The 53901-nt window shown below is 57.0% G+C and carries 61 protein-coding genes (1 of these 61 only partly in view); 30 read left to right on the top strand and 31 right to left on the bottom strand.

Annotated features, from left to right (window positions below):
- Positions 1–18: 18 nt before the first annotated feature.
- Positions 19–489: an FKBP-type peptidyl-prolyl cis-trans isomerase gene (locus ACP3PW_RS03285; protein ID WP_426415236.1), complete on the top strand. Its 471-nt coding sequence runs from the start codon at positions 19–21 to the stop codon at positions 487–489.
- Positions 490–626: 137 nt separating this feature from the next.
- Here ACP3PW_RS03285 and ACP3PW_RS03280 read toward each other — a convergent pair whose 3' ends face one another.
- Positions 627–1529 carry a LysR family transcriptional regulator gene (locus ACP3PW_RS03280; RefSeq protein ID WP_426415235.1) on the bottom strand — a complete coding sequence of 301 codons (903 nt, stop codon included), beginning with the start codon at positions 1527–1529 and terminating at the stop codon, positions 627–629.
- A 140-nt stretch (positions 1530–1669) separates the two neighbouring features.
- Here ACP3PW_RS03280 and ACP3PW_RS03275 point away from each other — a divergent pair, with 140 nt between their 5' ends.
- The 4 genes from ACP3PW_RS03275 (at position 1670) to ACP3PW_RS03260 (ending at position 5331) form a co-directional block, all read left to right on the top strand.
- Positions 1670–2215 (top strand): carboxymuconolactone decarboxylase family protein, encoded by a 546-nt coding sequence (locus tag ACP3PW_RS03275; RefSeq protein ID WP_426415234.1) that lies wholly within the window; start codon positions 1670–1672, stop codon positions 2213–2215.
- A 96-nt stretch (positions 2216–2311) separates the two neighbouring features.
- The gene (locus ACP3PW_RS03270) at positions 2312–3937 is read left to right on the top strand and encodes a 2Fe-2S iron-sulfur cluster-binding protein (protein ID WP_426415233.1); all 1626 of its coding nucleotides are present in this window, start codon (positions 2312–2314) and stop codon (positions 3935–3937) included.
- Between the two features lie 63 nt (positions 3938–4000).
- Positions 4001–4480, top strand: a complete 480-nt coding sequence (locus ACP3PW_RS03265) for a DUF1348 family protein (protein WP_426415232.1) — start codon at positions 4001–4003, stop codon at positions 4478–4480.
- Between the two features lie 155 nt (positions 4481–4635).
- Complete coding sequence (locus ACP3PW_RS03260) at positions 4636–5331, top strand: hypothetical protein (RefSeq protein WP_426415231.1); 696 nt, start codon at positions 4636–4638, stop codon at positions 5329–5331.
- On the opposite strand, the gene draG is transcribed toward ACP3PW_RS03260, so the two are convergent.
- Genes draG through nifB form a run of 4 tightly spaced genes read right to left on the bottom strand, consistent with a single transcriptional unit; the run spans position 5328 to position 8577 of the window.
- Positions 5328–6263, bottom strand: a complete 936-nt coding sequence (gene draG / locus ACP3PW_RS03255; protein ID WP_426415230.1) for an ADP-ribosyl-[dinitrogen reductase] hydrolase — start codon at positions 6261–6263, stop codon at positions 5328–5330. The two genes, ACP3PW_RS03260 and draG, sit on opposite strands and share 4 nt — an antisense overlap.
- Positions 6241–6819 (bottom strand): nitrogen fixation protein NifQ, encoded by a 579-nt coding sequence (locus ACP3PW_RS03250; RefSeq protein WP_426415229.1) that lies wholly within the window; start codon positions 6817–6819, stop codon positions 6241–6243. Before ACP3PW_RS03250 ends, draG begins: the two co-directional genes overlap by 23 nt.
- Positions 6816–7106: a 4Fe-4S binding protein gene (locus ACP3PW_RS03245; protein ID WP_426415228.1), complete on the bottom strand. Its 291-nt coding sequence runs from the start codon at positions 7104–7106 to the stop codon at positions 6816–6818. Before ACP3PW_RS03245 ends, ACP3PW_RS03250 begins: the two co-directional genes overlap by 4 nt.
- A gap of 13 nt (positions 7107–7119) precedes the next feature.
- The gene (gene nifB, locus ACP3PW_RS03240; protein WP_426415227.1) at positions 7120–8577 is read right to left on the bottom strand and encodes a nitrogenase cofactor biosynthesis protein NifB; all 1458 of its coding nucleotides are present in this window, start codon (positions 8575–8577) and stop codon (positions 7120–7122) included.
- Positions 8578–9396: 819 nt separating this feature from the next.
- Here nifB and ACP3PW_RS03235 point away from each other — a divergent pair.
- Positions 9397–9771 carry a hypothetical protein gene (locus ACP3PW_RS03235; protein WP_426415226.1) on the top strand — a complete coding sequence of 125 codons (375 nt, stop codon included), beginning with the start codon at positions 9397–9399 and terminating at the stop codon, positions 9769–9771.
- 279 nt (positions 9772–10050) lie between these two features.
- Positions 10051–10437, top strand: a complete 387-nt coding sequence (locus ACP3PW_RS03230; protein ID WP_426415225.1) for an MAPEG family protein — start codon at positions 10051–10053, stop codon at positions 10435–10437.
- Positions 10438–10506: 69 nt separating this feature from the next.
- Here ACP3PW_RS03230 and ACP3PW_RS03225 read toward each other — a convergent pair whose 3' ends face one another.
- Entirely contained in the window at positions 10507–11973 is a 1467-nt protein-coding gene (locus ACP3PW_RS03225) for a flavin-containing monooxygenase (protein WP_426415224.1), read from the bottom strand.
- A gap of 295 nt (positions 11974–12268) precedes the next feature.
- On the opposite strand from ACP3PW_RS03225, the gene ACP3PW_RS03220 reads away from it, so the two are divergent.
- Positions 12269–12727 (top strand): hypothetical protein, encoded by a 459-nt coding sequence (locus tag ACP3PW_RS03220; RefSeq protein ID WP_426415223.1) that lies wholly within the window; start codon positions 12269–12271, stop codon positions 12725–12727.
- On the opposite strand, the gene nifA is transcribed toward ACP3PW_RS03220, so the two are convergent.
- Both nifA and nifL read right to left on the bottom strand, forming a co-directional pair.
- The gene (gene nifA, locus ACP3PW_RS03215) at positions 12724–14286 is read right to left on the bottom strand and encodes a nif-specific transcriptional activator NifA (RefSeq protein ID WP_426415222.1); all 1563 of its coding nucleotides are present in this window, start codon (positions 14284–14286) and stop codon (positions 12724–12726) included. The two genes, ACP3PW_RS03220 and nifA, sit on opposite strands and share 4 nt — an antisense overlap.
- A gap of 10 nt (positions 14287–14296) precedes the next feature.
- Complete coding sequence (gene nifL / locus ACP3PW_RS03210; protein ID WP_426415221.1) at positions 14297–15808, bottom strand: nitrogen fixation negative regulator NifL; 1512 nt, start codon at positions 15806–15808, stop codon at positions 14297–14299.
- A 357-nt stretch (positions 15809–16165) separates the two neighbouring features.
- Between nifL and rsxA the strand changes: the two genes are divergently transcribed.
- The 11 genes from rsxA (at position 16166) to ACP3PW_RS03155 (ending at position 24571) form a co-directional block, all read left to right on the top strand.
- Complete coding sequence (gene rsxA, locus ACP3PW_RS03205) at positions 16166–16747, top strand: electron transport complex subunit RsxA (RefSeq protein ID WP_426415220.1); 582 nt, start codon at positions 16166–16168, stop codon at positions 16745–16747.
- Between the two features lie 12 nt (positions 16748–16759).
- A complete protein-coding gene (locus ACP3PW_RS03200) occupies positions 16760–17302 on the top strand; it encodes an RnfABCDGE type electron transport complex subunit B (RefSeq protein ID WP_426415219.1) in 543 nt (180 codons plus the stop codon).
- Entirely contained in the window at positions 17299–18780 is a 1482-nt protein-coding gene (gene rsxC, locus ACP3PW_RS03195) for an electron transport complex subunit RsxC (protein ID WP_426415218.1), read from the top strand. The genes ACP3PW_RS03200 and rsxC overlap by 4 nt, the downstream gene beginning before the upstream one ends.
- A gap of 2 nt (positions 18781–18782) precedes the next feature.
- The gene (locus ACP3PW_RS03190) at positions 18783–19865 is read left to right on the top strand and encodes an RnfABCDGE type electron transport complex subunit D (protein ID WP_426415217.1); all 1083 of its coding nucleotides are present in this window, start codon (positions 18783–18785) and stop codon (positions 19863–19865) included.
- The gene (gene rsxG / locus ACP3PW_RS03185; protein WP_426415216.1) at positions 19862–20566 is read left to right on the top strand and encodes an electron transport complex subunit RsxG; all 705 of its coding nucleotides are present in this window, start codon (positions 19862–19864) and stop codon (positions 20564–20566) included. Before ACP3PW_RS03190 ends, rsxG begins: the two co-directional genes overlap by 4 nt.
- A complete protein-coding gene (locus ACP3PW_RS03180; RefSeq protein WP_426415215.1) occupies positions 20566–21267 on the top strand; it encodes an electron transport complex subunit E in 702 nt (233 codons plus the stop codon). The genes rsxG and ACP3PW_RS03180 overlap by 1 nt, the downstream gene beginning before the upstream one ends.
- A 4-nt stretch (positions 21268–21271) precedes the next feature.
- Positions 21272–21544, top strand: a complete 273-nt coding sequence (locus ACP3PW_RS03175; protein ID WP_426415214.1) for an RnfH family protein — start codon at positions 21272–21274, stop codon at positions 21542–21544.
- Positions 21544–22281, top strand: coding sequence for a molybdate ABC transporter substrate-binding protein (gene modA / locus ACP3PW_RS03170; protein WP_426415213.1), 738 nt, complete (start codon positions 21544–21546; stop codon positions 22279–22281). Before ACP3PW_RS03175 ends, modA begins: the two co-directional genes overlap by 1 nt.
- A gap of 8 nt (positions 22282–22289) precedes the next feature.
- Positions 22290–22955 (top strand): molybdate ABC transporter permease subunit, encoded by a 666-nt coding sequence (modB, locus tag ACP3PW_RS03165; protein WP_426415212.1) that lies wholly within the window; start codon positions 22290–22292, stop codon positions 22953–22955.
- Positions 22952–24031, top strand: coding sequence for a molybdenum ABC transporter ATP-binding protein (modC, locus tag ACP3PW_RS03160; RefSeq protein WP_426415211.1), 1080 nt, complete (start codon positions 22952–22954; stop codon positions 24029–24031). The genes modB and modC overlap by 4 nt, the downstream gene beginning before the upstream one ends.
- 111 nt (positions 24032–24142) lie before the next feature.
- Positions 24143–24571, top strand: coding sequence for a hypothetical protein (locus tag ACP3PW_RS03155; protein WP_426415210.1), 429 nt, complete (start codon positions 24143–24145; stop codon positions 24569–24571).
- 152 nt (positions 24572–24723) lie between these two features.
- On the opposite strand, the gene ACP3PW_RS03150 is transcribed toward ACP3PW_RS03155, so the two are convergent.
- From ACP3PW_RS03150 to ACP3PW_RS03110, 9 genes are all read right to left on the bottom strand, one after another.
- Positions 24724–25698 (bottom strand): SMP-30/gluconolactonase/LRE family protein, encoded by a 975-nt coding sequence (locus ACP3PW_RS03150; protein ID WP_426415209.1) that lies wholly within the window; start codon positions 25696–25698, stop codon positions 24724–24726.
- Positions 25695–26750, bottom strand: a complete 1056-nt coding sequence (locus ACP3PW_RS03145; RefSeq protein ID WP_426415208.1) for a Gfo/Idh/MocA family protein — start codon at positions 26748–26750, stop codon at positions 25695–25697. The genes ACP3PW_RS03150 and ACP3PW_RS03145 overlap by 4 nt, the downstream gene beginning before the upstream one ends.
- Positions 26747–28282 (bottom strand): tripartite tricarboxylate transporter permease, encoded by a 1536-nt coding sequence (locus ACP3PW_RS03140; protein WP_426415207.1) that lies wholly within the window; start codon positions 28280–28282, stop codon positions 26747–26749. Before ACP3PW_RS03140 ends, ACP3PW_RS03145 begins: the two co-directional genes overlap by 4 nt.
- Before the next feature lie 9 nt (positions 28283–28291).
- Positions 28292–29062 (bottom strand): tripartite tricarboxylate transporter TctB family protein, encoded by a 771-nt coding sequence (locus tag ACP3PW_RS03135; protein WP_426415206.1) that lies wholly within the window; start codon positions 29060–29062, stop codon positions 28292–28294.
- An 87-nt stretch (positions 29063–29149) separates the two neighbouring features.
- Complete coding sequence (locus tag ACP3PW_RS03130; RefSeq protein ID WP_426415205.1) at positions 29150–30160, bottom strand: Bug family tripartite tricarboxylate transporter substrate binding protein; 1011 nt, start codon at positions 30158–30160, stop codon at positions 29150–29152.
- Between the two features lie 161 nt (positions 30161–30321).
- Positions 30322–30810 carry a methylglyoxal synthase gene (locus ACP3PW_RS03125; protein ID WP_426415204.1) on the bottom strand — a complete coding sequence of 163 codons (489 nt, stop codon included), beginning with the start codon at positions 30808–30810 and terminating at the stop codon, positions 30322–30324.
- Between the two features lie 55 nt (positions 30811–30865).
- Complete coding sequence (gene gap / locus ACP3PW_RS03120) at positions 30866–31879, bottom strand: type I glyceraldehyde-3-phosphate dehydrogenase (protein WP_426415203.1); 1014 nt, start codon at positions 31877–31879, stop codon at positions 30866–30868.
- Between the two features lie 124 nt (positions 31880–32003).
- Positions 32004–33086, bottom strand: coding sequence for an isocitrate/isopropylmalate dehydrogenase family protein (locus ACP3PW_RS03115; protein WP_426415202.1), 1083 nt, complete (start codon positions 33084–33086; stop codon positions 32004–32006).
- A gap of 234 nt (positions 33087–33320) precedes the next feature.
- On the bottom strand, positions 33321–34001 hold the full coding sequence (locus tag ACP3PW_RS03110) for a GntR family transcriptional regulator (RefSeq protein WP_426415201.1): 681 nt from the start codon (positions 33999–34001) through the stop codon (positions 33321–33323).
- A gap of 96 nt (positions 34002–34097) precedes the next feature.
- Here ACP3PW_RS03110 and otnK point away from each other — a divergent pair, with 96 nt between their 5' ends.
- The 5 genes from otnK to ACP3PW_RS03085 all read left to right on the top strand — a co-directional run bounded on the left by otnK (position 34098) and on the right by ACP3PW_RS03085 (position 36982).
- Positions 34098–35381, top strand: coding sequence for a 3-oxo-tetronate kinase (otnK, locus tag ACP3PW_RS03105; RefSeq protein WP_426415200.1), 1284 nt, complete (start codon positions 34098–34100; stop codon positions 35379–35381).
- Position 35382: 1 nt separating this feature from the next.
- Entirely contained in the window at positions 35383–36030 is a 648-nt protein-coding gene (gene otnC / locus ACP3PW_RS03100) for a 3-oxo-tetronate 4-phosphate decarboxylase (RefSeq protein WP_426415199.1), read from the top strand.
- Between the two features lie 3 nt (positions 36031–36033).
- Positions 36034–36333 carry a putative quinol monooxygenase gene (locus ACP3PW_RS03095; RefSeq protein WP_426415198.1) on the top strand — a complete coding sequence of 100 codons (300 nt, stop codon included), beginning with the start codon at positions 36034–36036 and terminating at the stop codon, positions 36331–36333.
- Between the two features lie 88 nt (positions 36334–36421).
- Positions 36422–36658 carry a VF530 family DNA-binding protein gene (locus ACP3PW_RS03090; protein ID WP_426415197.1) on the top strand — a complete coding sequence of 79 codons (237 nt, stop codon included), beginning with the start codon at positions 36422–36424 and terminating at the stop codon, positions 36656–36658.
- A 108-nt stretch (positions 36659–36766) separates the two neighbouring features.
- Positions 36767–36982 carry an RNA-binding S4 domain-containing protein gene (locus ACP3PW_RS03085; RefSeq protein WP_426415196.1) on the top strand — a complete coding sequence of 72 codons (216 nt, stop codon included), beginning with the start codon at positions 36767–36769 and terminating at the stop codon, positions 36980–36982.
- Here ACP3PW_RS03085 and ACP3PW_RS03080 read toward each other — a convergent pair.
- From ACP3PW_RS03080 to nifE, 6 genes are all read right to left on the bottom strand, one after another.
- Entirely contained in the window at positions 36979–38346 is a 1368-nt protein-coding gene (locus ACP3PW_RS03080; RefSeq protein WP_426415195.1) for a hypothetical protein, read from the bottom strand. The genes ACP3PW_RS03085 and ACP3PW_RS03080 overlap by 4 nt on opposite strands.
- A 243-nt stretch (positions 38347–38589) precedes the next feature.
- Complete coding sequence (fdxB, locus tag ACP3PW_RS03075) at positions 38590–38892, bottom strand: ferredoxin III, nif-specific (RefSeq protein ID WP_426415194.1); 303 nt, start codon at positions 38890–38892, stop codon at positions 38590–38592.
- A 10-nt stretch (positions 38893–38902) separates the two neighbouring features.
- Positions 38903–39373: a NifX-associated nitrogen fixation protein gene (locus tag ACP3PW_RS03070; RefSeq protein ID WP_426415193.1), complete on the bottom strand. Its 471-nt coding sequence runs from the start codon at positions 39371–39373 to the stop codon at positions 38903–38905.
- Between the two features lie 45 nt (positions 39374–39418).
- Positions 39419–39877, bottom strand: coding sequence for a NifB/NifX family molybdenum-iron cluster-binding protein (locus ACP3PW_RS03065; protein ID WP_426415192.1), 459 nt, complete (start codon positions 39875–39877; stop codon positions 39419–39421).
- Positions 39874–41271 carry a nitrogenase iron-molybdenum cofactor biosynthesis protein NifN gene (gene nifN / locus ACP3PW_RS03060; RefSeq protein ID WP_426415191.1) on the bottom strand — a complete coding sequence of 466 codons (1398 nt, stop codon included), beginning with the start codon at positions 41269–41271 and terminating at the stop codon, positions 39874–39876. Before nifN ends, ACP3PW_RS03065 begins: the two co-directional genes overlap by 4 nt.
- Before the next feature lie 3 nt (positions 41272–41274).
- Complete coding sequence (gene nifE, locus ACP3PW_RS03055; protein ID WP_426415190.1) at positions 41275–42681, bottom strand: nitrogenase iron-molybdenum cofactor biosynthesis protein NifE; 1407 nt, start codon at positions 42679–42681, stop codon at positions 41275–41277.
- 336 nt (positions 42682–43017) lie between these two features.
- Here nifE and ACP3PW_RS03050 point away from each other — a divergent pair, with 336 nt between their 5' ends.
- The 3 genes from ACP3PW_RS03050 to ACP3PW_RS03040 all read left to right on the top strand — a co-directional run bounded on the left by ACP3PW_RS03050 (position 43018) and on the right by ACP3PW_RS03040 (position 45448).
- Complete coding sequence (locus ACP3PW_RS03050) at positions 43018–43782, top strand: substrate-binding periplasmic protein (protein ID WP_426415189.1); 765 nt, start codon at positions 43018–43020, stop codon at positions 43780–43782.
- 182 nt (positions 43783–43964) lie between these two features.
- Positions 43965–44873 (top strand): dienelactone hydrolase family protein, encoded by a 909-nt coding sequence (locus ACP3PW_RS03045; RefSeq protein WP_426415188.1) that lies wholly within the window; start codon positions 43965–43967, stop codon positions 44871–44873.
- A gap of 116 nt (positions 44874–44989) precedes the next feature.
- Entirely contained in the window at positions 44990–45448 is a 459-nt protein-coding gene (locus ACP3PW_RS03040; protein ID WP_426415187.1) for a GNAT family N-acetyltransferase, read from the top strand.
- A gap of 15 nt (positions 45449–45463) precedes the next feature.
- Here the strand turns inward: ACP3PW_RS03040 and cowN are convergent, their stop codons facing one another.
- The 7 genes from cowN to nifH form a co-directional block, all read right to left on the bottom strand.
- The gene (gene cowN, locus ACP3PW_RS03035; protein ID WP_426415186.1) at positions 45464–45745 is read right to left on the bottom strand and encodes a N(2)-fixation sustaining protein CowN; all 282 of its coding nucleotides are present in this window, start codon (positions 45743–45745) and stop codon (positions 45464–45466) included.
- A 492-nt stretch (positions 45746–46237) separates the two neighbouring features.
- On the bottom strand, positions 46238–46639 hold the full coding sequence (locus ACP3PW_RS03030) for a NifB/NifX family molybdenum-iron cluster-binding protein (protein WP_426415185.1): 402 nt from the start codon (positions 46637–46639) through the stop codon (positions 46238–46240).
- Between the two features lie 69 nt (positions 46640–46708).
- Positions 46709–46903: a 4Fe-4S binding protein gene (locus ACP3PW_RS03025; protein WP_426415184.1), complete on the bottom strand. Its 195-nt coding sequence runs from the start codon at positions 46901–46903 to the stop codon at positions 46709–46711.
- Between the two features lie 39 nt (positions 46904–46942).
- On the bottom strand, positions 46943–47149 hold the full coding sequence (gene nifT, locus ACP3PW_RS03020) for a putative nitrogen fixation protein NifT (protein ID WP_426415183.1): 207 nt from the start codon (positions 47147–47149) through the stop codon (positions 46943–46945).
- Between the two features lie 51 nt (positions 47150–47200).
- Positions 47201–48772, bottom strand: coding sequence for a nitrogenase molybdenum-iron protein subunit beta (gene nifK, locus ACP3PW_RS03015; RefSeq protein WP_426415182.1), 1572 nt, complete (start codon positions 48770–48772; stop codon positions 47201–47203).
- Between the two features lie 94 nt (positions 48773–48866).
- On the bottom strand, positions 48867–50306 hold the full coding sequence (nifD, locus tag ACP3PW_RS03010; RefSeq protein WP_426415181.1) for a nitrogenase molybdenum-iron protein alpha chain: 1440 nt from the start codon (positions 50304–50306) through the stop codon (positions 48867–48869).
- 129 nt (positions 50307–50435) lie between these two features.
- The gene (gene nifH, locus ACP3PW_RS03005; protein WP_426415180.1) at positions 50436–51320 is read right to left on the bottom strand and encodes a nitrogenase iron protein; all 885 of its coding nucleotides are present in this window, start codon (positions 51318–51320) and stop codon (positions 50436–50438) included.
- Positions 51321–51589: 269 nt separating this feature from the next.
- On the opposite strand from nifH, the gene ACP3PW_RS03000 reads away from it, so the two are divergent.
- The 3 genes from ACP3PW_RS03000 to ACP3PW_RS02990 all read left to right on the top strand — a co-directional run bounded on the left by ACP3PW_RS03000 (position 51590) and on the right by ACP3PW_RS02990 (position 53448).
- The gene (locus ACP3PW_RS03000) at positions 51590–52441 is read left to right on the top strand and encodes an NAD(+)--dinitrogen-reductase ADP-D-ribosyltransferase (protein WP_426415179.1); all 852 of its coding nucleotides are present in this window, start codon (positions 51590–51592) and stop codon (positions 52439–52441) included.
- Positions 52442–52514: 73 nt separating this feature from the next.
- Complete coding sequence (locus tag ACP3PW_RS02995; RefSeq protein ID WP_426415178.1) at positions 52515–53024, top strand: hypothetical protein; 510 nt, start codon at positions 52515–52517, stop codon at positions 53022–53024.
- Positions 53025–53100: 76 nt separating this feature from the next.
- Positions 53101–53448, top strand: a complete 348-nt coding sequence (locus ACP3PW_RS02990) for a hypothetical protein (protein ID WP_426415177.1) — start codon at positions 53101–53103, stop codon at positions 53446–53448.
- 110 nt (positions 53449–53558) lie between these two features.
- Here the strand turns inward: ACP3PW_RS02990 and ACP3PW_RS02985 are convergent, their stop codons facing one another.
- A protein-coding gene (locus ACP3PW_RS02985) for a 2Fe-2S iron-sulfur cluster-binding protein (RefSeq protein WP_426415176.1) crosses the window boundary here: on the bottom strand, positions 53559–53901 show its 3' portion. It continues 5 nt past the right edge of the window; the window shows 343 of its 348 coding nt (coding positions 6–348); the start codon falls outside the window, past its right edge — the gene reads right to left on this strand; it ends in the stop codon at positions 53559–53561.

The following is a 53901-nucleotide window of genomic DNA, read 5'->3' as shown; positions in this document are numbered from 1 at the left end:
AAGTTAACGGGAGAGAGTATGTCTTTATTGATTGGAGATAACCTGGTGGTCAGCATGCATTACAAGTTGACCGATGACGAGGGTGTGGTGATTGACAGTTCCGAAGGCGGCGAGCCGATGAGCTACCTGCACGGTTCGGGCACCATTATTCCAGGTTTGGAAAAAGAGCTGGTGGGCAAGGTTGTAGGCGCTGCCCTCACCGTCACCGTTGATCCTGAAGAGGGCTACGGCGAAGTAAACCCTGGCCTCATTCAGACGGTCGAAAAGAGCATGTTTGAAGGCGTCGATAGCGTTGAAGCGGGCATGGCGTTCCAGGCCCAGGGCCCGGACGGCTCCATGCAGCGCATTTTGGTTAAGGCCGTTGAGGGTGACGAAGTCACCGTGGATGGTAACCATCCGCTGGCCGGTCTGGTGTTGCATTTCGACGTTGAGATCGTCGACGTACGTGAGGCCTCCGAAGAGGAGATCGCCCACGGTCACGTGCACTGATATCGATCGTCGCGGGCGTAAACTCGCCTGATGATGGTACGGGAAAAGGGGAAGCCAGACGCTTCCCCTTTTTTATGCCCTGACACCGCAATTGCGGCCACTAACCGGCCGCTTGATATCAATGGACCGGTCATCGCCTAGCTGTTAAATGATAGACTTTCATGTATTTGCTGGGCAATCAGGTCAACAAAGGCGCGGACCTTGGCTGAGGTATGACGTCCTTCGCGATGCACGATATGAACTGGCAAAGGGTGTGGCTCGTAATCGTTGAGAATCACCTGCAGTTCCCCGTTCTCCAGTTGCGGTGCGATCTGGTACGAGAGCAGCCGCGTAATCCCCTGCCCGGCGACGGCCGCTGCGATCGCAGCATCGTTATTATTGAAGTTCAGGCGCGGACGGGCGCGGATAGCAAGGGATTGGTTGTTGTGCATGAACTTCCACTCGGAGGTCGGGCTGACGCCGCTGGCGGCAATCAGTGCGTGTTCCGTCAGCTGCCGGGGGTGGATGGGAACGTCCTGCTGGCGCAAGTAATCGGGGGCGGCGCAGACCACTCGGCGCACGGTGCCTACCCGGCGCGCCCGCATGCTGGAATCGGGTAGTTCGCCGATGCGCACGCCGACATCCAGCCCCTCCTCCAGCAAGTTGACCACCCGATCGACAAACATCGCCGACACCTCCATCTCCGGGTAGTGCTCCAAAAAGGAGAGGATACCCGGGGTTACGTGCAGGCGCCCGAACATAACCGGGGCAGTGACCGCGAGGTGGCCACGGGGCTCGGAGTTGATTCCGGCGGCAATCTCGTCCGCTTCATCGGCATCGGCGAGGACGCGCTTGGACGACTCCAGATAACGCTGGCCCGCTTCGGTGACGCGGACGAAACGGGTGGTCCGACTCAATAGCTTGGTTCCCAGTCGCGCCTCCAACGTGGCGACGGCGCGGGTCACCGCCGGTGCAGATATCCCAAGGCGACGCGCCCCTGCCGAAAAACTCTCCGCTTCGGCCACAGCAACGAACACGGTCATTAGGTGGAATCGGTCCATAATTATTCCGTATTTAGAAATAATGAATTGTAAAAAACGAATATTCTTTAATCAAATGATATTTAGCACAATGGAATTGCTCACGGCACAGCCACTCGCCGCGACGCTTACCCAACCATCATAGAATCAGGAGAATACTCATGAGCCGCATCAACATCGTCGACAGCGCCAACGCCAGCCCCGAACAGAAAGCCCTGCTGGATGCGATCCAGTCACAACTGGGCATGGTGCCCAATTTTCTTAAAGTATTCGCCAATTCACCGGCTGCGCTGCGGGCCTTTTTGGGGCTCCATGGCATCGCCGGTGAGGGCAGCTTGGGTCCCCAGACCCGTGAGCGTATCGCATTAGCAGTGGCGCAGAAAAACGCCTGCGAATACTGCGTTTCGGCTCACACCGCGCTTGGGCGTAAAGCAGGGCTAAGCCCCCGGGAGATCGAAGCCAACCGTGCCGGCACCAGTGAAGATGAAAAAGCGGCGGCGGCCGTTGTGTTTGCCCGCTCCTTGGCGGAGCACCAGGGTGAGGTCACCACCGCCGAGATCCTTGCCGTGCGCAATGCTGGCTACAGCGAAGCGGATATCGTCGAGATTATCACCCACGTAGGGATGAATGTGTTGACCAACATCCTTGGCAAAGCCAGCCGCGTCGAGATCGACTTCCCCCGGGTCGACCTCAAGCTGGCGGGGTAATTCGACCCGGTGTCAGTGGATCTTCGAGCAGGGAGCTAATCCTTGCCCGAGGATCCCTCACCCGCATCACATTTTCGTACAACAGGGAGCCGCACCATGCCTCGTGCCTTCGCCAACATCGCCTTTACCCCCAGCGTCAAAGCGGCCCAGCGCCGCAACGGCAGCCGTGAGTCCAACGCTGGTTTCGAGGGGGGCGCTCATGAATCGGTGCAGCTGGGGGCGCCGGAACGTGAGTTTATCGCCGCCCGGGACAGTTTCTACCAGTCCACCGTAGCCGAGAATGGCTGGCCCTACGTGCAACACCGCGGGGGGGCTGCTGGATTCTTGCAGGTGCTCGATGAAAAGACCCTGGGATTTGCCGATTTCAGTGGCAATCGCCAGTACCTTAGTATCGGAAACTTGGCCCATAACGACCGCATCGCACTTATCCTGATGGATTATCCCAATCGCCGACGCTTGAAGGTGTGGGGACGGGTGCGATTGGTGGATGAGCAGGAGGCCCCCGAACTGATCGCGCGGCTGGAGGTGCCCACCTACCGCGCGCGGGTCGAACGGGGTTTTATCATCAGCGTCGAAGCCTTCGACTGGAACTGCCCGCAGCACATCACGCCGCGTTACAGCCAAGTCGAGCTGGATGAGCGGATCGAGCCTTTGCGGGCGCAGATAAAGGCGTTGAGCGCCCGGCTCGACCCAGCGCAGCAAGCTACGACAAAGCAAGCCCCGCTCGGGCGCAACCCCGTTGCCTCGGGACTGTCGCCGGCACTGGGTGAGGGACCCTTGGCGCTGGTGGTGGCGGGGGTGCGCCAGCTAACCCCGCGGGTGCGTGCTTACGAGTTGCGCCGGGTGGGCGGTGAGCCGCTGCCGGCCATCGCGGCGGGTGCTCATCTTGCGGTGCCGGTGCGATTACCCGACGGGACGGCATCGCGCAGGAACTACTCGATCAGCTCCAACCCCCAGCGTCTCGATGCTTGGGAGATCGCAGTGCAGCGCGAAGGCACGGACGGTGGCTCCGCTTTTGTCCACGAGCAGCTGTGCCTGGGTGCGCGGCTGAACTGCGAAGAACCGCGCAACCATTTCCGCCTGCACGACGATGCGCGCCCTGCGGTATTGATCGCCGCCGGCATCGGCATTACCGCGATCAAGTCCATGGCGCTGGCGCTTGACCACTCCGCGCGGCCGTTACATCTGCATTACGCTGGCCGCGCAGCTTCGCAGATGGCCTACCGGGATCGCTTGCAACGCCAGCTGGGGGAGCGTCTCAGCCTCTATGTCGGCGATGCGGGACAGCGCCTGGATCTGGCGGCGGTGGTAGCCGGCGCACCCGTTGACGCGCTGTTTTACGCCTGCGGACCGCAGCGTTTGCTGGAGGAGTTACAGGAGGTGATGGCCGGCCAAGGGATCGGTCCCGAGCGTCTGCGCCTCGAGCGTTTCGGCACCGATTCCGCTCAGCCCAACCGCCCCTTCGAGATCACCCTGGAACGCAGCAAGCAGCGCCTGCGGGTGAGCGAACAGCAGAGCTTGCTGGAGGCCCTCGAACAGGCTGGTATCGCTGCGCCCTCGGGGTGCCGGGTTGGTGACTGCGGCAGTTGCAAGCTATCGGTGCTCGAGGGGATGCCCGAACACCGTGATGCGGTATTGACACCGGAAGAGCGCATTGCCGGTCAGCTGATCTGTAGCTGTGTTTCTCGCGCCGAGTCGGACCATCTGGTGCTGGATCTGTAACTAGCCGTGGCTCGACAAGCTTTAACAGGCGCCCAGCAAAATTTATAAAGAAGAGGATCTATCATGAAATCTACGGATGAAAAACGTTACCCCCTGCCGCCCTTTACCCGCGACACGGCGCTAGCAAAAGTGCGCCTTGCCGAAGATGGTTGGAACAGCCGAGATCCGGCGCGGGTCGCGCTGGCTTACACCCGGGACAGCCTGTGGCGTAATCGAACCGAGTTTCCAATGGGCCGCGATCAGATTGAGGCGCTGCTTGAAGGCAAGTGGAAGCGGGAGCAGGAGTATCGCCTGATCAAGGAGCTGTGGGCCTTCGAAGGCCATCGTATCGCGGTACGCTTCGCCTACGAATACTGCGACATCGAGGGCAACTGGTTTCGCGCCTACGGCAACGAGAACTGGGAGTTCGACGCCAACGGCCTGATGCACAAACGCTACGCCAGCATCAACGATCTGCCGATCGCGGAATACGAGCGCAAGTTCCACTGGCCCCAGGGCAGACGGCCGGATGATCATGCGGGGTTAAGTGAAATGGGGCTTTAGGGCGTATTGGGCACGCGATCACAGAATTTTGGATGGTCGGACTCTGCTGATCCTGGTCACTTTAATCCCTACCCTAATAGGGTAAAGTTTTGTCGCACGAACGTACCGTTTTAACGGTCGTATCGCGATAACAACAATCAGGGGTAGGGGTGACAATGAAAAAAGTGGGAATTGCGCTGTTGGCGATGCTGGTCTTGGGTGGCTGCTCAATGAACTACAAAGCAGATATCGACTACACAGACCGGGGGGTTGTCGTTGCAGGAGCCGAGCCGGTGATAAACCGGGTGGAGGTGATGGACGAGCGGGGAACCGATCCCCACTGGCTGGGAGCAATTCGGGGAGGATTTGGAAACCGTTTAAAAACCCTGAGAACAGAGGATAAAACCGAGGTGGTGGTGCAAGTAGCCTATACCGAGGCCCTGAAACGCAGTGGACTCTTTACTGAGTCGGACAGCGCACCTTATAGACTGCAGGTCGTGCTGACCAAGTTCGATTGCAGCTATTACTTCAATCGAGAGGCCCACGCCCATGCCGAGGTGGCGCTGATTGATAATCGTACTTCCCGCAAGGTTTACAGCAGAAGCTATCGGACCGATGAGGTAGAGCCCGGTGTTGGCGCCGGAATCTTTGGCGATGTAGAGACACTGCGGGCACTGGCGGAAACCGCGATGACCAAGAACATCAACAAGATGTTTTATGACGGGTATCTGGTAAAGCGGCTCTCCTCAACGCCCTCGCTCAATAACACGACAAAACGGTTAAAAAAGGTAGAGGCACTTTATGGTGGAGGCCTGATCAGCGAGCGTGATTATCGGAAGCGGCGGGCACAGATTCTGTCAGAGGCGTATTAACGGACTTCCAGCGGTGCCAGCCCCAGCAGGCGGTTGGCCTGGCTGATGCACTGCTGGCTAATGTCAGGATCGAGTGCGTCTAGCCAACGTGAAGGAATATCGTTTTCTCCATAGGCTGCCCCCGCTAGCATGCCGGCGATGGCGCCGGTGGTGTCGGCATCGCCCCCCCGGTTGACCACCTCGATCAGGCATTGCTCGATATTGTCGCTATCGAACAGCGCCTCGAACACCACGCGTAGGCTATGCCCCATAAACCCGGTGGGGTTAAGGCAGGGGCGGCGGCGGAAACCGTAGGCAGGATGTTTTTCTGCAAGGGGCTGTACGTGCTGGGCCAGTTGTTGATGCAGGGTTTCACCGCGCCATAATCCGTGCAACATCAGGATCACCGCCTCGGTGCCGGCATCGGCCAGAGCATTGTTGTGGGTAATGTGCGCCTGTGCTCGTGATGCTGCCCGCACGCGCGTCTCATCGAGACCAAAGGTTGCGATGGCGATCGGCAAGCAGCGCATACAGGCGCCGTTGCCTGCGCTCATCTCCTCCTCGGGCATGGCGGTGTGACCGGTGCGGCGGTAATGGGCAATGCCGGCGCGGACGGTGTGACCGATATCCACCGGTTTGGCGCGCATCCACTGGCTAAAGGCCTCGGCGATAGGGAGGGGGTCGATAGACCTATCGGCTAAGAGTGCCGAGCCCAGCGCCAGGGCCATGGTGGTGTCATCGGTGACCTGTCCCGGTTTAAGGCGAAGCCAGCCGCCTCCTACTATATTGCGGTGAACGCCGTAGTCATGGGCGATCTCCCGTGGGGTCATAAACTCCACCGTCGCCCCCAGAGCGTCTCCTACCGCCAGCCCCAGATAGCTACCGCGCACCCGTTCCGCCACTGAGGGTGCAGACGGTTTTGCTGTGGCGTTACTCGGGTCCGAAGCAGTCATCGAAATCGGTGCATTGGTCACAGGTTGGGGCCCGGCAGATGTAGATCCCCTCGGTCTCGCACAGCTGTTTGAAGAGAAATTTTTTCCATTTCATATCCCGGGTATTGAGTGCGGCCAGGGAGGGAAAATTATAGGAAAAAAGTTCGCTCAGTGTGCTGCGCTCCCATACCCCCAAGTCCTCCCATAGGTGATTACTGCCCTGGCAGGCGGTGGCGATCATCTGCGCGATCCAGTGCACGGAGGGGCTATCGTCGCGGGCATGCAGCTGCAATAGTTTGAGCAGATCTTCGCGCAGGTCGTCAAGGCGCGCGTCGAGGCGCTCGCGACTGTTGTAGAGTTCGTGTCGCCACGCCTTGGCGAGGCCAAAGTGGGCGCGCTGCAGTTCGCAAAAGCTGTCGCGGGAGAGTCCGAGGCGCTTGGGCAGTACTCCCAGTCCGCTATGCCAACTGGCGATGATCTGCGCCAGGGCGCGGGTGTTGGGGTGGAACTGGGCGTGGGACATCAGGTTGTTAAACTGCGTTTCCCGGCCGGGGCGGAAGTTAAGGGCGAGGCTCATGTCAATGCAGTATTTGAGGGTTGGCCATCCATGGCGGTTACGCGAATAGTGGGAGGGATAGCGGTGAGGGATCCGGGGGGATGGATCTCCTGCCCGCTGCCATCGAGCAGGGCACCCTCAACCGGGCAGATGCTGGCGCATTGCGGGTCTGCATAATGGCCGGCGCACTCGGTGCAGCCCAGGGGGTCAATGTGAAACTGTGTGGTGCCCTGGGTAATCGCATTGCTTGGGCACAGGTCGATGCAAGCGTAGCAGTTAACACAGCGTTCGGTAATGCTTAATGACATGGTTCACCGCCCCTTAGGCAATCGCCTGATGTTTGTGAGTTGTTGTCAGTTTTCCCTGTGCGGATAGTTCCTGATAGAAGCTGGTAAGGGACTGCTCTATGGAATCGAGAGCGTAGCTGCTACTGGGTTCAATTCCGGCTTGTTCGAGCTGTCGCCAGGGGCCAATTCCGATGCGCGAACAAAGCACGCCAGCGCAGTCGGAGAGGGCAGCGATATGTCCGTCGAGGCGGTTCTCCTCCTCGGGACACTCGTTAGCGCCACTACAGTAGAGCTCGATCTCCCGGTTCTCTACAAAGGAGCTGCCGTTGGCATCGACGCGGTAAATTGCGAAGTGGCGCGCATGCCCAAAATGCTCGTCCACTACACGGCCGCTTTTGCTGGCCACTGCCAGCAGGGTAGAGTCCGTATCGGCTGCGGGTATAGAGGTCGGTGCAGTCTCGGCCAGGGTGTCGAGGATGGCCCGTTGCACCCGCTCGCGTTTCACCATGGCCGCCGCGTAATCGATCTCCTTGCCGGCGATCTTGTCGAGGGTGAACTCCTGCCCCCGATCCTCACCGAGCATCCCCACGGCATCGGCCCGGCATTGGCGGCAGTGGCGCATCATGCTCATGGAGTCGCTGCAGCTCTCCTGCAGTGCGCTGAGCTCTGCGTTGGTTGGCCCGCGCTGGCCGGTAACGCCATAAAAGGTTCCATGCTCGGCCTCGGAGATCAGCGGCATGACGTTATGCAAAAAGGCACCGCGGTCTTTTACTGCACGGCTAACTTCCTTAAGGTGATGATCGTTCACACCCGGAATCATCACCGAGTTTACTTTAACCAGCACCCCACGCTCGACCAGCATTTCAAGCCCCTTGAGCTGATTTCGGATCAAAATCTTGGATGCCTTGACGCCACGAATGCGGCGGTTGTTCCAGAATATCCAGGGGTAGATGCTGGCGCCGATCTCCGGGTCGAGGCAGTTGATGGTAATGGTGACGTGCTGGATGTTGTAGCGCGCAATCTCGTCGGCAAACTCCGGTAGCCGAAGGCCGTTGGTAGAGACGCAAAGTTTGATATCGGGGGTCTGTTCGCTGAGCTGGCGAAAAGTATTGAAGGTGCGCTCCGGGTTGGCCAGCGGGTCGCCGGGGCCGGCGATGCCTAGAACGGTCATCTGCGGAATGGCCGCGGCAACCGCCTTTACCTTGTAAACCGCCTCGTCGGGAGTCAGCACTTCCGACACGACCCCCGGGCGCGACTCGTTGCTGCAATCGTATTTGCGGTTGCAGTAGTTGCACTGAATATTGCACGCCGGAGCCACCGCCACGTGCATTCGCGCGAAGTGGTGGTGCGCGTTTTCGGAGAAGCAGGGGTGGTTCTGTACCTGTTCGCGGACCGAGGCCGGTAATCCGGCCAGGCCATCGTCGCTGCTGCCGCAGCCCTTGGCCTTGCAGCCGGTGGCGGGTGGGGTTGCTGTGCGGGCGATCAGTTCCATCGCAGGCTCCTTGAATGTTAGCGGATGATAGCGTGCCGTTGATTGAGTAGAGCAAAGAGCGTGCCTGCCGACCGCAGAGCGCTAAGTGATTGATTTTATTGGCTAGCCCTGAGGTGGGTGGCGTGGTTTGTCGGGAAGTCGACACTAGGATGAGTGGGGGTGTAGGGAAGGGGACGATGGGGGCGGCTTCGCCGCGGTGGGGTTTGCGTTGGCGGGGTTCGCCCCGCCGGGCGACTCAAGGGGAGTGCACGGGCACTCCCCTTAAGAATCCCCTGCCGCCCCCACCAAGCCGGCCTTCGGCTCCACGGCGCAACGGTTCAATAATTCGGGCGTCTTGAGGGGGCCTCCTGCCCCCACGAACCGGCTCGGACGGCCGCTCTTGGCCGTCCATGGCCTTCGCGGCATTCGAACATCCTGTTCATCATCGCCCCTTCGGGCCTATTTCGACACAGAAAGCCGTCGCTTGTCGGCTCAGAGGGGGGAGTGGTGTTACTTGCCTCCTCTGTGCAGCCGCAACCTTCCTGTCATGCCCGCGTAGGCGGGCATCCAATAGTTTCAGGATCGGCTGCTGGGCGTGATCAGGACTGGTAAACTCAGAAAATATCAAGCAATATCAACAGATTGCGGAAGGTAACGGTTTGGATACTGTGCCACTCGCTTTGTATCTATGAGCCGGCACGTTTTCAGCGGAGGGAAATGGCAGATGCGACCATTAATTCTAAATATTTCAATACCTTTCGGTTGTGATAGGTATCTCGCTGCGCGGCCAAAACAAGCCGGCTCAGTATTAAGCTGTTAGGCATATTTCAAGGAGAGAAGATGAACCTCAAGAGTCAAAAACTAGCTTTATCCAGCATCATATTCCTGTTGAGCATGGCTTTCTTCGGAAATGCGGAAAGTAACGAACCCAAAAAAGTCATATGGTCTTGTAAGAAGCCTTATGGGAAGGAAAATATTTTATGGCTAGTCGAGTGGGGTTCAAAAAGTTACATAAAGGTTTTTGATCAGCGCATAGCAGCTCGATATGGAATGGATGGTCTCGAAAAGAGGTGGGATTGGGGATTAGATGATACAGACTTAACATATGATTATGCGATAACACTAGAACCAGATCTATCTGCCCAATACTTCGACTTTGCCAGTTCTGACAACGGACGCGCAAAAGCTAGAGAAGTTTACAAGTGTTCAAAATAGTTGTTCCCACGAAGCAAATGCCTAACAAGGCAGTCAACTTTCGGCCCAGCTGCGCTGGTCCTGGACTGTCGCTGCTACGCAGCGCCAGCCCGTTACTGCAGCGTTAGAAGTCCGTGTTACCCACAACCAGTAAACACCTTCTATAGTTAAATTTCTCTATAGGGAGGTGCTTGCGCCGGGGTTGAAAACCTTTGCGCGGGGTCGCGAATAAAGTGATATTACCCGCGAGTATTAACCCTTTCCCCTGGGTGCGTCGTCGCCCTTTAACTCGGAGTCTCTATGTTCGATTTTTACTGGTTTTCCCTGTGTGTGGCGCTCAACGGTCTGCTGCTGTTGTTGTTGACGATTAACGTCTCGCGGTTGCGGATTAAAAACCGGGTCTCCTACGGGGATGGCGGCAACAAGCCGTTGATGCTGGCGATTCGGGTGCACGCTAATGGGGTGGAGCAGGTGATGATGTTTGCTCTGGTGCTGCTGGCGCTGACGATGGCCCGCGCCTCCGAGACGCTGCTGGCGGTGCTGGTGCTGGGGTTTACCCTGTCGCGGTTGATGCACGCCTACGGCATGCTTGGGAAGGCTCATCGGATGCGCCAGCTGGGGGCCGGCATCACCTATCTGGCCCAGGCGGTGGCCGTGATGGCGTTGTTGCTCGAACTGCTGGGGTAAGGGGGCGGCCGATTCTCCAGCAGGCTGCCTGCGCGCCCCTCTGATCTGTTCGTGACAGCGGAGTCAGCTTTATCGAAATGTCATCACTCCATCCTCAATTTTCCCATAACGGATCGTCAGCATATCCTTGATCACATTGTCGTGATTCTGCCAGGGGGCGACGGACCCCTGTTGCGGAATTCGGTCCAGTGCTCGCTGGATGTATCCCGAGGAGAGATCGACGATCGGTGCGCGATCCAACTCCGAGAATTGCTCGTGTTTGGTGCAGTGTTCGAGCGATGGCATGGCGATTTCGTAGCGGTGTTGGTCCATGTGGTTTAACAGGCGGCAGACGTAATCGCAGGTGAGGTCCGCTTTCAGGGTCCAGCTGGCATTGGTGTAGCCAAATACGGTGGCCAGGTTTGGCAGCTCGTTAAACATCATTCCGCGATAGTTGAGAAGGTCGTTGAAGCGAACAGGCTCGCCATCGACCGACAGGCTCATGCCGGCAAGAAACTCGACCTGCAGGCCGGTGGCCGGAACGATGATATCGGCTTCAATCTGCTCCCCGCTGGTGAGAGTGACCCCGGTTTCAGTAAAGCGTTCGATCTGGTCGGTCACGATGGTGGCGTCGCCGCTACGCAGTGCGGCAAACAGGTCGCCGTCGGGGATCAGGCACATACGCTGATCCCAGGGGTTGTAGCGGGGGGTAAAGTGACGCTCGACATCAATGCCAGGCCCCACGGCTTCGGCGGCCTGGTCGCGCAGAAAGGTGCGCACCTTGTCGGGTTTGCGCTTCGAGAGGCTGTAGATATAGACCGATAGCAGGGCATTTTTAAGGCGTAACAGCCTGTAGGCAAGGCGTTCGGGCAGTAACCGATTCACCCATACCGCAATGGGGTCGATCGCGGGGCGGCTGAAAATATAGGTGGGGGAGCGTTGCAGCATCGTCACCTGCGCTGCGGTTTTTGCCATGGCGGGAACGATGGTGATGGCGGTGGCCCCGCTGCCGATGACGAGTACTTTTTTGCCGCTGTAGTCGAGCGCTTCGGGCCACTGCTGGGGGTGAGCGATGGTGCCTCGGTAGTCGTTATAACCGGCAAACTCCGGCAGGTATCCCTGTTCGTAGTTGTAGTAACCGGTGCAGGTGATCAGGAAGCAGCAACTTATGGTGAACTCTTCGCCATTGCGCGTCCCCGATACGGTCCAGCGTCGGTCGCTCGGGCACCAGTTGGCCGCAGTCACCCGGTGTTGGTAACGAATTTTTTTATCGACGCCGTATTCGGCGGCCGTGTCGGTCAGGTAGTTGAGGATATCCGAGGCATCGGCGATATCCTTGCGCTGGGTCCAGGGCCGAAAGCTGTAGCCGAAGGTGTACATATCCGAGTCGGAGCGCACTCCGGGATAGCGGAACAGATCCCAGGTGCCGCCTATAGCGTCGCGGCCTTCCAGAATGGCGAAGCTGTGATGCGGGTTTTTCATTGTGAGGTGGCAGCCGGCACCGATACCCGATACCCCCGCGCCTATGATCACCACATCGAGTTGTTCTACTGTCATGGAACCGCCCGTTTTTATTGTTAGAGGTGGCTTGTCTATGAGAGCTGGAAACAAAACAAGCGTCCCAATACTGACGCAAATAGGGGCTGAAATAAAGCCGTAACGGGCGAGACCCTGGCCGTTGCTGAGCGATGTGCCGACTAGCGCTATCTGTGATCGATTTGGCATTGTCGAAGGCCGTAGCCGGCAGGCCATGGGTTTGGCTAGCTTTACGGGAATCAACGATTACCCTGAGAGTACCAAATAGCGCCTAGGATGGGCGCCTGTTATCGCAGCAAATTGGGGCAGGGATGCTATGAAATACAGATTGGATAAATCCTATGTAGACACAGAAAAGCGCAAGTCGGCAGCGATGGCGCTACTCGGCCTTGGTTTTGGGGTCTACGTCCTGTTCCGGTACGGCGTGGAGCTGGACATAAAGGCCTGGTCTGGCCTTATTTTTCTGGGGTACGGGTATATCAAGGCAACGGATTTTCTCTACTGGACCTACCGCTCCGACACCATTGCCATGGAGATGGTGGAGCAGGGGGTCTGGGTTTCAACTTTCAGTGAGACGCGCACCCTGGCGCTGGAGAACATCCGTAAGGTGGTGCTTTACCCCGTCCATGGGGAGATTAAGTCGGTCGTCCTGCATTGCGAGGATGGTAGCACCAGCAAGGTAAGGGGGTTCGCGTCCATGGACCAGATAGTCGAACAGCTCAGGGCACGCCTTGGAGACGATAAAATCATAACCGGCGGCTTTTTTAATCGTTAAATCTTGCGTACCGGTATATCCAGGGTTTGAATCCGGTATGCGACCTGTCGTGGTGTCATCCCCAGTAACCGTGCGGCTTTGGCCTGTACCCAGCCGGCCTGTTCGAGGGCGGCCATAACGCGCTCGCGTTCGTCCAGTTCGGGGTCGTCGAGGTCGACGCTGACCGTGCCGGGTATCGGCGTTCTGCTTTCCACCGATACGACGCCGGTGAGGCGCACCACCTCCTGGTCAATACAGCCGTCGGTGCTCATAATGGCGGCTCGTTCGAGGCAGTTCTCCAGCTCACGCACATTGCCAGGCCAGTGGTGTTGCATCAGCAAACGCACGGCGCTGTCGTTAATCGATAACTCCCGGCTCTGCCTTTTGGCCAGTTTGCCAACCAGAAAACGGGCCAGCGCGGGAAGGTCTTCAATACGTTCATTCAGAGGCGGAACCTGAATGGGCATCACGTTGAGTCGGTAGTAAAGGTCTTCGCGAAAATCACCGGTGGCGACCTCTGTTTCAAGATCCCGGTTGGTGGCGGCGATAATGCGAACATCGACCGTCAGGGTTTTGGTTCCCCCTACTCGTTGCAGCTCTCCCTCCTGCAGCACGCGCAACAACTTGGCCTGGAACGTGGGGCTAATCTCGCCGATCTCGTCGAGAAACAGGGTGCCCCCGTCTGCTTGTTCGAAACGGCCTTTGTGCTGGTGCGTGGCGCCGGTAAAGGCTCCTTTTTCGTGGCCGAACAGCTCCGATTCGAGCAGGTTGTCAGGCAGTGCGGCGCAATTTAACTTTACAAAGGAGGCGTTGGCCCGTGGTGAGTTGTAATGAATGGCGCTGGCGATCAGCTCCTTTCCGGTGCCGGACTGGCCCCGGATCAGTACGGTGGTATCCCATTTTGCTACCTGTCGTACCTGTTCGAATACCTGGCGCATGGAGGATGAGGAGCCGACCACGTTATCGAAGCCGTGCTCGGCCTTGATGGCACGCCTGAGGCTGTCACGCTCGTTGGTCAGGGTCTGACGCTCCTGTTCTACATCCCAGGCCAGGCGCACGCTGTTGCCCATCAGGTTGGCGATCATCTCCATTAACTGCACACGCTCTTGCAGACAGGTGCGCCCCTCGGCGGGTGGCTGCGCGGCGAGTACCCCTACGGGTTTGTTGCTGCCGGCAAAAATGGGTACGCCGATAAACGGCAGGGTGGTGTTATAGAGCCCGAGGCGGTCGAGAAAGTTAGGTTCGTCGGCGAGGCGTGACACCACCAGCGGTGTGCAGCTTTCAAGGATGCGCCCGGTAAGTCCTTCACCTTCACGATAACTGATCGCCGCAGGCAGTGCGGTGCCGGGTGCGTGTACGGCGCTGAGCAGTATCTCACCGCTGACGGGGTCGAGCAGGGACGCCATGCCATGGGACATGTTTGCCCGAGAGTGCAACACTTCCAGCACCTGCCGCAGAATACTTTGCAGGTCGAGGGAGTGGTTCAGCACCTCGCTTACCCGGTAGAGGGTATCGAGCTGCACGCCGAGACGTTGCTCGCGACTGAGTTCTTCGTTTAGGGGAAACTGTAGGTCGTTCACCTTGGGCTCCTCAGTGTCCGGCCAGCGCGGGGAAGGTCAGGGTGAATTGGCATCCCCCTCCCGTGCTTTGCTCGATGTCGATGGAAACTCCATGTTCGTTGGCGACATCCTGCACCAGTACCAGTCCCATTCCGCTGCGATTGCCATCATCCTGATAGGTGGTAAAAAAGGGTTGGAACACCTTGTTACGAATGCTGTCGTCGATGCCCGGTCCATTGTCCCCGATGGTGATGCGTACGGCATCGTCGAGGCGTTGACTGACGATACGCAGTTCACGGTCGTGGGTACGGGCATGAGCCATCGCGGTTAATGCGTTATCCAACAGCTGCTTGAAAAGATTGCAGAGTGAGATTTCGTCGCCGAGTATGCTGGGCAGGGTGTTGCAAGGCTTCCACTCGATCACTACACCTTCGGTAAGCATCTGTTCGGTATAAAGTGATAATACCTCGCGTAAGAGCTCATTTAGATTGAGTGGCATTTTGCGTTTGGGTGTTTGCGGTGGCAGCGCCTGGGTGAGGGTGTCTATCGCAAGCTGGCAGGAATCCAGTACCTCGTGCAGTGCCTGGTGTAGAGGGTCCTTTTCCCCACCGCGACGTTTTTGCAGTGCCGCAGCAGCACCGGTGACGTTCAATGGTCGCTGCAACTGAAAAATGGCGCCGTTAAGCGCTTCGCGCATGCTGTGGACCAGCTCATTTTCCGCCAGCCGGGCCATCAAGGCGTTGATTCGAACCTCCTCCTGCTGAATTTTGAGGACGGTGATGTCGTTGATGGTGAGGAGTAGGCAGTCGTGCCCCTGCTCCTGCTGGAAGCTATCGTCGCTTTGCCACAGGCGCAAGGTAGAGCCTGAGCAGCTGAGCCAGCGAGGGGTTCCGATACCGGGAATATCGCAGCGCACCTCAAGGTCTGTGAAGTCCCCACAGTCCTGGTAGTCGAGACCGAGGCGGCGGCTGAGGAGGGTGAGAAGCTGGGTGCTGTCGCACCCCAGGGTGAGGCAAAGTTGTTCCAGCGCAGGGTTCTCGAAACGGATTGTGCCTTCACTATCCAGTAGCAGGGTGGCTACCGGACTGCTGCGAACAATCGAGTTGGTGAGGGTGCGCTGGTTCTCCAGCTCCTGGTTGAGTTTCTGCAGGCGGGTGATGTCGCGGTGCATCCCCAGGTAGTGAGTGGTGTGCCCATTAGTGTCGATCACCGGGGTAATGGTTAGTTCGGCGAGGTAAATGCTCTTGTCTTTGCGCTGGTTGACCAGCCGCCCGCTCCACACCTGCTGTCGGCTCAGGGTGCTCCAGAGTTCGCCGTAAAGGCAGGCTGGAGTTTTTCCCGCGGAGAGCAGGCGGGTGTGTTGGCCCCGCACATCCTCGGCGTCATAGCCCGTAACCTGGGTAAAGGCCGAATTGGTATAGAGAATGTGGGAGTTAGGGTCGGTGATGGTGATCGCCACCGGAGATTGGTCCACGGTCTGGAAGTAGACCCCGGAAGGCAGTGGGATGGCTTCCGGGCTGTCGAAAACCTGCGCTTTGCTCATGATGTGACCCCTGTCGGATTGATTACAACGGTGCGAACAATGATTCACCCTTGCAACTACCGCGCCACGCCCGAGATACCCCTTTTAAAATGGCAAAACCCCCAAGGAGGCCAGTAACCATAGGGGTTTTGTTGAATTGTCGGCTTTGCGACAAGGTGCACTTTGTTGGCTCGCTAGTGTGGGGAATACAACAGCGATCGAGGTCTTATGGTTTTTATGGGTAGGCCACTAAAAGTCATTAAATACAATAGGTTATATGTATTTCTCAGGGCTTTCTGGGGGCTGGCATAGCTACTGCAACGTACTCATAACAGAGTAATGCACTGTAGTAGTGCATGCACCATTTTGGAGAGTGTCGTGACCGAGTACCTGCTACTGATTTTGGGGACCGCATTGGTCAACAACGTCGTTCTGGTTAAGTTCCTGGGGTTGTGTCCGTTTATGGGGGTGTCGGGAAAGTTGGATACCGCCATCGGCATGGGCATGGCCACCACCTTTGTGCTGACGCTGGCGGCGGCGGCGAGCTGGGCCATCGAAGAGCTGGTGCTTGCGCCTCTGGGGATCGGGTTCCTGCGCATTCTCTCCTTTATCCTGGTGATCGCTGCGGTGGTGCAGTTTACCGAGATGCTGGTGCGCAAGAGCAGTCCGGTGCTGTACCAGTTGTTGGGAATTTTTCTGCCACTGATTACTACCAATTGCGCGGTATTGGGGGTGGCGTTGTTGAACGTGCAGGAGAACAACGGATTTACCCAGAGCCTGCTGTTCGGTATGGGGTCCGCGCTCGGGTTTAGTCTGGTAATGGTGATCTTCGCCGGGTTGCGTGAGCGTCTGGAGTTCGCCGATGTGCCGGAGACGTTTGCGGGGGTTCCCATCGCTTTTATTGTCGCGGGATTGTTGTCGATGGCCTTTATGGGCTTCGCTGGCCTGCCGGTCCACTGAGGAGGGAGATCCATGTTTACTGCGGTGATGGCATTGGCGCTGATGGGAGGGGTGTTGGGTTACCTGCTAGGGATCGCTGCGATCCATTTGCGGGTCGAGGAGCCGGAGATCGTGCAGGAGTTGGAGGCGCTGTTGCCCGGAACCAACTGTGGGCAGTGTGGCTTTCCGGGGTGTCCCGCCGGTGCTCGCGCGCTGGCAGAGGGCACGGCGCCGGTTACCCTGTGCCCTCCCGGAGGCAAGCCCCTGGCGGAGGCGTTAGCGCAAAAGCTGGGCGTTGAACTGGACCTGTCGTCCATGGCCGACACGGGTCCCCGGGTGGCCATCGTGGTGGAAGAGCAGTGTATTGGTTGTACCCGCTGCTTCAAGGTGTGCCCAACCGACGCCATTATCGGCGCGCCCAAACAGATGCACAACGTGGTGACAGCTGCCTGCACAGGATGCAACAAATGCATCGATATCTGCCCCACCATGGGCATTGAGATGGTCGCCCCCGCCTTAACCCTGTCGAGCTGGAAATGGCCCAAGCCCGAGCCGGATGCGGAGATTCAGCGATGAAACTGTCAGGTTTTCGTGGGGGTATCCATCCGCAGGAGCGCAAGGAGCGTACCGAACAGTTGCCGATCGTCAGGCTGCCGATGCCGAAGCGGCTGTATGTGCCCCTGCAACAGCATATCGGTGAGCCCGCGGTAGCGCGGGTGACAGCGGGGCAGCGGGTAAAGCGCGGTGAGTTGATCGGGGGCAGTGTGGAGTGGTTGTCGGCACCGGTCCATGCGCCAGCCGATGGCACGGTGGTGGCGGTGAGCGAGTTCGCGTCTCCCCATCCGGCAGCACTGCCGGTGACCACCGCCATTATTGAGGTCAGTGACAAGCAAACACCCTGGACCGTCCCGGATGAAGATCCGTTCGGCCTCAGTCCGGAGGAGCTGGCTTTGCGTATCCGCCAGGCAGGTATCGTGGGCATGGGTGGGGCAACCTTTCCGTCGGCGGTCAAGCTCGACCTGGCGCGTAAACAGGGTGTCGATACCCTGATCATCAATGGTGGTGAATGCGAGCCTTACCTTACCTGCGACGACCGCCTGATGCGCGAGCGCGGTCAGCAGATCGTCACCGGGGTCGCTTTAATGTTGCGGTGTCTGGAAGCGCGGCGTGCGGTGATTGTGGTGGAGGATAATAAGGCCGAAGCGCTGGCGACCCTGCGCGAGTTGTGTCTTAGCCAGGATCATATTAAGACCGTGTCGGTGCCGACACGATACCCCCAGGGTTCGCAAAAACAGATGATTCAGTCAGTGCTCGGGCGCGAGATCCCCGCAGGCGCCCATGCCACTGACCTGGGTGTGGTGATGCACAACGTCGCCACCGCCTATGCGGTGTACGAGGCGCTGGTGGACGGTAAACCACTGGTGTCGCGAATAGTGACCGTTGGGGGCGGCGCGATACCCTCCCCGGCCAACCTTGAAGTCCCCCTGGGAACCCTGGTCGAGGACCTGTTGGCTTATTGCGGTTTAGAAGATGAGAGTTATGAACGTTTACTCGTGGGCGGCCCTATGATGGGGCAGTGGCTACCCCATGGCCGGGTGCCGGTGATCAAAGGCAGCAGTGGCATCATCGCCCTGAGCGAGGCGGAAACACGGGTAGAGATGCCGCGCCCCTGCATTCGTTGCAGTCGCTGTGTGGGTGTCTGCCCCTCGGGTTTGTTGCCACTGGAGCTGGCCAGCAGAATCCGTAAGGAGCAGTTTGTAGCGGCGAGTGCGCTGGGGTTGGAAGATTGCATTGCGTGCGGATCCTGCGCCTACGTTTGTCCTTCGAAAATCCCGCTGGTGCAGTATTTTCATTACGGCAAAGGCCAGCTGCAGGCGCGTCAGGCACAGCAGAAAAAAATCGACAAGACCGCAGATCTTGCTTCCAGTAAAGAGCAACGGCTGGCGCTTATTGAAGCGCAAAAAGCGGCGGCTGCAGCGCAGCGTAAACGAGAAGCTGCTGCCAAAGCGGCGTTGGCGAGCGCCGCAACAGCGACCCAGAACGAAGGAGATTAAGCATGGCTCACACCCTCTTGAGCGGACCTCACACCTTGGCGCGCAACAGCGTCAGCCGCACCATGCTGACGGTGATGCTGGCGCTGGTGCCGGCCACTGTGTGGGGACTTTACCTGTTCGGTTGGCCTGCGATTAATCTGTTTGTGGTAACGCTGGTGGCCGCACTACTGTGCGAGGCCGCCTGTCTCTATCTGGCAGGGAAGCCGATTCGACTTACGCTGTGGGATGGCTCCGCTCTGCTAACGGCGTGGCTGTTAGCGATGAGCTTGCCACCCTGGGCTCCCTGGTGGATCGGTGCGCTGGGCAGTGTGATTGCGATTCTGGTGGGAAAGCAGGTCTTTGGTGGAATTGGACATAATCTTTTTAACCCGGCGATGGTGGCGCGGGTAGCGCTGTTGATCTCCTTTCCGTTGCAGATGACATTGTGGACCTCGCCGGCGCCCCTTTTCAGTGGCTCTGCACCCGGCTTTGTCGAGGGTTTGGCGATCAGTTTTGGTGCTGTTTCGGTTGATGCTTACAGCGGGGCGTCCCTGCTGGGCACTGTAAAAACCGAGTTCACCCTTGGGCATGAGTTAAGCCAAATTCTCCCTGAGGGGATTGATCGCTGGCAACGGGTGCTGGGTACCCACCATGGAAGCCTGGGTGAAACCTCGGCGTTGCTTCTGGCGCTCGGGGGGGTTGGCTTGATCGCATGCGGCATCATCAGTTGGACCATTCCGTGCGCGATGCTGGGAACCGTCGCCTTGATGGCGTTGCTGTTCAGCAGCATCGACCCAGCACGTTATCCGGGGGTGGAATATCACCTGCTCAGTGGTGCCTTGATGCTGGCCGCCTTCTTTATCGCCACCGACCTGGTGACCTCCCCCAACACCGTTAGCGGACAGTTGCTGTTCGGGGCGGGCTGCGGCGCGCTGGTCTATATCATCCGCACCTGGGGTGGTTACCCCGAAGGGGTGGCGTTTGCGGTGTTGCTGATGAACGGCTTAGTGCCGCTGATTGACCACTACCTGAAACCGCGGATCTACGGCCGGGATCGCAGCGGTCGGCCGCTGGGGGCAGAAGCCGCCGGGGAGCGTGCCCCATGATCGGTCAGGGTCTTGCCAAGCGAGGTGTCGTCAAGCCCAGTTACACCCAGCGACCGGCCCATTTTGCCGCTATCCTCGGCATGCTGTCGGTGCTATCGGGAACCCTGCTCACCTTCGGCTATATCGGTACAGCGGATGCGATCGCGCAGCGCATGAAGGAGGACCTGCAGCGCTCGCTGCAGCAGGTGTTGCCGCCTACCCATTATGACAACCTGCCCAGTGAGCGGCCTGTGCAGGTGCGGCTGCTCTCTGGCGAGGAGCTAATTGCCTATCAAGCAACCCTGGAGGGGATGCTCTCGGCGGTGGCCTTTGAGGTTGAGGAGGCCGGCTACGCAGGCCCCATCCGCATGGTGATGGGTGTGAGCGCCGAGGGTGAGATATTAGGTGTGCGAGTACTTGCGCACACCGAAACCCCCGGCTTGGGTGACAAGATCGAAGTTGCGCGGGATGACTGGGTGCTGGGGTTTAATGGGCATTCATTGCGAAGCCTGAGCTCCCGGCAGTGGGCTGTGAAGAAAGATGGTGGTGAGTTCGATCAGTTTAGCGGCGCCACCATCACCCCACGGGCAGTTGTACGCGGAGTCCACCGAGGGCTCGAATGGCACCGTGATTATGGTGACCAGCTGTTGCTGCTGTCGACGTCCGCCGCTGACAGCGCAATCGATACCCACCAGACTGATCCGGCGAAGGAGTCTAACTAATGTACCCGCAACTGTGGAAAGAGGGGCTGTGGAAAAATAATGTGGTGTTTGCCCAGATGCTGGCGCTGTGCCCGCTGCTGGCGGTTACCGGCACCGCGACCAATGGCCTGGGCATGGGGCTGGTATCGCTGATGGTGTTTGTCATCGCCAACCTGTTGGTGTCGGTGCTGCGGGGAGTGATCCCGCCAGAGGTGCGTATCCCCGCTTTTGTGCTGCTGATTGCCACGGTGGTGACGCTGGTTGACCTGATGATGAACGCCTGGCTGCACGAGCTGCACCGGGTGCTGGGTCTGTTCATCCCGCTGATCGTGACCAATTGCGCCATCCTTGGGCGCGCTGAAGCCTTTGCCTACAAAAACCCGGTGCTGCCTTCACTGGTGGATGGGGTGGCTATGGGTCTGGGCTTTACCCTGGCGTTGGTGGCCCTGGGTGCGACGCGGGAGATTCTGGGCAGTGGCACCCTGTTTGCTAACGCACACCTTTTGTTGGGTGAGATGTTTCGCTTTATGGAGTTAACGCTGATTCCGGGCTATAGCGGATTTTTGCTCATTATTTTGCCACCGGGTGCTTTTATCGTGCTCGGTTTTATCATCGCCGGCAAGCGTGCGCTTGAACGTCGAGTCGAATCCATGAAAACCCGCGGAGAGGGACCCGGCTGTTCGCTGCAAGGGGCCCGGGGCGATGTTGCCTGTGGAGGATAAAGTCATGAAAATATCGATCGCCTACGCGGAAACCCGGCGCCAGCATTGGATTCAACTAGAGCTGGAGGCGGGGGCAACCTTGAACGACGCCATCGTCGCGTCGGGAATACTGGAGCGTTATCCGACCATTGACCTTGAGCAGCAGCGGGTAGGAGTGTTCGGTAAATTCGCCAAGCTGGATACGTCCCTGAGCGATGGTGATCGAGTGGAGATCTATCGTCCTATCGTTGCCGACCCGAAAACCGTTGCCCGGCGTCCCCAGGAGGTCGAAGCGTGATGGGGCTGCGTTTATCTATTCTATGGGCTCTCCTGCTGGTACCGGCAACGCCTCTGGTTGCGGCCGAGGTGCGGGTCGCGGTGGCGTCCAATTTTATGGTAGCGGCGCGGGCCCTGGCCGCAGACTTTGAGCGGCGTTCTGGTCATCGCCTGAGGATTAGTTCAGGCTCGACGGGAAAACTCTACACCCAGATATATCACGGCGCGCCCTATGATCTGTTTCTTGCGGCGGATGCTGAACGCCCCATGCGCGCAGAGCGGGAGGGGCTGGCAGTGACCGGCACGCGCTTTACCTATGCCACCGGAAGATTGGCTTTGTGGAGCCCCCAGGGAGACCCATTGAATCGTCTCCAGCAGGGAGATTTCCGACGCCTGGCCATCGCTAATCCCAACACCGCTCCATACGGCGCAGCAGCCAGCGAAGTATTGGCGCAGCTGCACGGGGATGCCACTCGCAACAAGCTGGTTTATGGTGAGAATATTTCACAAACTCACCAGTTCGTTGCCAGCGGTAATGCTGATCTGGGTTTTGTATCGCTGTCGCAGTTGCAGCAGGAGGAGGGGGGGAATCTGTGGCTGGTGCCCCAGCATCACTACCGGCCGATTCAGCAGCAGGTGGTGCTGCTGAAAGGCGCCATCAGTTTTCAGCCTGCACGCGATTTCCTTGCCTATCTGCAGGGTGAGAGCGCGGGCGCAATTATTGCTGCCGGTGGCTACTACGGCCCCGGTGGAAGTTAGGCTAGGCGATGTGGGAATCGGTATGGATAACCCTGCGACTGGCCTTGATTACGACCCTGATTCTGTTGCTGCTGGGTACGCCGCTGGCGTGGTGGTTGGCCCGATCGCGCCATTTTTTTAGCCAGTTGGTGGCGACGCTGGTGGCGTTGCCGCTGGTATTGCCGCCCACAGTGCTGGGTTTTTATCTGCTGATTCTGCTGGGGCCACGCAGTGAGGTGGGGCAGTTTCTTGAACGCTGGTTCGACCTGCGCCTGGCGTTTACGTTCGAAGGGTTGGTGATTGGTTCGGTGATCTATTCGCTGCCCTTTGTGGTGCAGCCGATTCGCAACGCTTTTGAACTGGTCGGAGAGCGTCCGCTGGAGGTGGCGGCGACCTTACGCGCATCGCCCTTGGATCGTTTCTGGCATGTGGCCTTGCCTCTGGCTCGGCCGGGGCTGTTGTGTGGAGCGGTGCTGGGATTCGCCCACACTCTGGGGGAGTTCGGGGTGGTGCTAATGATCGGCGGTAATATTCCGGGGGAGACCCGGGTGGTGTCGGTAGCCATTTATGACTACGTCGAAACCCTCGAATGGGGGGCCGCCCACCGTTTGGCCGGGGGCCTGTTGCTGTTCTCCTTCTGCTGCATTCTGGCGATGAATCTGTTGGACCGGCGCTTGCGGCGGGGCCCCCTGTGAGTGCCTGGTTGGAGGGCGCGTTCCGCACCGGCTTGGGAGACTTTACTCTCGACGCCTCCCTGAGTCTCGAGTCCAACGGCGTCACTGCGCTGTTCGGTCGCTCCGGTAGCGGTAAAACCAGCCTCTTGCGCTGTATTGCAGGGTTGCACCGGGCCGAGGAGGGTGAACTGTGGGTCGATGGCGTGTGTTGGCAGCAGGGCCGACGCTTCCTGCCGAGCCACCGCCGGGCGATCGGTTATGTCTTTCAGGAAGCCAGTTTACTGCCGCACCTCTCTATTGAAGCGAACCTGCGCTTTGGTTTCAAACGTACCCGTGACGATGCTGGCATCGCCCCCGACCAGGTGATTGAGCTGCTAGGGCTGTCGGCATATCTCGGGCGTATGCCCGATAAACTATCCGGGGGGGAGCGCCAGCGGGTAGCGATCGCCCGTGCCCTGCTTAGCCAGCCGCGCTTGCTACTGATGGATGAACCCCTCAGTGCGCTGGATACCGAGGGCAAGCAACAGATTTTACCCTACCTGCAGACCCTCACCCGTCACCTCAGGATTCCCACTCTCTATGTGAGCCATAGTCTGGAGGAGGTGACGCGGGTGGCGGATCGGATGGTTTATCTTGAGCAGGGGCGGGTGGCGGACCGGGGCACCCTGATGGAGGTCGTGCCTCGCTTGCCGGCGGGAAAAGTGGGTGGCGAGGAGTCGGTGGTAGTCGAAGGGCGAATGCTCGCGCAGGATTCTGGCCATGGCCTAAGTTACCTCGACCTTGAAGGGTATCGCCTTAGCGTTAACCAGATCGGTGCCGAGCTGGGTGAGCGGGTGCGGGTGCGTATTCCCGCCCGTGATGTGGCGATTTCGCTGCACGAGGTGCGGGATTCGAGCATGCTCAACGCACTACCCGTAATCGTGTGTGGACTGCGCGACGGCGCCGACGGTATCAGGGTGTTGGTAGAGCTGCGGGTGGGGGCTACCCTGCTACTGGCCAAGATCACCCGTAAATCCTTCGAGCTGCTGGGGCTCCGCGAAGGCATGGCGGTGTTCGCCCAGATCAAAAGCGTCGCCATGTTGCAAGACCTGGGCTAGGCCTCGGGGTGACCGGGCATTTTTAGCCGTTTGGTACGCCGCGAGGCGCCCTTGTTTGTGGCCGATGCACAGGGCTAGACTAAAGCTCTTAATCTGTCGCGGGGTGCAGGGATGTCGCAGCGAGCCCATGGTCAATACAGCGTAACCTCTAAAGACGCCATCATTGTCTTGCGGTTGGTGGGCTCGTTTAATGAGTATTCGGTTCAGGGAATCTTTGATGATGTGAAAGCGGCGGTAGCCTCCCTCGGTTGTGACGCCTTTGCGATCCTGATTGACGCGCGGGATTATGGGGGCGCGACCCCTGAGGCGCTGGAGGTGGGAAATCGCTACAATATCTGGCTGAACGAGAATGGGTTGGTGGCCAAAGCTATGATACTGGATGCCAGCCTGGTAGCGGAGATCAGCCACCAGAATATGGAGGCGGTCCGAGAGCAGAATGTACGTAAGTTTTCGCAGCAGGACGCTGCTTCGAGTGGCTCAGCTCCCAGCTGGCAGAATCAGGTTTGCCCCGTTAAACCGGTTATTATTTCAATTCAATAGACCGCTGTTTTACTCACAGGAGTTGTTTAATGTTGCATGGCGTTTGTCTGGGCACCAACGACCTTGTTCGCTCCGGGGCGTTTTACGATCGATTGTTAGAGCCTCTGGGCAGGCTGTGTGAAACGGGTATCAGCGCACCGTTTTATCGCCATCTAGCGGGAGTCATCGAAGTGCCAGTGGACCGGCGGTTGTCCCCGCACTCCTGATGGCAGCACCGCAATTCGCTCTCCGAGCAGGCAACCTAGGTAGATGCGGTCCAGATTGGGACCGCCGAATGCCAGCGAAGAGATGCTGCGTAGCTGGCGGCTTTTGACGTTGTCGAGGTGAGGACGCCCCATGGCGTTATTTTTGAAAGCGGCCTCCACCCACTCCAGGTGGTCGGGATCTACATCTTCTATCACGATCTCACTATGGCCATCAGCGCTGACCCGCAGAACACGATTACTGACAATGCTGGTGATCCAGAAATCCCCGTTGCTGTCCTGGGTGAGTCCATCGGGAAATGTACCTGCCCCAAAACGGAAGATGCAGGTGCGATCGTTAAGGCTATTATCGGGACCGATTCTGTAACGCAGCAATTCGCGGCTGAAGGTAGCGTTGACGTAGAGGAACTCCCCAGCGGCATCGACGTAGAGCTCGTTAGTGTAACCCAGATGATCAGCCACGATCCGGGGACCGTCCTTGTCTACAAGAATGATAAAACCATCGGCTATATCACTGCGATAAGCCGCGGCGCGGGGCTGGTGTCTGGTACTGACGGTAATCCATATTCGTCCCTGGCGATCGAGGTATACAAAATTACTCGGAGGAAGTGGCTTACCTTCGATTTCGGTTAGAAAAGGGGTAATGGTGTTATCGCGAGCGATGCGAAAGATTCCGCCCTGGCTGTCCCCTAAATGGGCGACCAGAAAGTCACCATTTTCCAACAGTGCGATTCCATTGGGCTTCAACTGACCGTATCCAGGTACGTCGTCTCCGCCGAAAAAACTTTGTACTCCTGCGGGGCTGATCTCGGTCACGCCGCCACAAAAGTCGGAAACGTAGACGTAACCGGCACGAGTTGTAAGCACGCATTCCGGGCGTACTAAATGGTTACCATGCCAGCTCAGTTGAGTGAGGTCGCTCATTGATCAAGCTCCAGATCGATGCGCCGGCCCTCGGCGTGAGAGCGGTATATTGCATCTTCGATTTTGAGAACGCCCAGGTAGTCGTGTACCCGATTTTCCAGAATTGAGCCGTAGAGGTAATGGTCCGCTACATGGCGGTTGAGTAGGTATACGCAATCGCCTCCAAAATGCTGGTCGTGCCAGTCGTAGTTCAACTCAATCTCTTCAATGGTTCCGAAGTGGCGCAACCAGACGCGGCCGGAGCCATCAAGCCGCAATGTGCCCTGGGTTCCTTCGATCCAGCATTCACCCATGGTTCTGCGATGGTTGTCTGCGCTATGATCAAGTAGCCGGTTGCCATCAAAATGCGCGGAAAGCCCGTTGGCGTATTCAAATAACAGGGTTCCAGCATCCTCGCCGGCGATAACGGGATTGCAGCGCTTAAGGCTGGCGTAAACGGAAAGGGGGTCACCAAACAGAAAGCGAAAGGTATCTACAAGATGCACTGCCGTTTCGTGAATTAAGAAGCGTTCCATTGTTTGAAAATAGGGTTGTCGAGCCAGGTAAGCGTCGGCTCCCTGACCATCACCCGGGCGCAGGGCAAAACGTGCATTCAGGATCTCCCCCAATACTCCGTCGTCGACCACCGCGCGTATGTGGCGAAACCAGGGCATAAAGCGAAAGTTTTCGTGAATGTTAACGGTTATTCCTGCGTTGCGAATCTCTTTTTCCAGCTCGCGAGCTTGCTCCAGATTCTGACCGAAGGGCTTCTGGCACACCGCGTTAATGCCGTAGCGGGCTACCGAACGAATGGCATCGGCATGGGTAATCGGAGGGGTAATGATATCCACAAGGTCGGGTTTAACCGCCTCTAGCATCGTATCCAGCTCGGAAAACAGTTGGGTGATGCCATATTCGTTTGCAATCTCCTGTGCCGCATCGGGATGACGGTTGCACAGCGCTACCACCTCGACATCGGGCATCCGTGACCAAGCTTCGTAGTGGAAGCGGCTGAAGTAACCCGCGCCGATACAGGCAACGCGTAGCGGTTTGTCAACAGAACCTACACTCATACGCTGATTCCTATTCCCAGGCGCTGTTTCAAAGAATCCAATAGGCCGTGCACCAGCCGCTTGATGGGGGGGAGTTGTACCAACACCATATAGATGATGGTAATCGTAAGGATACAGGATACGGGGCGGGTAAATATCGGCCACAGATCACCTTCAGTTACGAGGAGTGCGCGGCGCAGGTTCTCGTCGGCCATAGGGCCCAGAATCAGGCCGATAACTAAAGGAGATATGGGGTACTTCATTTCGGTCAGCAGGTAGGCTGCGATACCGATCGGAACCATCAGGTAGAGGTTTACGATGCTGAGGCCGAGGGAGTAGGATCCGATGACACAGAGTACACCGACCACCGGCATAAACAGTGGAGCGGGGATGCGCAGCAGCTTGACGACCTGCTTGGCGAGAAACATGCCGTTGATCCACATCGCCAGCGATGCCAATACCATTACCGCAGTGATCTCCAGCAGAAAGTTGGGATGGTCGGTGGTGATAGTCGGACCAGGGTTTACCCCGTGGAGCATCAAAGCGCCCAGTAACATGGCAGCAGGTGCGCTGCCGGGAATGCCCAGGGTGAGCAGGGGAATCAAGGCGCCACCGATACAAGCGTTGTTGGCGGTTTCCGAAGAGATCAATCCGGTTGCGTTGCCCTTTCCAAAAGTCTCGGGGTCCTGGGCTGTATTTTTCGCGGTGCCGTAGGAGACCCAGCCCGCGATATCTTCACCAATGCCCGGGACTGCGCCGATTCCTACTCCGATCAGGGCCGAACGCACGATATGGCGCAGGTTGCGGATAATGGTTTTCAGCTCCGGCAGTATGCGACCGAATTCGTGTGCTTTGCCCAGAGCTTCCCGGTTGACCAACACGCGAATAATTTGCGGAATGCCGAAGCAGCCGATTAATACAGGCACCACATTGAGACCTGAGTCCAGCTCGGACTGGTCAAAGGTGAAGCGGGGGTAAAATTGAAGAGTATCGCGTCCTATGGTGGCCAGGAATAAGCCCAGCATTCCTGCGATCCAACCCTTGACCACCAGATCGCTGCTGGTCAGTGTACCCGAGATAAGAATGCCAAATATCGCCAGCAGGAAAAACTCGAAAGATGTGAACTCTAGCGCCAGGTCCGCGATAAGAGGAGACAGCATCACCAGAAAGAGCAGGCCGATTACCGTGCCGATAAACGACGCTGTGGTCGTTAGTCCCAGAGCCTTGCCTCCCTCGCCCCGACTGGCCATAGGGTAGCCATCGAGAGCAGTGGCGGCCGAAGCCGCGGTCCCTGGTATATTGATCAGCACGGCGGGGTAGGATCCACCGTAGATCGCACCCACATAGAGCCCCAGCAGGGACATTAATGCGGTATTGGTTTCCAGTCCGTAGGTCAGCGTGGTCAGTAGGGCAACACCTAGCGTGGCGGTCATTCCGGGCATGGCACCGAACAAAATTCCGAGGAAGCTGGAGCCGAGTAAAATCACAAGGTTTGTGGGGCTGCCGAGCATCTCCACAAGGATATAGAAGAACGCTAGAAATTGGTCCAGCATGGATACCTCCTAGTCAAACAGGTCATAGCGAAGGTAATCCATCATCTGAATGATTGTTCCCTCGGTGGGCATCGGCACTAACATAAAGTACTGGAATCCGACGGTGAGTAGCAGGGGGATAAGCAGGGTGGCCAGTAGCATATTGCTATAACGGCGTTTGCGATCCTGGGGAGGAAACTTCATGCGTAGAGGCAGTGCTAAGAGTACCAGGGTAAAGCAGCCAATAAGGGTATCGGATGCCAGCAGCTGGTTATCAGTGGTGTCGAAGGGGTAGAAGAAAAACACCAATAAAACGACGGGCAGCAAGGTCAGGTAGGCGGCTGCCAACTGTCGGTTCAGGCTCGGACAATCGAACAGAAAACGAATTGTAAGAGTGGCCTGAAACAGGGTTGTTGCGAGGAAGAAATCCACCGCAGGGATAAGCAGGTAAACGTAGAAAATCAGCAGTCCAATAATGAAGAGGGTATCTCTCCCCCGCGGCGAAATGGGTAGCACGGCCGGGATGAGTGTTTTCCAGTGGAATCCTGTTGAGTCCAATGAGATAAGGCTTCTATATGCGGTTACCAGCAGAACCATTGCCAGAATCAGCAGCAGGCAACCGATGACCAGGGGAAAAAGTGCTGGCGATACATACCAGACATTCTCGACCCCCCCCCAACTGTCTGTCATGGGAAACGTGGAAGCTTCTGCCAAAATGGCGATGGCAAGTATGAGCAGGATGATGGCCGTACGGAGGTCGGCAAGGCGTAGTTCACGCAACTGGGTTTTATCGATATTCATTATTCGGCGTCCGGGCTGTATGGCAAGGCAGGGACACCGAGTTCCGGGGTAACCCCCGGAACGGGTGTCACGGCTGCGATCAGACGATCAGGGCTTAGGGATGCCGAGCTTAGCCGGGCTGACTTTCGCTGAACCGAGATCCTGCAGGGTCCAGGCAAACAGGGACTCCAGCTTGTCAAACTCCTCGGCGGCAGCCTTACCGCTTTTTCCGGATAGTGAGTAGAAGTTTTTCGCTGCCCACTCTTTGACGGTATCGCTAGCCATCGCCTTGGCGAAGGCGTCATCCAGTTTCGCTTTTACCTCTTCGGGTGCGTCGGCTCGAACCGCCAACCCAATCGCCTGGGAGATCGGAAGGTGCTCGCTGAGCGATGGGTAGCTGGTGAAGGCAGAAGGAATGGTGCCGACACCGGGCAGGTCGAAACTGCTATCGGTCAGCATCGCCAGTGGGCGCAACTTACCTGCGCGGATCAACTGCTGTTGCTCGGCCAAAGAGGTAATAACCAGAGTTACTTCGCCGGTGACTGCTGCGGTTTGAGCAGGCGCTGAGCCTGGGTAGGGGATAAAACGCACGTCGGCATTGGTGCCTTTCATAAATGCCAGCAGGTTGAGGTGGTGAATAGAGCCTGCGCCGCCTGCGCCGGCGGTGATCTTGCCGGGAGCCTTTTTGCTGGCGGCGACTAGATCGTCCAGCGACTTGATGTCAGAAGATGCCGATACCGATATAAGGTCAGGTGAGCCGCCTACGATAAAGCTATGCCACACGTTCATGCGCTGATCCCAGCCACCCATGACGCCGGCAGTGACGCAGGATTCTGACAAGCCCACCAGTGTGTAGCCGTCACCTTTGCGCTGATTGACATAACTCATACCCAGGGAACCTGCTACGCCACCGGGTTTGTTGGTTACGTTGATGTCAACGTCCAGCACTTTTGCCATTTCAGCCGATATTACGCGGTTAACTGTGTCGGTTCCGCCACCGGCGGACCATACCACTACGTTGGTAATATTACGGCTGGGGTAGGTTTTGGCGGCTTCCACCGGGGTTGTCATAGCCGCGATACTGAAGGCGGCAACCAAGCCTGTCATTATTTTTTTCATTGGTTTTTCCTCTGGTTCCTGTGTCGGCGCCCTTACTCAATCGGGCACCGTCTAGCCGAAGCGTTAGCCTTCGACTCGAATAGTTATTAGACGGAAACAATTAACGAATATTTCTATGTATACGTTAAGTGATTATAGAGTGTATTATTTGTCTGGTTCTGTCAATATTCCTCCGGGTGAGATGGTGGGTTGTGTCGTTGCGCTCTGTAGCTTGGGTAATCAGGGCTTAGTCGGTAATGAGAGTTGTCGATTAATGGCGATGAAAAGAGGAAGTCAGCGCTTGCCCGGTTGCAGGCGATTGGCAGATTCCATACCGCTGCAATGCGTAGTAGCGCTTTGATATCGGGGTCGTGGGGTTGTTGTTCCAGTGGGTCCCAGAAGAACACCAGTACGTCGACCTCCCCTTCGGCAATCAAGGCACCTAGTTGCTGATCCCCCCCCATGGGGCCGCTAAGTAAAGGGCGTACCCTTAGCTGGTGGCGATCGATTAGCATATTGGCGGTGGTTTCGGTGGCGAGGAGGCGATGTCGGGAAAGTCGCTGGTGTTGATTCGCGCACCACTCCATCAGTGCCTCTTTCTGGTGATCGTGGGCGACCAGTGCGATGGTTTTGGTCGCCGCCACCGAGCGTTGTTGATACTGAAGCTGCATCAGACGGCCCTTCGCCTATAGGCGGCGGGAAAGACCCTATAGAGCCCCATGGTCATCACTCCTCCCCCGCATCCATTAGCGAAATGGCGTTGTCGAGCATACGGTGGGAAAATCCCCACTCATTGTCGTACCAGGCCATCACCTTTATCAGGCGACCGTTAACTCGAGTCTGGGTTGTATCAAAGGTGGCAGAGTAGGGGCAGTGGTTGAAATCGATCGATACCAGAGGAAGTTCGTTGATGGCCAGCACCGGGCTTAGGTAGCCGCGTGCGGCCTCCTGCATAATGGCGTTTACCTCGGCCACCGAAGTGTTTCGTGACACGCTGAGGGTGAGGTCCACCAGTGATACATTGATCGTTGGTACGCGTACAGCCATTCCATCAAGGCGACCGTCGAGTTCGGGCAGTACCAGCCCCAGGGCCTTAGCGGCACCGGTTTTGGTCGGTATCATCGATTGGGTGGCAGAGCGGGCGCGATAGGGGTCGCTATGATAAAGATCCGACAAGCTTTGGTCGTTGGTATAGGCATGTATGGTGGTCATTAGCCCCCGCTCTATGCCTAGTGCATCGTGCAGGGGCTTGGCCACCGGTGCCAGGCAGTTGGTGGTGCAAGAAGCGCTGGATATGATGCGGTGACTGCTGTTTAGCAGATGGTGGTTGATACCGTAGACGATGGTGGCGTCCGCTCCTGTAGCCGGGGCCGAAATAATGACCCGCTTGGCGCCTGAACTGAGGTGTACCTTGGCCTGATCACGGCAGGTGAAACGTCCCGTGCATTCGAATACTACGTCTACATCCAGTTGGCGCCAGGGAAGTTCTGCGGGGTCTTTCTGGTTGAGCATTTTAATGCGGTCCTGACCAATCACCAGCTGATCATCTTCTATGGAAAGGTTTCCGGTGAAGGGGCCGTGTACCGAGTCGAAACGGGTGAGGTGGGCATTGATTTGCGGGTCGCCAAGATCATTGATCGCGACCACTTCAATGCGGTTTCGGTAGCCTGATTCGTAGAGGCCTCGCAATATGTTGCGGCCGATTCGGCCGTATCCGTTGATGGCTACACGTATGGACATGATGACTTCCTGCTGTGTTTCGTCCGCACCCTGGTCGGGGTAGTGACAGGTATCAGCTGGCGGTGATGATTGGGACAGGATAAGAGGGCCAGTCTGAATGGGTTGATAGATGTCATGGAAAGTTTCAGCTCGTAAGCTGCTGGCCGACCAGGTCGACAATCTCTTTAGTGCCGGAGCGGCCACCCAGCTCCCAGGGCAACAGCGTTCCTGTGGCGTAAGCGGCCATGGTGGCGGATTCCAGCAGCTGGCCCGCGGAAGTCGCCTCGGGGCAGTCAAAGCGGGTACCCAGATAGTCGAGTAGAAGTGCACCGGACAGAATCATCCCGGTGGGGTTGGCTTTACCTTGACCCATAATATCCGGTGCGGAGCCGTGACAGGGTTGAAATACAGCATGGTTATCGCCGATCTCACCAGAGGAGGTCATTCCCATACCCCCCATCAGCGCGGCGGAGATATCAGACAGAATATCTCCGTACTGGTTCTCGGTGGGGATAACATCATAGCGCCAGGGGGCTCGCACAAAGTCCAGCGCTGCCGCATCGACATACTGGTGTTCGCTCTCGATATGCGGATATTCGAGGGAGATCTCATCAAAAATGGTGCGGAAAAAAGCCTGTGAGGAGAGTACGTTGGCTTTGTCGGCGCAGGTAACCAGGCCGGGAAGGCCGCGCTGCTTGCGGCGTTCAGCGAGTTGAAAGCTGAAACGGAACAGTTTCTCGGATGTTTCCCGAGTGACTCGGGTAAGGTTGTGTGCAGCACCGTCGTTGTCGAGTGGATGTTTGCGAGGCTCGGCGAAGATTCCTTCGGTGGACTCACGGACAATCACAAAGTCGAGGGTCTTGCTGCGAGGGTCCGAGAGTGGCAGGGGCAGGCAGGGCATTGGACGGCAGGGACGCACTCCGGCGTATAGCTGCAGTCGTTTTCTCAGGTCGTGTTGAGGACCTACCTCAGTGCCATCGGGGTAACGCACGTCGGGCAGCCCCATCGCCGCCAGGTAGATCGCATCAGCGCTGGCCGCCTCCTGGAAATGGGATTCGGGAAATCCATCGCCGGTCTCCTGGTAGTGTTGAGCGCCTGCGGGAACATTCACCCATTGCAATTGAATGCCGGACTGGCGTGCGACCTCTTTTACCAGTTCAACGGCTGGAGAGGTAATCTCTTGTCCGATACCATCGCCGGGCATCACTGCAATTTTAAAGCTGCGCATAGGTTTTTTTATCTCTGTCGTATGGCAATGGGAGAGGTACTCTATGTGTTTTATAACGTATACGTTAAAAGATAGTCAAGAACAACGACTGATATTTTAGGGGGGGCGCCAGGGACGCTGATACAAGAGCGGGTCGAAATTGGGCACTTATGCGGATAAACGCCGCCTGCTATGAAGGATGCGCCGCATAAGTGCTAGTTTGCGGTGGGGGAGGAAGGCTGCGGGTCGAACGGGCTAGCCGCTAAAATTGTTGTCCAATAGGTCGAGCAGTGCGGTTAGCTCATCGGACGCGCGCTGACGGTGATGCATGTGCACCTGAACAGCCCGGTCACCGTCTCCTGATTTGAGCGCCTCAATCAGTTGGCGATGCTCCTCGGTTGACTGTTGAGGAGGCTTTCGCAATCGTAAGGTCAGGTTGCGCACACGATCAGTTTTATCCCAGTAGCGGTTCACCAGATGAGCCAGCTCAGAATTATCCGATGATTGCACCAGGATTTGATGAAAGCGCTTGTCGTTGGATGCCCATAAATCCAGGTCGTTATTAGCCAGTGCGGTGGTCATGGCCTTCTGGGCGGCTTCCAATTCTGCGAGTTGAGTCGAGGCAATTGGGCGCCGGCTAAGGGTGGTGATGGCAGCCACCTCGAGACAGGAAAGAATTTCATAGATATCTTTCATCTCTTTCGCCGAGATTGGGCGAATAAAGATTCCTCGGCGGGGCACGATGGTTACTAGCCCCTCCTGCTCTATCCGAATAGCCGCCTCGCGCAACGGGGTTCTGGAGGTTCCCAACTGCTCGGCAAGCTCCTGCTCAAGGTAGTAATTACCGACTCGAAGCTCGTTGTTCAGAACCATGCTGCGCAGGCGATTGAAGACCTGTTCCGAGAGTTTTGGTTTTTTGCTGGTCCGAGTATTCATTGGCTTGAAGGGATCCATAATGATATTGTTTAATGTATACGTTAAGTAACTGGCGCATATTTTAGCGCAGCCCTTATATCATAGACAGGAGGTTTTATGCCAAAGCTACGGCTAGGATGCGTCGCCGATGATTTCACCGGAGCTAGCGATATGGCCTCCTTCTTGGTTCGCGGTGGTCTTAAAACAGAAATGATCGACGGCGTGCCACCCCTGGGCTGGCATCCTCGGGAGGATACGGCGGCAGTGGTAATTGCTCTCAAGTCCCGGACGATACCGGTTAAAGACGCGGTGGCGCAGTCATTGGCCAGCTTTCGGTGGTTGCGCGAACATGCTACGGACTGCCAGCTGTTTTTCAAATATTGCTCCACATTTGATTCGACTCCGCAGGGGAATATTGGTCCGGTTATAGATGCGGTAATGGAGGCTTTTGACCTGCCGCGGGTGTTGGTCAGTCCGGCGCTGCCGGTCAATGGACGAACCGTCTACCGCGGCTATTTGTTCGTGAATGGTGTCCCCCTGGCCGAGAGCCCTATGCGGAATCACCCTCTTACACCGATGCATGATTCGAGTCTGGTGCGCATGATGGAGCAACAGGGGCAATACAAAGGGACGGTTCTGGATCACAATCTGCTTGCCTGCGGGAGCGACGCTGTGCGCGAACGAATAAACTCCCTGGCCCCCGAGCAGCGTTATTTGGTCGCTGATCACTTTGAGCCCCAGCATGCTGAGGTGTTGGCGCACGCGATGGCCGATGCAGCCTTTATATCGGGCAGCTCAGGTTTAGCCGAGGCGTTGGCGCGACAGCATACGCAGGGGGATAACGAGCAACCGCAAACGGGCTTTACTGCGCCAGGGAAAACCCTGATTTTAGCGGGGAGTTGTTCCGAGGCGACCCGTGATCAGGTGGCACGATTTGTCGAACGGGGAGAGGGCGAGAGCCTGCGCCTGGATCCCGCAGGGCTCATGAACGGTGAGCTTCGTGACGAGGCTATTTGGAGTTGGGTTAGTGACCAGAGCTGCTCAACGTGCCTGGTCTACAGCTCAGATGAACCGGATCGAGTGAGTGATGCCCAGCGTACTCTGGGGCTCAATGTTGCCGAGCGATTGGAGCAGGCCTTTGCCATGCTAGCCAGGCGCGCGGTGAACGCCGGGATTCGAAAACTTGTTGTCGCAGGAGGTGAAACCTCCGGGGCCGTAACCCAGGCTCTCGGTGAGCAAACCTTTGGTGTGGGACCATCGGTTGCCCCGGGTGTCCCCATCATTCAAACGATGGGGAGCGATCCCCTTTTACTGGTATTGAAGTCGGGTAATTTTGGTGACCAGGATTTTTTCCATACCGCTATCGAAATGATGGGTGGTACCCAAGGCGAGGGATACTAGAATGGTGTACACAGAGTTGGGGGGGCGTGAGGCCTTGGTGCGAGTGGGCTGCTCATTGTTCGACCGTGGTTTAACCCGAGGGGCGTCTGCAAACTTAAGCGTGAGAACGGAGAATGGATTTCTCATTACTCCCACCAATTCATGTATAGGTTTTCTTGATGGGGAGAAATTATCGCTGTTAGATGCAAAGGGCGAATGGATTAAAGGTGATAAACCCTCAAAAGAGTTCTCCTTGCACAGGGCAATCTATAACAAGCGTCCGGAAGCGATGGCGGTGATACATCTCCATAGTCCCTATGCTACCGCAGTATCCTGTCTTGATGTGGCGGAGGAGGAGTTATTTCCACCGCTCACCCCCTATTTGCTGATTCGCCTGGGGAGAGTGCGCAGGGTACCCTATTTTGCTCCGGGTGATCCGCAGCTGGCTGATGCTGTGGCTGCGGTAGCTGAACAAACGGCTGGCATCCTGATGGCTAACCATGGCCCCATCGTAGGGGGGGATTCCCTGGAATCAGCCATGTACGCGATTGAGGAGCTGGAGGAGAGCGCGCGCATGACCCTGCTTCTCGCTGGACATTCGGTAAAAATGATCGATGCCGATAATGTGCGTGAGCTGCGCTTAAAGTCTGGTCATCCCGTGGAGAGTTAGCCTATGTATGTAATTTGGGTAGAGTTTGAGGTGAAAGCGCAGAAGCTGTCAGAATTTGTAGAAGCGGTTACCCAAAATGCGCGCCTTTCCTTGCTGGAACCTGGCTGCCATCAGTTTGATGTGTGCGTGAGTACTGAGAAGGAGGCCGGAATCGCTCTTTACGAAATTTACGATGACGAAGCGGCCTTTGACGTACACTTAAAAACTAAACATTTTTCAGAGTTTAACGACGCAGTATCCGATTGGGTGCTGAGTAAGCGAGTGGTCGCTTACGAACGTATTGAGGATGATTCGGCGCAATAAACAGGAGTGGAGCCTGCTCACTAATTGGTGCAGAATCAATGGAATCCGACCGCCGTGTCGATTCCACCCTTTGCCGGACCTATTTCTCATGACCGATACCCAGCCTAACAACCCACTCCATGGCATTACCCTGGAGCAGATTGTGACCCGCCTTGAGAAACATTATGGCTGGGAGGAGCTGGGGCGACGCATCGAAATCCGCTGTTTTACCCATGACCCGTCGGTAAAATCGAGTCTCAAGTTTTTGCGCAAAACCCCCTGGGCGCGAACCAAGGTGGAGGCGCTCTTTGTGGCCACCCAAAACAGTGTCTATCAGCGCAAGTAACCCGTCCTCGTGGTTTGCCGGTCTCGCGATACGATCAATTACTGCTTCGCCCCATGGGCGGATTACTATATGCTGCGCCTTTTCAACACATGAGTCTGTGCACGCCCTATGTTAACCATCGAAATAAACCGCGAGCCGGTAGAACTGTTTAAGATCCTCAAGTTCGAGGGCATGGTCGCCAGTGGGGGTGATGCCAAGGTGGCCATCGCCGAGGGGCAGGTGCTGGTTAACGGTGAAGTCGAGACCCGTAAGCGTCGCAAAATGATGTCGGGCGATGTGCTTGAGTTTCACGGCGAGCAGTTCACCCTCAAACTCGAAGCCTAATCATCGCTGGCAGAGATAAGCTGCCACATCAGCACGCCGTGCTCGCGCCGGTAAATATCGCTGTGGGCGCCGCCGCCTGACAGGTAGGCGTTTTGCTCGATTAAATCGCTCGCGTTAATGTAGGTAACGTGGCTGCCATTGAGGTGACGGCGGTTTAGAAGCCCCCTGTTGTCGGCTTTCAGGCAGTTGAAGAGTTGGGGGGCGACATCACAGACTTTTTTATAGCTTTTGTCGTTGCCCGCGTACACTCCCCAGAACGCGGTATCCATCGCTTTGTCATGCTTTGACGCAGTCAGGTAGATTGAGGAGGCGTTCCGGCACCGTTCGGGAAAGATGATCTTCCGGTCCCCCCCTTTGCCCAGTAGGCGGTCAACCTGAAAGGCACCCTGCAGGTTGATCAGTGTGAGCTGGCTAAACGATTGGGTGCTGATGGTGGCACCCTGTTCGGGATGGATGGCGGGGCCGACGCAGGTGGCGATACTGGAGGCCCGGCTACCAAAGCTGTGGCCGATCACGACCACCGGCAGGGCACTGTCTGCCTTGGGTAAAGTATCGTGGAGCAATACCCCCAGCCAGGTTAGGCCCAGTTCATCGGCGTCGCGTGCCTTGACCGGGAAACTGACCATTTTCAGGAGGGGGCCCAGCCAACTGCTCTGCCATTGGCTGGGCCAGGTGACGCCGATCACCAAGGGGTGAAAATCCTCACCGGCGGCCAGGCGAATGTTTTTTATGATTGAATTAAAGTTGCGCACGGCCTCCTCCTGCACCGTATTCCAGCCCATGGTTGTGACCAGGATATGTGTAAAGGGGGTTTGGCCTGGCGCGCTGGATTGTTTGATACGCGAGCGAATTCGAGCCTCCAGTTTCTCCAGCGCTGCCCAGCTTTTTTTATAGGCCTGGTGCGGTGAGATCGGCACCGGCTGCATACCCTTACAGGGCGCAACCAGCTGCTGGGTTGTGTTGTCTTCGGGCTGCCGGTAAGCGTTATGCAAGGTGCAGTTGCCCAGCCCGAATTCCCGCCCTTTGTTTTCAACAATATGGGAGACATAGAGAATTTTGCTGTCGACGATCTCGGAGCGAGCCTGTTGCTGGCTGAGGCCGGCTTCGTGTTTGTCGACCACCAAAATATCGCCGCCGCGCGTGATGGTTCTTACCGGACTTTTCTCCACCCCCACGATAAAGCCGGGAGCGTTAAGGCTGATTTCACTCGGGTAATAAAGCACTGAATGGAACAACATCGTGGTTTCGTTATTCGTTTCCAGTATGGTTTCCGGAGTTTCGAGTGCCCGCTGGGGGCCTGAGGAGCAAGCGGTAACAAGGGCGCAGAGTAACAGTGTCCTGGGCAGGAGTGATCTTCCCATCATGGGTTTCTCCGGCAGGCATTGCCCGCAGCAACCGAACAGCTCAAGCGGTGGGAGTGTGGAAGGGGCTGAAGCCGCTGATCGTCTGGGTGGCATAGAGCCAGGGACCGCAGATGGGCCGTGGTTAGACGATCAGCGCTGTAACAAGCGTAGACCAGTTTCAGATGAGCTGTCTATCTTGATGACGAGGCGCCGACTTGCAGTTGGCGCGTTTGTCCCGCTGCAAGAGCCGGAGGGGTCTACCGCTTAGGCGGTTTTGGGTGCGTGGCTGATACAGTTCTTGGAACAAACTTTGGCGCAGGCTTCGCAGCCTATGCAATCTCCGGGGTTGGACACCGACATCACCATGCGCTGCTCGTCGTCGTCAAAATCATCGTAGTCATCATCGTACTCTTCGTCATTGGCTTCGTATTCAACCAGGTCGAGTACATCGCGCGAGCAGACCTTATAACAGCGACCGCAGCCGATACATTTGCTCTGGTCGATGTCGGTGATGTATTGGGGAACCCAGTCGCTTCCGTCCTGGGTTGAGGCTGTGTAGTGAGACACGGTGCAGCTCCTAGATAGCGGCCACGGTGGGATAGCAGCTAACCATCGCCTGGGCCTGGGTGAGTATTCGATCGCTTTCGAGTTTCAGCTTTTCGAGGCTGGGAAAACCAAATAAGTGGGCGTCGCGCAGCACCTTGTCCATCACTACCAGTTTGCCGACGGTGATCAGTACGCGGCCAAATCCTTCGTGGCTGATGCTGATGAAGGGGCTGCACATATGGCCGCACTGTTTTTCTATTAGTATTGCCAGGGCGCTGTAGTAGGCGCGGATATTGGAGAGTGTTACATCGTCCGGATCGGCAGTAATAGGCATCTCCTGTTTGCGTTCCCGGGTCATGATTAGTGGGTCAACCAGCCTGGCGTTACTCCACTTCTCATAAGCTCCGTAGCTGTCAAGTGCCCGTAGGTGGCGAACCAGCTCAATGACAAACTCACTGCCTAGAATAGGGTCGATATCATCGATTACCATATCGTCATACATGAGTGATGCTCCTGTTATTGATTCAACGATGAATCTGAACTGTCGTTACTCTTGCCAACCTTCAGCTTCCATGTCGTCGAAGCGGCGCTCGTTTGTTTCTGGACGGCAGAGCCAATGGGGGGGATTATTTTTCCATAGCGACTGTAGTTCGCTAATCTCCCTCGCGATGGGTGTGCCCGCGGTGACACGCAATGGCTGGATTTTTAAGCTGAGAAGTTGTTTCACTGCCGCAGGCCCAATGGCGTTGCAAAAAACGGCCTGGCACCCTTCGAGCAGCTCCAGTTTGGTGAGGAGCTTGCTGTGGTTTTTATCCTGCTCGGTTTCGGCGAACTCAGCGACCTCGATCAGCTCGCAGTTATCGGGCGTGATGCTGTAGATCATAAAGCTGCAGGCGCTGCCAAAATGCTGGTCAATTTTCTTGCGGTCGCGAGTGGCGAAAGCAACGCGTACTCGTTGTGTTTGCTCATCAGGCTGAGAGAGCTTTAAGTGGCGTTCCAATTTCATTTGCACGCTCCGCTACAGTTACAGGAGCTGCTGGCCGTCCGGTCCTGTTTCTGGCTCAGACTGGAGTGATATACCGGGATGCGGTGAGGGTCTGCGTGCAAGCGCAAGGTGGCGAGCTCGAACAGGGTTTGGGCGCTGCCGCCGTAACCGATCCAGCAACGCCGGTGAGCACCGTAGTGATCGTGCTGGGGAAAACCTGCACGCAGTAGAGGAATGCCTAGCGTGGTCGACACCTCGGCCAGGTGGCTATTGCCGATCAGTAGCTCGGCCCCCTGCTCTTGTGCCATCTCCATCAGCTCCGAAAGGTCACCGACCTTGATGCGGTTACAAGGCAGTCGCTCCAGTGCACGATGGGCGATCGGGGTTACGGCAGCGACCAGAGTCGCTCCCATCTGCGTTAGCCAGTCGCCAAAGCCCAGCAGCAGGTCCGGATCGCCCGCCAATGCCACTGGCGCCAACCCGAGCTGGAAATGACAGTCGACCATGGTGTCTTGAAGCTGTGCACGCTGGCGTTCAATCTGTGCGGGAACGGGCTCGCCGCTGATCTGTTGCAGGCAGTGGATAAAGCGGTCGCAGGCTTCCAGCCCCATCAGGTGGTCGAAGCGGTGGCTGGGTACCGAGGTACGCTTTTGCAGCGCTTTTGCTGCCCGCGCCATCGAACGACCCACTACCAGGGTTGCGCTGCTGGCACCGAGCCGGTCAAAGGTGGAGACCGGGGTGCCACCGAGGGTCAGGGGGCTGAAATCCTGCTCTACCAGATGCCCGAGAGAGTCGCTGAGGTCGGGTACCACCAGCGCATTGAGCCCGAAAGCCTGTATCCACTCCTTGAGCAACTCGATATCGGCCGGAGTGTGGTTGGCTCCCACCAGTAGATTCACTTGCTGGGGCATACTGGCGACGCGGGTAGGGGGCGCGTCGGATACCAGGGTATTGATCATCGCCTCGACAGCGAGGGCAAAACCGGTTTCCATGCAGCCTTTAAAATCGGGTGCGTTGAGGGGCACGATCCGGGTTGCATCGTGTTCGGGGTGGTCGACACGGAACTGGCGAACGACTCGTTCGATGTCGCTGCCCTGGGTTTCGGTCAGTCCGGTGGTGGTCACCAGGATAAGTGCCGGCGCACTTTTACTACACAGTGTGACCAGCGCTTCGGCCAGGTTCTCGTCACCTCCCATCACCGTGCTCACCTGATCCATCGCGGTGGTCTGCAGGGGAATAGGTTCACGAAAATGCTGTACTAGAAATACCTTGGCAAAGGCCGAGCATCCTTGCGATCCGTGCAGCAGGGGGATCGCCTGGCGAATACCAAGGCAGGCCAGGGTGGCCCCAAGCGGCTGACTGGCCTTGGCCGGGTTGATGGCGAGGGGGCGGTTGCGTTTTTCGATAGTGGCCATGGTCTAGTCCCCGCAGGCGGCAGTGGTGTTCTGTTCGGTGATGTCGCTCCAGGGAGCCTTGGCACGCACCTGTTTCCATACCGGGTTGGTGAGGCTGAGGCTGAGCTGTCGTGCCAGTTCCTTCATGCCGACATAACCTGCGTAGCCAAACTCGCGTTCCTGATTGATATCGAGAAAAGGCAATCGAGCCTTGAGGGCGGTGTAGAGGTTTCGGCCCCCCGCGATCAGCATATCGGCGCGGTATTCGGCGACGCGGTCAAGCAGTTGACGAGCGTTGCCGCTTTCCAGCATGATCGCCTCCTCCCCCATAAGCTCCCTAATACGTGCCTTGTCCTCCTCGGTAGATTTCTTGGTTCCGGTGGCGACGACCTCCATGCCCAGATCTTGCAGTGCAGACACTACGGACCATGATTTGACCCCACCGGTATAGAGCAATACCCGTTTGCCACGCAGTTGCTCGCGCCAGGGCTCTAGTTCAATACCAAGCCGGGTTTCTTCCCGCAGGATGACCCGTTCGGTGCGTTGTATCAGATCGGCATCACCGATGGTACTGGCAAAGTCACGCAACGCTTGCGAGGTGTCGCGCAGCCCGTAGAAACTTCCTTCGAACCAAGGCGTTCCGTATTGGGTGTTTAGTTTACGAGCAACGTTCACCATTGCTTTGGAGCACACCATCATATTGACGTCGGCCTGGTGCATGCTCTGCACTTCGTGAAATCGAGCGTCACCGGACAGGGTGCAAAGTACCCGTAACCCCAACTCATCGAATAGTGGCAGTACGTTCCATAGCTCACCGGCTATGTTGTACTCGCCGATCAGGTTGATGTCGTACACGGGGATGCCTGCCGGGTGGACGGGTTTGGGCATCTTCTCTGCGGTGCCAATGACGTACTTAAGCATCGACTCACCGGCAATACGGTTGCCGAGGTTTTTGGAACCGTAGAATCCGGCGCAATCCACCGGCACCACCGGTGTCCCCCAGCGTTCGCTGGCCGCGCGGCACACGGCCTCGATATCGTCGCCGATCATTGCTGGTACGCAGGTGTTGTAGACCATCACGGCAGCAGGCTGGTGAAGATCGATCGCCTGCTTGATACTGTGGAAGAGACGTTTTTCACCGCGCCCCATGATCACATCCTGCTCGCTTAGATCGGTGGTCATGCCCAGGCGGTAAAGGGTGGGGCCGCTGGATCGGGAGCCACGGTTGTCCCAGGAGTTACCCGCACAGGCGATGGGGCCGTGAACGATATGGGCCACGTCGGCGATCGGTAGCAGGGCGATCTGGGCGCCATCGAAGGCGCAGCCGCCCGCCGACGCACCGGGGGTTGGGCGCGCGCAGCCGGATTTGGCCTTGTCGTTGTGGTCGCAAGCCGGTTCGTCGAGTAACTCTGCAATCTCTCGGGCCTTCATGATGCCTTCCATCCCTTCCGGTGAGTTTGCCCACAGGGGCGGTTATCTATAGATGAGCAACAGTTGTGCCAGCGCTAAGTGATTGATTTTTCGTTGCTATGGCGGCGCGTGAGGATGCTTTTGTGGGATATGCGACAGGGATCGAGGGGTTTGGGGAGGAGTATGACAAAGCGAGGAGTGTGGCAATGGAGGGTTGAACCGTGGCAGGATGGCCCCTCTTTTGATGACCCCATACCAACGAGTGGCAGCGCAAATGTCGTGATAGATACTGCGTATCCCCACGCGCCCCGATGATCGCTTGTTATACTGGGTTTAACCTTCACCGGAACCTGTTACATGTCACGCTATCTACCCTGTTTACTGCTGCTCTGCGCCGTGGGTGCTTCAGGAATGACAGTCGCCAAGGCCGCAGAGCAAGATGAAACGCTGATTTTTGCCTACGGAAGACACGATGGCCCGCCCCATGCGTTTATGCGCGAGCGGGAACCCCGGCAGCTTTACGGTGGCATATTGCACGATGTCGGTGAGGCCGTGGGTGAGCGCCTCGGGATTCCGGTACGGTTTGTTGAGGCTCCCCGTGCGCGCCTGGTGAGATGGCTCATCGAGGGGCGGGTTCACGCACATTGCGAACTCAATCCTTTGTGGGTGGGTAATAACCCCCAGTTGCTGTGGTCGGGGGCGGTGTTCAGCTCTGCGGACCGTTTTTATTTGAATCAAAAGAGGAGTGCCTCGGTACAGACCCACGACGACCTCAAAGGCCTGCGAGTGGGTGGACTCAAGAGCTATACCTATTCAGACGAGCTGACGCAGCGGGTAAGCGACGGCGAGGTGATCCGTGTGGACGCGGCTTCCGCCCAGCAGTTGATGGGCATGTTGCAGCGGGGCCGCATCGACGCCATGTTGCTCGATGAGATTGTGGCGGACTATTTGCTCACGCTGGAGCCCCACGCCCTGGCGGGATCCCCGTTGGAGGACTCTCGACTGAGCCGCTACTGTGCATACTCGCCCCTTGCCCCCGTTGCTATCGAACGCTTTAGTGAGGTTATTCAGCAGCTGGTTGATGAGGGCCGGATACAAGAGATAATGCAGCGTTATCAATGAGGCGTAGCGCGGTGCACGCACCCGGGTCGATAACCCTTACCCCGATGGTTGGATTGGGAAAATGCTAACCCTTAAACTACTCTTGTCTGATCGGTGTGCAGTTTCTACGCCCCCATCCCGCAGACGCCCCTTAATGGACTAAGTTAGGCTGTAACAATGTCATCACTAAACGTGAGGTTATTATGTCTAATGCCGAAAAAATATCAGCAACTACACCACAGCCGATCCCCCAGGAGGCTTTCGACTGGTATGACGAATACGCCCATGGCCTGATCGATCGGCGCACCTTTATGGCCCGCCTCTCGACGCTGGTCACTGCAGGACTGACGCTGAGCATGCTCTCCTCGGCACTGCTGCCCGACTATGCGCTGGCCGAGCAGGTGTCGTTCAACGATCCGACGATAAAAGCCCAGTACACCACCTTTTCCTCGCCCAACGGCCACGGCGAGGGGCGAGGTTATCTGGTGACCCCCGCGGCCTTAACCGACAAGGCACCGGTGGTGTTGGTGGTGCATGAGAATCGTGGTCTCAACCCCTATATTAAAGATGTGGCGCGGCGGGTGGCTAAATCCGGTTTTGTCGCCTTCGCGCCGGATGCGCTTTTCCCTCTTGGTGGATACCCCGGTAACGATGATGAGGGGCGTGCGATGCAAAAATCCATGGATCGGGGAAAAATAGAGCAGGATTTTATTGCCGCGGCGAAGTTCTTGAAATCCCATCAACTCAGCGATGGAAAACTGGGCGTCGTGGGTTTTTGCTTCGGCGGATATATCGTCAATATGCTGGCCGCAACCCTGTCGGATGACCTTAACGCAGGCGTGCCGTTTTATGGAACCCCTGCCGCAGAGGAGCTTCGGAAAAATATTAAAGCGCCGCTGATGATTCAATTGGCGGGGCTGGATAAAAGGGTGAACGCCACCTGGCCCGGTTATGAAGCTGACTTGAAAGCCTACCAGGTCGATTACCGCATGCACCTGTATCCCGAGGTGAATCATGGTTTTCACAACGACTCTACCGGCCGTTATAATGAGCCCGCTGCTGAGTTGGCGTGGCAGCGCACGTTGGCATTTTTCAACCAGCATCTGGCGTGATGCCAAAAGCGCAACCCTGACGGGGTAGCTTTTAGAGTTCGTTGGCGCGGGCGGGAGGTTTTCCGGAATCTCCCACCGTTCCCCCCGCAGAGAGTCTCGGCGATAAAAGGTGAACAATGATCCGTTGGCAGTGCTCCTCTTACGCATCGCTGTCTTGCGATGAGCTTTACGCGATTCTGGCGCTGCGCCAGACGGTTTTTGTGGTGGAGCAGCACTGTCCCTATCTCGACGCAGACGGTGCCGATGACTGTTCATGGCACCTTATGGGGTGGGAAGGAGAAGAGCGGGATCGACAGTTAGTGGCCTACCTGCGGATTGTTTTTCCCGGCGTGAACTACGAGGAACCCTCACTGGGACGCGTGGTTACCGCACCCTCGGTGCGCGGTCGTGGCATCGGTAGAAAGTTAACTGCACAAGCGATCGCCCGTGCGCAGGAGCTGTATCCCGATACTGCCCTGAGAATCTCCGCCCAGCACTACCTGTTAGCGTTTTACAGCGAGTTTGGATTTGCCGCGGTGGGTGATCCCTACGACGAAGATGGCATCCCTCATATCGAGATGCTGCGCGTTGCCTAGTCCGGTTCCGGGGCTCTAACAGCATTGCTCCTCAATTGCCTGAAGCCACTCCAGTGCCTGCTCCTGCTCGTGATCTTCCAATAGCTCGCGAAGGTAGAAAACATAGGAGTGGATCATAAACAGTGCATCGGGTGCGCCTTCGCCCTGGGCCCGTGTGAGGAATTTATTCCAGAACCTGTTATCGGGCTCGAACTGGTGAATAATTTGTGCGAGCTCGTGCATCAGGCTGGAGGCTCGCTGCTCGCAATCAAGACCGCAAAATGAGACATAGCGATCGCTGCAAGGGGAGTGGTTCATAGGCTCCTCATTTTCATGTCTGTACATAGGGCGCTACCGCCGTCCCTGGCTCCGACCGGCAGGGACGCCGGAAGTGCCCAAAACGCAGGAGCAGTTTTCGGCTCGCGCCATACCGTACATCCTGTACATAGGGCGCTACCGCCGTCCATGGCTCCGACCGGCAGGGACGCCGGAAGTGCCTAAAACGCAGGAGCAGTTTTCGGCCCGCGCCATACCGTACATCCTGTACATAGGGCGCTACCGCCGTCCATGGCTCCGACCGGCAGGGACGCCGGAAGTGCCTAAAACGCAGGAGCAGTTTTCGGCCCGCGCCATACCGTACATCCTGTACATAGGGCGCTACCGCCGTCCATGGCTCCGACCGGCAGGGACGCCGGAAGTGCCCAAAACGCAGGAGCAGTTTTCGGCTCGCGCCATACCGTACATCCTGTACATAAAAAGGGGGCCCGAAGGCCCCAAAGTGCTTACGCAGAGAGCACACACACACAGAGATTATCCCGCCTCCAGAATAGCGCTGGGGCGAAGCCCCATCCGTTTCGCCATCCAGGGCGGAGGATTGGTTGCGAGTACATTTTGCAGCCGTTTGAGGGCGTCATAAACAGGAGTCAGCTGGGTGTCTTTCAGCGGGTGAATGCCATGGCGTATCACCTTGGCCGCTGCGGGACCGCCGATTGAGGCGACAAAGAGCAGGTCGCAGTCGCTTAGCTGATCAGCGCGTACGCCATTTTTTTCGATGCCTTCAACGGATTTGGCAGTGCGACTTTCTACGAACAGGATGCTGTCAACGTCGAAACGATAGATGTCGAACTGGGTACAGCTTCCAAAGTGGCCATCGATCACATCCCCTCCGTTGGTGGCGAAGGCGATGGTGAATTGAAAGTGATTTTTACTCATCTGCATCTCCTGCTGTTAATGGAATGGCGTCTGGTAAAAGACGCCATGTCAGAATTGGAAAGAACCTGATCAAGCCGCCACGATGCAGTCATCAATCGGGCAGATAACGACGCATTTAGGCTTGTCAGATTCGCCTTCGCACTCTGTGCAACTGTCGGCCTTAATCTTGAATGCTACCAAACTTTCGGTAATCGATTCGGTAGGACACTCCGGGACGCAGTCGCCACAAGAGATACATTCATCTTCAATAATAGTCAGTGCCATGATCTACTCCTTGTCGATAGTAAGAGTAATAGGTGCGCCTTAAGCCCGGCGAACCCGTACGGTTTTAGGCAGTTTGGGTTTGTCCATAGGGTCGAGGTACCAGGCGCTGCCATCGTCCAGTTCGATCCGTCCACCCCAGTGTTCGCTGCTGTCATGTTCCAGTGAGACAACCATCGCTTCGAGATCTTTCTTGGCGATGTACAGTGAGAGGCGACCTTCGTTTTCCCTGAGCATTACGCTGGGCATTGGATTCTCCTGAAGTATCGGGGAGAGCTTACAACTCTCCCCGATGTTGGCCTAGCGAACCAGGTCGAAGTTGTAGTCGGTAACGCCGATCTCCATGGTTTCGGCATCGAGTTTTTCGAGCACCGAATTCACCAGCGTAGTCAACATCTGCATGGCACCTTCGTAGCCAAGGGTGGTTTGACGATGCAGGTGATGGCGATCGAAGATCGGGAAGCCGAGACGGATCAGCGGTACTTCGAACTCCTTGCCTTTGGCGAGGGTATCGCGCTGCAGGAATTTTCCGTAGCTGTTACCGATGACAAAGTCTGGTTTATTGGTGAACAGTAGCGAACGCAGGTGCCACAGGTCCTTGCCATAGTGCACTTCGCAATTGGCGCCGAAGGGTGAGGCATCCAGTTTGGCCTGCATCGCTCTTCCCCAGCGCTTGTTGCCGTTCTGGCAAAGGATGATCGATGGCTCGGAACCCAGCTCCAACAGGAACCCGGCCAGCGCCATGACAAAGTCGGGATCACCGTAGAGGGCAAATTTTTTGCCGTGCATCCAGGTGTGGGAGTCTTGCATCATATCGACAAGACGGCCCCGTTCCAGCGCCAGGCTTTCGGGAATCTCTTTTCCGGTCAGCTCTGAAACCTTCATCAGAAATTCATCGGTTCCTGCCAGTCCCATCGGCGGCGCGATTTCGCTGGCGGGCTGCTTCCATGTGGTTTTGACGAATTTTTTGGTCTTGGGCAAACCCCAGGGTTGTAGCAGCAGGGTGTCGATGGCGTTGGGGGCATCCTTTATTTCAGCCTGAGTGGTGCCGCCTTCGTACATGCGGTACTTGCCGTCTGCCGGAGTATCGAGCACCTCACTCGGATCGCTAAGCAGGCTGGCTTCGACCTCCATTTCGGCCATCATCCGCTTCAACACACGGTAGTTGCCGAGGTAAGTTTCGAAACCGGGTACCAGATTGATTTTACCGTTGCTACCGACCTCTTTATCCTCCATTTGATTGAGGGTAAAGGTGCGGGCAAAGCCCTCGAACATACCATCCCAGCCGTTAGTGTGGCTGCCGACAAAACTCGGGGTATGGGCGAAGGGGGTGGGCATCTCGACGGGAAGATGACCCTCTTTCTTGGCGTTGCCGATAAACGCGTTCAAGTCGTCTCCGATCACTTCCGCCATGCAGGTGGTAGAGACGGCGATGATCTCGGGCTTATAGAGGGCGTTCGCATTTTCGAGGCCATCTTTCATATTTTGTTGGCCACCGAACACTGCCGAATCTTCGGTCATTGAGTCAGAGACGGTCATCACTGGCTCTTTGAAGTGACGGTTGAAATAGGTGCGGAAATACGCCACACAACCCTGGGATCCATGAACGTAGGGCAGGGTCTTTTCAAAACCCAGTGCACAGAGCACTGCGCCCAGGGGCTGGCATGCCTTGGCCGGGTCGACGGTAAGCGATTTACGGGCGAAGTTGATCTCCTGGTACTCTTCGGTGGTGGTCCAGTCAAAGATCTCCTTCACCTTGGCATCGGCGGCGGGGTCTTCCATGCCGGCCTTCTTCTTGGCCAGCAGTTCCTGATATTCCGGCTGCTGAAACAGCGGGTAACAGGGTTTTACATCTTCTGCAATTTGACTCATTTTAACCTCCCAATCGCGCCACTCTAATGTGGACTAACGACGGTAGTGAAACCACGGCAGATATTCCTGCCACAATGTAGTAAGTGGGATTTGATCAGGCGCTCTTTTTCCAGGGCGCGGTCATCTCTTTCCAGCACGGGTTATTCAGGGTCATATCCATATCGCGGGCGAAGATGGCGAAGCCGTCATAGCCGTGATAGGGGCCGGAGTAGTCCCAGGAGTGCATCTGACGGAAGGGGATGCCCATCTTCTGGAAGATGTACTTCTCCTTGATACCGCCACCGATCAGGTCGGGTTTGATCTTTTTGACAAACTCCTCGAATTCAAAACCGGTAACGTCGTCATACAACAGGGTGGCGTTGCTGAGGTCTTCGAGGGTGCGTTCGTAGTCGTCGTTATGACCAAACTCGTAGCCGGTACCCACCACCTCCATGCCCAGATCCTGATAGGCACCGATGGTATGACGAGGTCGCAAGCCACCGACGTAAAGCATGACGCGCTTGCCGGCAAGGCGAGAGCGATACTTGGCGATAACCGCTTCTGTTTGTGCTTTGTATTTGGCGATTACCTTCTCGGCGTTAGCCTGAATGGTTTCGTCAAAGAAGCTGGCAATTTTGCGCAGGCTTTCCTCGGTTTTGGTGGGCCCGAAGAAGTTGAACTCGACCCATGGAATCTCATACTTCTCTTCCATATGACGGGCCAGATAGTTCATAGAGCGGTAGCAGTGGAGCAGGTTGAGTTTTACGTTAACGTTGTTTTTCACTTCGTTAAGGGTACCGTCCCCGGACCACTGGGTGACCACGTTAAGTCCCATCTCCTCAAGCAGAATACGTGACGACCAGGCGTCACCACCGATGTTGTAGTCGGCGATCAGGGCGACGTCGTAGGGGCCGACCTCGCGCTTGTTGTCCTCGGAAAGAACCCAGTCGCGCACGGCATCATTGGCGATGTGATGACCCAGTGACTGGGACACGCCACGGAAACCTTCACAGCGCACCGGCACGACCGGCTTGCCAATCTCGGCCGATTTGTTTTTGGCGACCGCTTCGATATCGTCTCCGATCAGGCCAATAGGACACTCCGATTGCACCGAAATACCCTTGTTGAGCGGAAATAGCTGCTCGATTTCGTCGATCAGGTTTTCCAGCTTCTTGTCACCGCCAAAGACGATATCCTTTTCCTGGAAGTCCGAGGTGAAATTCATGGTGCCGTAGCTGTCGACGCCGGTGGTGCCGACATAGTAGTTACGTCGGCCTGCGCGAGAGTACTGGCCACAGCCGACGGGGCCGTGGGAGATATGAATCATATCTTTGATCGGACCCCAGACCACCCCTTTGGAGCCGGCGTAGGCGCAACCCCGGTTGGTAAGTACACCCGGTAAAGCCTTGCGGTTGGAAGTGATACAGCCTTTGGTTTCCTGTCCGGGCTCGGCTACCGTGAGGTGCTTGGCGCGATCCGCTTTGGCCTTCTCCGGATAGACCTCAAGCACCTCTTCAATCAGCGCTTTGGTCTCTTCAATATTTAAACTCGACATAATGAGTACCTTCGTTAGAACCTGTAGTCGCAAATCGGCTGTGGTGTGAGAAAGGCTCGCAAAACGGGATGTTATCGATTCCCCTGTTGCAAGCCGACCTGAACCTCAGCATCGTTTGCGGACGAGTGCTTAACCTTCTGCCGCAAGCTCGGCGGCGGTTTTGCCGACGATGGTTTCGTCTTCAACCTCCATGATGCCGAACTCCATCAGCAGATCCTCGAGCTCATCCATGGTGCAGGGATTGGGAACCACGAACAGGGTGTTATCGATCACCTTTCTGGCCAACGCGCGATACTCGTCCGCCTGGTTGCAGCTTGGATCGTATTCGATCACGGTCATACGACGGATCTCAGCGTGCTGCACGATATTGTCCCGTGGTACGAAGTGGATCATCTGGGTACCGATCTTGGCCGCCAGGGCTTCGATCAATTCATCTTCGCGGTCGGTGTTACGGGAGTTACAGATCAGGCCCGCAAGGCGCACGCTACCGGAGCTGGCGTATTTAACGATCCCCTTGGAGATGTTGTTGGCGGCGTACATCGCCATCATCTCGCCAGAGCATACGATGTAGATCTCCTGGGCTTTGTTTTCGCGAATCGGCATGGCGAAGCCGCCACAAACCACGTCCCCCAAAACATCGTAAAACACGAAGTCGAGGTCGTCGCTATAGGCGCCCTCCTCTTCGAGGAAGTTGATGGCGGTGATAACACCGCGACCTGCGCAGCCAACACCGGGCTCCGGGCCGCCTGACTCGACACACTTGATATCCTGGTAGCCAACTTGCAGCACATCTTCCAGTTCCAGGTCTTCAACGGTGCCCAACTCGGCAGCCATTTCCATCACGGAGGTCTGGGCTTTGGAGTGAAGGATTAATCGAGTCGAGTCTGCCTTGGGGTCGCAGCCGACAATCATTACCTTCTTTCCTGCCTCGGCCAGGGCGGCCACGAGGTTCTGGGTGGTGGTGGATTTACCGATACCACCCTTACCGTAAATTGCACATTGACGCAGTGTCATGTTCACTCTCCTTTCAAGCAACGTAATTTCCAATGAGGTCCAACCGGTATATCGCAACGCTTGTGCCAAGTTGCTCAAAATGTATTTAACTAATTGATTTATGATGAATAAATCATAATTTTTTGTGCTTTTGTGAGGCCGCTTTTCTCTGGTGGGTATGCGACAAAGCCGCGAATCCTGTAGGGTTAATGACGACAAAGCCCGTTTTCTTACACGGCGACAGAGCGAGTCAGATTGGAAAATGATGGTGAAAAAACAGCGAATATCGATTGCTGGCTGGAATGGCCAGCGGAACGGTGGTGGGTGCACCGGTGAGTAGTTGTTGCCTGCCCGACGGTTGTTATTTGCCGATCAATCGCTGCAACCTGCCAGCAAAAATCCTCGGTAGCCTGACCTTTCAATTGCAACCCGCACCCCTTCGACTCGATGGGGTTGATGCGCTGTACCCGGGCCTGTTCTCCTGTCTTGCTGGATGGAGTGAGCAGGCGCAAAGGGCGCAGCAGTTCATTGATTACATGGACGTCCACTTCACACTCAATGATCCAGCGGCGGCGGGATTTGTGGCGGGGATGGGGGGACGCCCAAAGGCGAACTGGCAGCGTACAATCCGCGGCTGGCGGTTTGATACCGATGGCCGAGAGGGCGCGGTAATGAAAGCCTGGGTCGAATCACGCTTTGGCTTACTTCCCCGTTATCACAGCGGCGTTATCCGTGATTTAAGCAGTGAGACCTATCGCCGCTATATAGAGGCCCGAGCACGAGGTCTTTACAATACAAATGCGCTGGAATCGCAGATAGACCTGTTGTACAGCTACTGCCAGTACGAGTTGGCTTTGGGCGACAGCGATCACCTGCTCCTCTATCGCGGGGTAAACAGGGCGGCTGGTTTGGAGCAGGTGGGGGTGGATGCCAGCGGTAGTCCCGTGCTGTTGCTTAATAACCTGAACTCCTTTTCCCGTGATGCCGAACGGGCCTCCGAGTTTGGTGATCGCGTGATGCGGGTGCGGGTGCCACGGCAGAAGGTGGTCTGCTACGATGCGCTATTTCCCGCTCTTCTTAAGGGAGAGGGAGAGTATCTGGTGGTCGGTGGTCTTTATGCTATCGATGGCTGGGTGTTTTGAGCAGGGGTACCTGTTTTCCCGCTTTCAATCCCGGACTTCGGGCAGCCCCTGTCGAGCGTAACAGGATCTATCTATGAATAAATCACTCCGTGACTCGCAGCCGACCCCCACCGCCCCCCATCCGCCGGGATACCCTGAGCGGCGAGTTCCCGAACGGGGAGCGGCCTTGCGGCATCACGGAGCCCCACTACTGGTGATCCTGTTGCTGACGATACCAGGCTTGGTGCTGGCTACGTTAGACCCCCAGGCTTGCGAGACGCTGCTGGGATGGCCGGTAGCCCTGCTGGGTCTGCTCTATTTTACCCTCTGGTTGCCAGGGGCGTTGTGGCTGTTGTCCCTTTGGCTGGGTTGGTACGGGTATCGTATCCTTCGTAGTGGAATGGCGCCGCCCCCGGAGATGCCGGTGCTGTTTGCCACCGGTGTTCGCCGAGGTACCAGTGCGCGCATCAAAGGAGTGATCTGGTTGGCCGCACCGCTCTACTGCAGTTGGGTGCTGTTGGTGGGCCTAAACGCATTTGATGAACTCTCCCAGGGGCGGGCGCTGGGAGAGATGTCCGTGGGGATCGTGGCGGAGTGCCAGTAATCGATCGATCTGCCGTGCCGGCTTGGCGTAGTGTTTGCTTTATTCTGTTGACCCCCGAATTGATTTGGAGCGACCGATGAGTACTAACCCTCTAAACCCCATCTCCCTGACCCTAGCTGGGGCGACTTTGCCCTTTGTTCGCTATATCCGCGATGGGCTGCCCTATATCGAGTTCGATAGCTGCGGTTGCCGCTGCCCGGTACCCATGCACAATGCGATGCTCGGACTGGAGCGTATTGCCAGCAGTGGCGAGCGTCTGGTGATGGTGAACGGGTTTGAACCTGCCGGGCTTTTTGAACGGGTTCGTGGAGGATTTGTATGGCAGGTGGAGCCGCTGCCCCAGGGTCGGGTGCGCATTGTCTTTAACGCTACCGCCGGCGCTTCACAGATCGATTTTAGTGAGCGCGGGTGCAATGGCGGTTAGGGTCAGGAGACGATCTGCCCAGTTTCAACCCGGTGTAGTTACGGATGCGAATGCATGGGTACCGCTGCGTGTTGAGTTCGCCCCACCCGAGAGGTGAGGCGGGCGAGATATCAGTAAGAGATCGTCACCTCTTCATCACGCAGAATCAATTGGCACGCCAGTCGGTGAGGGCTGGGGAGATCATCAACGGCCATCTGTTCGATCTCGGCACGTTTCAACTTTCCAATGGCGACCAGTGTGCGCTGCTCTTTGTCGGTGAGCGGGCCGCCCATCGGGGTGGTGTCACTCGTGATCTCGACATCGACGCAACAGGTGCCGCAGTTGCCGTCCTCGCAATCGAAGCCGATGGGGATATCGTTTTTTTGGGCCAGTTTCAATACGGTTTCGGTATGACTGCCGGCCACCGCATAGGTCACGGTCTTGTTGCCGCTTTTGGCACTAAAGGTTACTTGG

Source organism: Aestuariirhabdus sp. LZHN29 (assembly GCF_049985285.1).
In the GTDB taxonomy this organism is placed as follows: Bacteria; Pseudomonadota; Gammaproteobacteria; order Pseudomonadales; family Aestuariirhabdaceae; genus Aestuariirhabdus.
Note: the sequence above shows the minus strand (reverse complement) of the source record. Positions and strands in the feature narration are given on the sequence as shown.

What these genes read in the sequence shown, in the direction of transcription:
- ACP3PW_RS03225 (WP_426415224.1), bottom strand. Translation starts at nt 11,973, where the DNA reads ATGACAGTAGAACAACTCGATGTGGTGATCATAGGCGCGGGGGTATCG.
- ACP3PW_RS03270 (WP_426415233.1), top strand. Translation starts at nt 2,312, where the DNA reads ATGCCTCGTGCCTTCGCCAACATCGCCTTTACCCCCAGCGTCAAAGCG.
- ACP3PW_RS03085 (WP_426415196.1), top strand. Translation starts at nt 36,767, where the DNA reads ATGTTAACCATCGAAATAAACCGCGAGCCGGTAGAACTGTTTAAGATC.
- ACP3PW_RS03190 (WP_426415217.1), top strand. Translation starts at nt 18,783, where the DNA reads ATGGCTCACACCCTCTTGAGCGGACCTCACACCTTGGCGCGCAACAGC.
- ACP3PW_RS03110 (WP_426415201.1), bottom strand. Translation starts at nt 34,001, where the DNA reads ATGAATACTCGGACCAGCAAAAAACCAAAACTCTCGGAACAGGTCTTC.
- ACP3PW_RS03220 (WP_426415223.1), top strand. Translation starts at nt 12,269, where the DNA reads ATGAAATACAGATTGGATAAATCCTATGTAGACACAGAAAAGCGCAAG.
- ACP3PW_RS03135 (WP_426415206.1), bottom strand. Translation starts at nt 29,062, where the DNA reads ATGAATATCGATAAAACCCAGTTGCGTGAACTACGCCTTGCCGACCTC.
- ACP3PW_RS03175 (WP_426415214.1), top strand. Translation starts at nt 21,272, where the DNA reads ATGAAAATATCGATCGCCTACGCGGAAACCCGGCGCCAGCATTGGATT.
- nifK (WP_426415182.1), bottom strand. Translation starts at nt 48,772, where the DNA reads ATGAGTCAAATTGCAGAAGATGTAAAACCCTGTTACCCGCTGTTTCAG.
- ACP3PW_RS03245 (WP_426415228.1), bottom strand. Translation starts at nt 7,106, where the DNA reads ATGTCATTAAGCATTACCGAACGCTGTGTTAACTGCTACGCTTGCATC.
- gap (WP_426415203.1), bottom strand. Translation starts at nt 31,879, where the DNA reads ATGTCCATACGTGTAGCCATCAACGGATACGGCCGAATCGGCCGCAAC.
- nifN (WP_426415191.1), bottom strand. Translation starts at nt 41,271, where the DNA reads ATGGCCACTATCGAAAAACGCAACCGCCCCCTCGCCATCAACCCGGCC.
- nifT (WP_426415183.1), bottom strand. Translation starts at nt 47,149, where the DNA reads ATGCCCAGCGTAATGCTCAGGGAAAACGAAGGTCGCCTCTCACTGTAC.
- ACP3PW_RS03050 (WP_426415189.1), top strand. Translation starts at nt 43,018, where the DNA reads ATGTCACGCTATCTACCCTGTTTACTGCTGCTCTGCGCCGTGGGTGCT.
- ACP3PW_RS03155 (WP_426415210.1), top strand. Translation starts at nt 24,143, where the DNA reads ATGTCGCAGCGAGCCCATGGTCAATACAGCGTAACCTCTAAAGACGCC.
- nifH (WP_426415180.1), bottom strand. Translation starts at nt 51,320, where the DNA reads ATGACACTGCGTCAATGTGCAATTTACGGTAAGGGTGGTATCGGTAAA.
- ACP3PW_RS03025 (WP_426415184.1), bottom strand. Translation starts at nt 46,903, where the DNA reads ATGGCACTGACTATTATTGAAGATGAATGTATCTCTTGTGGCGACTGC.
- ACP3PW_RS02995 (WP_426415178.1), top strand. Translation starts at nt 52,515, where the DNA reads ATGAATAAATCACTCCGTGACTCGCAGCCGACCCCCACCGCCCCCCAT.
- rsxG (WP_426415216.1), top strand. Translation starts at nt 19,862, where the DNA reads ATGATCGGTCAGGGTCTTGCCAAGCGAGGTGTCGTCAAGCCCAGTTAC.
- nifE (WP_426415190.1), bottom strand. Translation starts at nt 42,681, where the DNA reads ATGAAGGCCCGAGAGATTGCAGAGTTACTCGACGAACCGGCTTGCGAC.
- ACP3PW_RS03125 (WP_426415204.1), bottom strand. Translation starts at nt 30,810, where the DNA reads ATGCAGCTTCAGTATCAACAACGCTCGGTGGCGGCGACCAAAACCATC.
- ACP3PW_RS03260 (WP_426415231.1), top strand. Translation starts at nt 4,636, where the DNA reads ATGAAAAAAGTGGGAATTGCGCTGTTGGCGATGCTGGTCTTGGGTGGC.
- ACP3PW_RS03040 (WP_426415187.1), top strand. Translation starts at nt 44,990, where the DNA reads ATGATCCGTTGGCAGTGCTCCTCTTACGCATCGCTGTCTTGCGATGAG.
- ACP3PW_RS03200 (WP_426415219.1), top strand. Translation starts at nt 16,760, where the DNA reads ATGTTTACTGCGGTGATGGCATTGGCGCTGATGGGAGGGGTGTTGGGT.
- ACP3PW_RS03115 (WP_426415202.1), bottom strand. Translation starts at nt 33,086, where the DNA reads ATGCGCAGCTTTAAAATTGCAGTGATGCCCGGCGATGGTATCGGACAA.
- draG (WP_426415230.1), bottom strand. Translation starts at nt 6,263, where the DNA reads ATGACTGCTTCGGACCCGAGTAACGCCACAGCAAAACCGTCTGCACCC.
- ACP3PW_RS03265 (WP_426415232.1), top strand. Translation starts at nt 4,001, where the DNA reads ATGAAATCTACGGATGAAAAACGTTACCCCCTGCCGCCCTTTACCCGC.
- ACP3PW_RS03130 (WP_426415205.1), bottom strand. Translation starts at nt 30,160, where the DNA reads ATGAAAAAAATAATGACAGGCTTGGTTGCCGCCTTCAGTATCGCGGCT.
- otnC (WP_426415199.1), top strand. Translation starts at nt 35,383, where the DNA reads ATGGTGTACACAGAGTTGGGGGGGCGTGAGGCCTTGGTGCGAGTGGGC.
- ACP3PW_RS03065 (WP_426415192.1), bottom strand. Translation starts at nt 39,877, where the DNA reads ATGAAATTGGAACGCCACTTAAAGCTCTCTCAGCCTGATGAGCAAACA.
- ACP3PW_RS03140 (WP_426415207.1), bottom strand. Translation starts at nt 28,282, where the DNA reads ATGCTGGACCAATTTCTAGCGTTCTTCTATATCCTTGTGGAGATGCTC.
- nifB (WP_426415227.1), bottom strand. Translation starts at nt 8,577, where the DNA reads ATGGAACTGATCGCCCGCACAGCAACCCCACCCGCCACCGGCTGCAAG.
- ACP3PW_RS03180 (WP_426415215.1), top strand. Translation starts at nt 20,566, where the DNA reads ATGTACCCGCAACTGTGGAAAGAGGGGCTGTGGAAAAATAATGTGGTG.
- nifD (WP_426415181.1), bottom strand. Translation starts at nt 50,306, where the DNA reads ATGTCGAGTTTAAATATTGAAGAGACCAAAGCGCTGATTGAAGAGGTG.
- otnK (WP_426415200.1), top strand. Translation starts at nt 34,098, where the DNA reads ATGCCAAAGCTACGGCTAGGATGCGTCGCCGATGATTTCACCGGAGCT.
- ACP3PW_RS03045 (WP_426415188.1), top strand. Translation starts at nt 43,965, where the DNA reads ATGTCTAATGCCGAAAAAATATCAGCAACTACACCACAGCCGATCCCC.
- modB (WP_426415212.1), top strand. Translation starts at nt 22,290, where the DNA reads ATGTGGGAATCGGTATGGATAACCCTGCGACTGGCCTTGATTACGACC.
- ACP3PW_RS03285 (WP_426415236.1), top strand. Translation starts at nt 19, where the DNA reads ATGTCTTTATTGATTGGAGATAACCTGGTGGTCAGCATGCATTACAAG.
- ACP3PW_RS03150 (WP_426415209.1), bottom strand. Translation starts at nt 25,698, where the DNA reads ATGAGCGACCTCACTCAACTGAGCTGGCATGGTAACCATTTAGTACGC.
- ACP3PW_RS03080 (WP_426415195.1), bottom strand. Translation starts at nt 38,346, where the DNA reads ATGATGGGAAGATCACTCCTGCCCAGGACACTGTTACTCTGCGCCCTT.
- ACP3PW_RS03030 (WP_426415185.1), bottom strand. Translation starts at nt 46,639, where the DNA reads ATGAGTAAAAATCACTTTCAATTCACCATCGCCTTCGCCACCAACGGA.
- nifL (WP_426415221.1), bottom strand. Translation starts at nt 15,808, where the DNA reads ATGAGCAAAGCGCAGGTTTTCGACAGCCCGGAAGCCATCCCACTGCCT.
- rsxC (WP_426415218.1), top strand. Translation starts at nt 17,299, where the DNA reads ATGAAACTGTCAGGTTTTCGTGGGGGTATCCATCCGCAGGAGCGCAAG.
- ACP3PW_RS03235 (WP_426415226.1), top strand. Translation starts at nt 9,397, where the DNA reads ATGAACCTCAAGAGTCAAAAACTAGCTTTATCCAGCATCATATTCCTG.
- ACP3PW_RS03230 (WP_426415225.1), top strand. Translation starts at nt 10,051, where the DNA reads ATGTTCGATTTTTACTGGTTTTCCCTGTGTGTGGCGCTCAACGGTCTG.
- ACP3PW_RS03070 (WP_426415193.1), bottom strand. Translation starts at nt 39,373, where the DNA reads ATGTATGACGATATGGTAATCGATGATATCGACCCTATTCTAGGCAGT.
- ACP3PW_RS03090 (WP_426415197.1), top strand. Translation starts at nt 36,422, where the DNA reads ATGACCGATACCCAGCCTAACAACCCACTCCATGGCATTACCCTGGAG.
- modA (WP_426415213.1), top strand. Translation starts at nt 21,544, where the DNA reads ATGGGGCTGCGTTTATCTATTCTATGGGCTCTCCTGCTGGTACCGGCA.
- ACP3PW_RS03280 (WP_426415235.1), bottom strand. Translation starts at nt 1,529, where the DNA reads ATGGACCGATTCCACCTAATGACCGTGTTCGTTGCTGTGGCCGAAGCG.
- ACP3PW_RS03275 (WP_426415234.1), top strand. Translation starts at nt 1,670, where the DNA reads ATGAGCCGCATCAACATCGTCGACAGCGCCAACGCCAGCCCCGAACAG.
- ACP3PW_RS03250 (WP_426415229.1), bottom strand. Translation starts at nt 6,819, where the DNA reads ATGAGCCTCGCCCTTAACTTCCGCCCCGGCCGGGAAACGCAGTTTAAC.
- ACP3PW_RS02990 (WP_426415177.1), top strand. Translation starts at nt 53,101, where the DNA reads ATGAGTACTAACCCTCTAAACCCCATCTCCCTGACCCTAGCTGGGGCG.
- cowN (WP_426415186.1), bottom strand. Translation starts at nt 45,745, where the DNA reads ATGAACCACTCCCCTTGCAGCGATCGCTATGTCTCATTTTGCGGTCTT.
- ACP3PW_RS03095 (WP_426415198.1), top strand. Translation starts at nt 36,034, where the DNA reads ATGTATGTAATTTGGGTAGAGTTTGAGGTGAAAGCGCAGAAGCTGTCA.
- ACP3PW_RS03145 (WP_426415208.1), bottom strand. Translation starts at nt 26,750, where the DNA reads ATGAGTGTAGGTTCTGTTGACAAACCGCTACGCGTTGCCTGTATCGGC.